Raw genomic sequence first — 49,778 nt, forward strand, 5'->3', positions numbered from 1 at the left:
CGACGTGACCGCAGACGGCAAAGCAGACTTCACCTTCCTCGCCAACGGCGGCACCGCATCGCCCGTCTACGTCGGCCCATCGACCGGCGCATTATTCGGCATCCCGCAACTGTGGTGGTCAGGCAACGGATACGGCTACAACGGCATCAAGCCAATGCTGCGGTAACCCGCAGAACAGCCGCCTCCTCGTGAACGTTCTCTGCCCCGGGACGGGAGGGCCAGCAGTGGACCACAGCCACGACTGACCTCCAGTCCACGACCGAAGAGCGACCACGTCAGACCGGCCAAGCGTCGTGAGCACTCCGCAGCTGGCAACCTAGTTCGCCGTATGACGAAAATTCCGCTATTGCCGATGAGCGTGCGGTCATTCGCGGCTACACCGCGTCGCAGCTTGGTCGGAGTCCAGGCGGTACTACTGCCGTTCAGGCACACCTGCCTCGAGTACCGCTAGGTCGCGCACCGCGTATCGGTGGTGCTCGGCTTCTTCCTTCAGTACAACTTTGAGGCAGCGGCGCACGACGTACTCCTGCTCGGGATACATGTCCGCTGGTTTGCGGCCGCACACTCGGTCGAGTTCGTCCGCGGTGAGCCCGTCGACGACACGCCGCATCGCGGCCATGCGGGCGAGCCGCGGCGCCAGCACTTCCTCGAGCGTCGGGGTGGCTTCGAGGGTGAGGCCGAGCTTCGCCGCCTCCTCCGGCGGCGTCCCCCCTGCGGGCAAGCCCAACGGATGGTAGGGCGCTTCCTCCTCGAGCACGGCGTTGCCGAACCAGGCATCGCAGGCGAACAGCAGATGCCGTTGCGTCTCGACGAACGACCACTCGCCGTCGACTTGCTCGTGCAGTGCGGCCTCGGGCAACTGCCTCGCCCGGTCGAGCGTCGCGTCCCACAGGGTCTCGATGGCGTCCCAAGCAGCCCGGTAGTCCTTGGGGGAAGCCGCCTCCCGCACCAGCACTCGGGCGGGGTGCCGGCGGTCGAGTTCTGCCTCGACGTAGGCGGTCACGTCGACGTCGTTGACGACGAGGCGCTCGAAGTAGCCACCGAGGTAGACGTCGCTGCCGTAGCAGTCGACGATCTTCAGACCCGTCACCTCGCAATCGCGGATCTCGAGACCATCGAGGTTGCACAGGTGGATACGAGCGCCGCGGAACTGGTCGCTCTGGACGTATTCGGAAACCATCGAGGCAGTCTCGCTCAGTCATCACACCCGCACCAGGTTCGGCAGTGGTCTGAAGCGGGCCCGCCACGGAAGGTGAAGTACGGCGTCGAGGTCGTGGCCACGGTGGCGTCGTAAGGTGCGGTGGCGCTCACGCCCGCACACCGGCCCGGCTTCATACGCCCGACGCCTGCAGACGCCGTCATCGTGAGCGAGCAAGCCTTCGTACAGATGACCGAAGTATCCCAGGTAGAGTTCCACCGCGCGATTGGACCGACCGGCCCACACCTGCAACGACGTTCCTTCGTCAGCGGGAACGTACTCTCCTGCCGCTGATCGTGTGCCAGCAGAGGCACTCTCATGCATGAGTGGGCGTCATGCGGTGAGCGCCGTGATCGTCACGACGGTTGTGGGCTGGCCTTCGGGTGCTGGCTTGAGAAGTTGTTGTGGGATGGCAGCAGGTTCGCTTCTCACCACTGCCAGCAGTAGAGGCCTGAGCCATCGGTGGAACCGGCCAGTCGGGCGACATTCTCGACCACTGAGAGCTGTTCTGCTGCAGTCAGCTCGTGCTCGTTCTGCTCCACGAGCCGCTCTCCCCAGTACGACGCCAGGTGGCGCAGCTCATTCGGCCCAGCCGCCGCGAGCGCGGTGACCAGCTTGCCAGAGACGACGAACACACCGACGCCGTCGTTGAGAAACTCCGCCACATACCGTGGCCACTTCCCGCTGTCGCGTCGTTCCGCGTCGCGAAGAATCTGGCCGTCGAAGAACGCCGTCCAGTCCACGACGGCGACGTCCGGGTCAAAACCTGTGCAGTTCACACAGGTGAGCGCACGGCCTGGATGTGATGAGCGCGTTTTCGCGGCGGTCTCGTCGTCCGGGGCGAGGAAGAAAGTGATATCAGCGGCCATCCCGGCATGGTGGCACGGGACACTACGTCGCCAACAAGCCTGCGGCTGCCGTACAACGGAGCCCCGCACCACCTCGCCAACCGACTCGTCGGCATCCTCTACGCCTGCCTCGCCAGCCGCACGACCCACAACCCACGACGAGACCACCGCCTGGCGCACCGCCTCGCCGCGGCATGACCCTCAATCTCAGGAATGTCCTCAGGCGCAGCTTCGGACCCGACGGGACATAGTTGCGCACCGTCGCCGAGAACGCGGCATTGATCCACTTAGACGCCGCCACGTGTCCTCTCCCGCCGATGGTCGGGCACTACGACGAGCACGCGCTACTGCCGACGAGCGAGTGAACCGCGATGCAGTTGCGGAACAGGGTGTTCGGGTATAACGAGGCAGTGAGTGCTGGTGGCGCGGGGGCGCGTCGTGACGGCATTGCGCGGCCGACGATCTGGATCTTCCACGGTGACCGCGCACGTTATGCCGCGGGCGCGTTCACGACCCGTGAAGCAGGACTCGCCTGGGCAGCTGAGCACTACGTCAGCGGAATCCTCACGGAGTACCCGATCGGCGGGGCATACGACGTGGCCGTCGCCGAAGGCCGATTCACCCCGACCCGGCCGCACCACGGCACACCGGATCATGTCGCCGGTTCTCGCCGTGCTTCGAGCACGTGCATCTGACGGACGGGCAGCCGCACGCGTAGACGCACGCTCATGCCGCAGGTCGCTCGCTCATGCCGACGAGCGGACACCATCGCACGGACCGCGATGATTCTCGGCTCGGTCCGTGGTCTACAGGTACGTCCATGTTCCACGCGATCTGGAGACACCTGTGAAACTCCTGCTCACCTCAGGCGGCGTCACCAACCCGAGCATCCACGAGGCGCTCGAGCAGCTCCTCGGCAAGCCGGTCTCCGAGTGCCACGCCCTCTGCATCCCGACGGCCCAGTGGGCGAGCCCGATGAGCAGTCCGGCATCGGTGCGGGGGTTCGTGGCCGCCGAGCCCCGGTCACGGCATTCCTCCGGCCTGGGCTGGGGGTCGCTCGGCGTCCTGGAGCTCACCGCGTTGCCCACCATCGGCGCGCAGCGGTGGGTTCCCTGGGTCCGCGAGGCGGACGTGCTCCTGGTCAACGGTGGCGATGCCACGTACCTGTGCCATTGGATGCGGGAGTCCGGGCTGGCCGATCTGCTGCCTTCGTTGCCCGACGTGGTCTGGGTGGGCGTGAGCGCCGGGAGCATGGTGATGACACCGCGGATCGGGGCCGACTTCGTCGAGTGGCCGTCGGCGCCGGACGACCGGACGCTCGGGGTCGTCGACTTCTCGATCTTTCCGCACCTGGACGTCTTCCCCACCAACACCATGGCCGACGCGGAGCGGTGGGCCGCCGGCATCGGCGTTCCGGCTTACGCCGTCGACGACCAGACGGCCATCAAGGTCGTCGACGGGTCCGTCGAGGTGGTCTCCGAAGGGCGATGGAGGAAGTTCGAGGCGGCGTGCTCGTGAGGTCAGGGGACGGGTACGGGCGGGAGGTCCAGGAGGCTTCGCTCGCCGTCGATGCCGTGCGCCCATGCTGCTGCCACGTCGTCGTGAGGTGTGCCCAGCCTGATTTCGCTGACCTCGTCCAGCAGGCGGTGGTGCTCGGGGCCGAGGTCGGCGGTGAGGGCGTCCAGGTATCCCTGCAGGTGTGCCGGGGTGCGGGGGCCGACGATGGGGATCATCGTGGTTCCGACCCTCTCGGCGCGCCGGCGCAACCAGGCCAGCGCCACCTGGACCGGGCCCGTTCCCGTCTCTTCCGCGACGGCGAGGACTGCGTCCAGCACTGCGGAGCGTTGCTCGTCGGTCTCGGTTCCCCTGGCGCTGAGCCGCCCCTGCTCGCCGCGCCGGTACTTGCCGGTCAGCAGGCCTCCTGCCAGCGGGGAGTACAGGACGATGCCCAGGCCGTGGGCGTCGGCCATCGGGATGAGCTCCCGTTCCGCGGAGCGCTCGGCCAGGCTGTACTCGGTCTGGATGCCCACGAGCGGTGAGCGGCCTTCCAGTTCCGACCTGACGGCGGCGCCCGCGGTCCGCCAGGCCGGGAAGTTCGAGAGTCCGCCGTAACGGATCTTGCCCGCGCGGATCAGGTCCTCGAAGCCCGCCAGGATCTCCGCCACCGGCGTCACGCCGTCGGGGAAGTGGGGCATCAGGACGTCGACGTGGTCGGTCCCCAAGCGGCGCAGGCTGTCCTCCAGCGAGCGGATCATGGTCTTGCGGCTGTTGCCGGTGGTGCCCGGCCGCACGTCGGCCTGCCTGGTGCCGCTGTACTTGGTGATCACCACGAAGTCGTCGCGGTCGCGGCCCAGGAGGTCGCCGAGCACCGTCTCGGCCTCGCCGTTCTGGTAGATGTTCGACACGTCGAAGGTGGTGCCGCCGGCCGCGACGAACGCCTCGAAGATCGCCTTGGAACCCTCCACGCCCGCGGCGGCCGGCCCGGAGCCGAAGTTGGCCGTGCCCAGCACGTACTCCGACACCCGCAGCCCGCTCCTCCGCCCGAAGGTCTGGTAGCGCACGTAGGTCTCCTCAGGACTCGGCAGTGGGGTACGGTCGTGACGCTACTACAAAACGAATGGTCGTTCTTTATGCCGAAGGTCACCCAGGCCCACCTCGACGCGCGCCGTCAGCAGATCATCGACGCGGCCCGCGCGCGCTTCGCCAGTCACGGGTTCGCGCGGACCTCGATGCCCGACCTCGTCGAGGCGTCGGGACTCTCCACCGGGGCGATCTACCGGTACTTCAAGAGCAAGGACCAGATCGTCGCCGCCATCTGCGAGCAGACGAGCCACACGCTCCCCGCCGAGCTCACCGCCGCCTCGGTCCACGGCTTCCTCGAGCACATCCGCACGGCGGAGCGGGAGCACGGCCACGCCCGGCTGGTCGCCCAGATCTACGCCGAGGCCGCCGTCTCCCCCGGCCTCGCCGCCGTCGTCCAGCGCCAGCTCGACGACCTGCGCACCGCGGTCGCCGCGCTCCTGCCCGGCCGCGCACCGGCGGAGGCGGAGCGGATCGCCGAGGCGTTCGTGGCTCTGTGCCACGGATACGCGCAACAGCTCGCCGTGCGGGGCGACCTCGATCCGGCCCCCTTCACCGTGGCACTCACGGCGATCATCGAGCCCTGACGATCCTCGCTGGTCGAGGCGCATGCAGCAGTTCGGACAACTCCTGACCGCGGAACAGCACTTCGCACCGGTGGGTGTGGTGGTGACAGCTGGGGCCGGTCGGCGTCATGCTGCCGCTCACCTTCAGCAGCTCGATCCCCGTCGACGTCCAGCGCGCGGCGGTGCGCGGACTGGGAGACGCCGGATACCGTGCTCACCGACGGGGACTGACCCAGGGGTCTGAACCAGGGGTCAGACCCACTCCGCCAGCTCGGGGCCGGCCGAAGCCAGGTCCGACGTCAGCACCCGCAGCACGTCGGGAGCCTCCTGCCTGACCGGCACCAGGTGCAGGCGTTCGATCCCGTCCGCGGACGGGATCGCTGCCGTGCAGGCGCAGTCGGACGTGCCGAAGCCCGCGAAACGGTAGGCGATCTCCATCATGCGGTTGCGGTCGGTGCGCTTGAAGTCCGCGACGAGGTGCACGCCGGCTCGGGCGGCCTGGTCGGTCAGCCAGCGCAGAAGCGTCGCGCCGACGCCGAACGCCACCACGCGGCACGAGGTGGCCAGCAGTTTCAGGTGCCATGAAGTGGCCAGCTTCTCCAGCAGCATCACGCCCACGGCGCCGTGGGGGCCGAACCTGTCGGTCAGGCTGATCACGAGCACCTCGTGCGCCCGGTCGTCCACATAGGACCGCAGTGTTTCCTCGGAGTAGTGGACTCCGGTGGCGTTCATCTGGTTCGTGCGGAGGGTCAGCTCCTCCACGCGGCTGATCTCCTCCTCGCGCGCACGGGCGATGCGCAGTTCCATGGACAGCGAGCGGAGGAACTCCTCGTCGCTGCCCTCGTGCGCGTCCCGTTCCGCTGTGCGGCGGAAGCCCGCCTGGTACATCTCCCTGCGGCGCTTGGCGTCGACGGTGACGAGTGCGGGGCTGAACTCCGGGAGGCTGGTCAGCTCCAGTGCCTGCGACGCCTCGTAGACGCGGACGTCGGGCAGGTGGTGGGCCACCTCCGCTCGTTCCACCGGCATGTCGTCGATGAACGCGATCGTGTTCATGCCGATGTTGAGGTCGGCGACGATCTGCCTCACCGACTCGGACTTGCGGCCCCAGCCGATCCTCGGGACCACGAAGTACTCGGCCACCTGCAGCTTCTCCAGCTGTTCCCAGGCGTGGTCGTGGTCGTTGCGGCTGGCGACCGACTGCAGGACGCCGCGCGCGTCCAGCTCGATGATCACGTCGCGGATCTCGTCGGCGAGGCGGACCTCGCCGTCCTCCAGCAGGGTGCCCTGCCACAGGGTGTTGTCGAGATCCCAGACCAGGCACTTCACCAGTGGTTTGTCGTCGGTCACGACTGTGGCTCCCCTTGTCGCGGGTCTGCGGTGTGTCTAGGCCATCAGCGCGCGCTCGGCGAGCATGAGCTGGCTGATCTCGCTGCTGCCCTCGATGATCTCCATCAGTTTCGCGTCGCGGAACGCGCGGGCGACCACGCCGCCGTCCTGGGCGCCCGCGGAAGCGAGGACCTGCACCGCTGTCGCCGCGCCGCGGGCCGCTTCGGTGGAGGCGACGTACTTGGCCAGCACCGCCGCCGATCCCATCTCCGGCGACCGGTCGTCCCAGGCCCGGCTGGCGTCCTCGCACATCTTCGTGGCGGTCCGCTCGGCCACGTACAGCTCGGCCAGGTGCCTCGCCACCAGCTGGTGCTGGGACAAGGGACTGCCGAACTGCGAGCGCGTCCGCGCGTGCCGCGTGGCTTCGCCCAGGCACGCCCTCAGCATGCCGACGCTGCCCCACGCGACCGACAACCGACCGTAGGTCAGCGCCGTGGTCACCAGCAGTGCCAACGGGAATCCTCGTTCCGACAGCACGGAGGAAATCGGCAGGCGCACGTCGTCCAGGTCCACAGTGGAGTGACCGGCGGCACGGCACCCCAGCGGATTCGGCACGCGTTCGATCCGCACCCCCGGCGCGGTCACGGGAACGACGGCCACCGCGGTGTCGTCGTCGAAACGTCCGAACACCAGCACGACGTCCGCGTAGGCCGCCGCGGTGATCCACGTCTTGCGGCCGGTGATCACGACGGTGTCGCCATCGCGCCGGATCTGTGTGCTCATCGCGGCCAGGTCGCTGCCCGCACCGGGCTCGCTGAACGCCACCGCGGCCAGCGAGCCGCCGGTGAACATGCCGAGGTACTCGGAGTGCTGGTCACGGGTCCCGAACCGCTGGACGGTCCACGCGGCCATCCCCTGCGACGTCATCAGGCTGCGCAACGAGCTGCACAACGCGCCGGTGTGCGCGGTCAGCTCGCCGTTGTCCGCACCGGACAGCGCGAGCCCGCCGTGACGGGCCGGGACCTCGGCGCACAGCACGCCTTTCGCGCCCAGGCCCCGCACGACCTCGGGCGGGATCCAGCCGGCCAGGTCCCACCCGGCGGCGCTGTCGCCGACCGCCTCGGTGACCAGGGCCGCGGCGTCAGACACCGCTGTTCTCGCTCAGCCGCAGCACCAGGCCGGTCATCTTGTTCACGGTGCGGAAGTTGTCCACCGCCAGGTCCTCGCCGAGCACCATCACGTCGAAGGTCTTCTCCACGTAGACGACGAGCTCCATGGCGAACATGGACGACACCACACCGGAGGCGAACAGGTCGACGTCCGGCTCCCACGCCTGCTTGGTGCGCGACAGCAGGAACTCCTGCAGGTTCTCGCTGATCGCCTCTGCGGTCGGGGTGGTCGCTGAAAGGGAGTCGGTCATGATCTCCGCACACCTCTGGTCTCGTCGGAACGGTTACGCGGTCTTCTTGTGCGCCAAGGTGATGCCGTCCGCCATGGTCAGCAGGGCGAGGTGCACCCGGTCGTCGTCGCGCAGGCGCGCGTTGAGCCGGCGGATGGCCTCGGTGTCCGGGTCCCGCGCGTCCGGGTCGACCACGCGGCCGAAGTACAGGGTGTTGTCGACGACCACCAGGCCGCCCGGTCGCAGCAGGGTCAGCGCGTTCTCGTAGTAGCGCTCGTAGCCGGCCTTGTCCGCGTCCACGAACACGAGGTCGACCGTGCCCGCCAGGCCGTCGTCCAGGAGTCCCGCCATGGTCTCGGCGGCGTCGCCGAGGCGGAAGTCGATCCGGTCGGCCACGCCCGCGCGCTTCCAGTACCCCGCCGCGACGGTCGGCCACTTGCGGTCGACGTCGCAGGTGATGATCCGGCCGCCCGCGGGCAGCGCCCTGGCCATGCACAACGTGCTGTAGCCGGTGAACGTGCCGATCTCCAGCACCGAGCTCGCGCCGATCAACCGGACGAGCAGCGCCAGGAACTGCGCCTCCTCCGGCATGGTCACCATCGCGTGGTAGGCGGGCATGCGCTCGGTCTCCCCGCGCAGCCCGGCCAGGATCTCGTCGTCGCGCAACGACACTTCCCGCACGTACGCCAGCAGTTCGGGCGTGGCGTCGACCTGCGCGGCCATCAGCGCAGCCCCGCGGGCAGCACGCCACCGGCATCGGTGTAGGAGTAGAAGCCGCGACCGGTCTTGCGGCCGAGGTCGCCGTCGGACACCTTGCGCAGCAACAGGTCGCACGGTTTGCAGCCCTCGTCGCCGGTGCGTTCGTGCAGCACCCGCAGCGAGTCCACGAGGTTGTCGATGCCGATCAGGTCGGCGGTGCGCAGCGGTCCGGTCGGGTGCCCGAGGCAGCCCTCCATCAGCGCGTCGACCGCCTCCGCGGTGGCCCTGCCCTCCTGCACGAGCGCGGCGGCGTCGTTGATCATGCGGTGCAGCACGCGGCTCGTCACGAACCCCGGCCCGTCGCCGACCACGACCTCCTTGCGCCCCAACGCCTCCAGCAACGACGACAGCGCGGCCATCGCGTGCTCGCCCGTCCGCGAGCCGCGGATCACCTCGACCGTCTCGATCAGGTAGGGCGGGTTCATGAAGTGCACGCCCAGCAGGTCCTCCGGCCGGGGCGCGGACGCGGCGAGCTCGTCCACCGGGATGGACGAGGTGTTGGTGATCAGCAACGTGCCGGGTGCCACCACCGCGGCCACGTCGATCAGCGCCTTGACCTTCAGCTCGGCGACCTCGGTGATCGCCTCGATCACGACGGTCGCGCCGGCGGCGTCGGCGATCGAGGAGCTGGTGCGCAGCTCACCCGGCCGGCGGTCGCGCGGCAACGCGCCGGTGAGCAGGCCCAGCCGCATCTCCTGGCGCACCTGCTCCGCCGCGGGCCCCAGCGCTTCGGGGTCCACGTCGACCAACGTCACCGGCAGGCCGCGGCCCAGCGCGAGCGCGGTGATGCCCTTGCCCATCACGCCCGCGCCGAGCACGGCCAGACGGTGCCCGGCACTGTCCTGCGTCACCACGACCTCCGAAAGCGCGCGAAGAGGAATTCCCCGGAAATCATTCTTCCCGGTGATCACCACGCTACTGAGGGCACATTTTCAGCTCAACCCCTGTCCGGAACCCCTAAGCACGGCGGCGGCTCGTTCCGGAACGCAAAAAATCCGGAGTGTGGCCACACCCCGGATTTCTCACTACCGCTCATCGGGTGATGAGCGACGACCTCACTGACCCATGCTGCCGACGAGCGCCTCTGCCTTCTCGCGCTTGGAGTACAGCTCCCAGTAGTTCTCCGCGAACTCCTCCGCGGAGTACGCCTCGATCTCGAAGCCGATGTTCGGCCGGGAGGTGATCATGTTGTAGGGGACGCTGCCCTTGATCAGCGCGCCGATGTTCACCGCTCCGACGTACACGCCCTTGTCGGCGAGCAGGCCGTTCAGGTTGTAGAAGTAGTTGCGCAGCGCCGCCTGGCCCATGCCCGCGTTGCCGAGCATCGGCGTCGGGTACACGCCCGACTGGCCGCCGGTGAAGATGATCGCGCCGTCGCCGCGCTCGACCATGGCCGGCAGCGCGGCGTTGACCAGCGCGACACCGGTGAGCACGAACTCGTCGAAGATCGCCTGCAGGCTCTCCGGCGTGATGTCGAGCGCGGGCACGATGCCCTCGCCCATGCTGCCGCCGCCCGGGCTGAAGATCACGGCGTCGATCTGGCCGTACGCCTTGGTGATCGCCTCGACGGCACCGGGGATCTGGGTGCGGTCGGACACGTCTGCGGAGAAGCCGGCCGACTCGATCCCGTCGGTCGCGAGCTCGGCGACGAGCTTGTCCTGGTTCTCCTTGGTCCGCGAGACCAGCGCGACGCGGAAGCCCTCACGCCCGAAGCGGCGTGCGACGGCCAACCCCAAGACAGGGCCGGCGCCGAAGATGGCAAGAGTCTTGGGCATCTGACAAAGCTCCTTAGTTCGGTTCAGACAAGTTGAGGATGGCCTCAACTAGGGCGAGTCTACACAGAAGTTGAGGCAGACCTCAACATGCTAGGATTCGGACATGGTCAGCCGCACCAAGCCCCTGCGCCGGGACGCACAGCGCAACCGGGATCTGCTGGTCGAGGCCGCCCGGAAGCTGTTCGCCGCACACGGCCTGGACGTCGCGCTCGAGGAGATCGCGCGCACCGCCGGGGTGAGCATCGGCACGCTCTACAACCACTTCCCCAACCGCGCGGACCTGGTGGAGGCGGTGTTCAGCGACCGCGCGGAGACGGTCACGAAGATCGCGGAGCACTCGCTCGCCATGCCCGACGCGTGGGACGGCCTGGTGCACTTCCTGGAACGGATCTGCGAGCTGCAGGCCAACGACCGCGGCTACAACGACCTGGTCTCGCGGCGGGTCCCGCAGGCCACGCCGACCGAGGGCCACCTGCACGGGTTCCAGCTGATGAGCCGCATCCTGGACCGGGCGATCGAGGCGGGGGTGCTGCGGGCCGACTTCACGATGGCCGACCTGGCGTTCCTGACCTGGGCCACCGCCCGCACGGTCGAGGCGACCGGGGCGGTGCGGCCGGACCTGTGGCGCCGGCACCTCGGGCTGATGCTCGACGGCATGCGCGCCGGAGCGGCCCACCCCCTCGCCGTGCCGCCCATCAACCCGGAGGAGCTGAACCGGGCGATGATGGGCGACTGCGGCTGAGCGGGAAAAGCTAGACGATCTGGGTCTTGCTCTCGATCGGGAACTCGTTCGCCGGCGTGCAGCTGATCGGGTAGTCCGACGTGGTCACCCAGATGTCGCCGGGCCGGAACGTGTACGCGCCCGGCTGCTCCGCGACGAACTCCGCGTGGCCACCGGTGAGCAGCACGTTCTTGCCGGTGAACACGAAGTTCGCGTTGACCAGGCCGTCGGCCTTCAGCTCGTGCGAGACCGGCCCGTCCACCCGCACGAACACGTGTCCGTGCACGTCGCCGACGTTGCGGTCCTTGATCGTCGGGTGCAGCGTGCGCAGGGTGACCTCGATGTTCACGACCTCGCCGACCTTCACCTCGTCGGGCGTGGTGATGGTGATCTCGATGTCGCTCTCCTGCGGGTCGGGGATGCGCTCCGACGACGCCAGGTAGGTGAAACGTCCCATGGTTGTCCTCTTCCTCCAGTGCTCACCATTCGACCGGCAGCGCGAACGCTCCGCGCAGCCGTCGCTCGTCCTTCCACGGCACGTCCTGCGCCGGGACCGCGAGCCGGATCTTGGGGAACCTGCTGGTCAGTGCACCGATCGCGGCGCGCATCTCGACCTTGGCCAGCTGGGCGCCGACGCAGTGGTGCGCGCCGTGGCCGAAGCCGAAGTGGGGGTTGTGGGTACGGCCCAGGTCGAGCTGGTCGGCCTGCGGGAACACCTTGTCGTCGCGGTTGGCCGAGTTGAGCTCGATGAACACCGCGTCGCCCTCGCGGATCCGCACACCGCCGAGCTCGAGGTCGGCCATGGCGATCCGCGGCACGTTGCCCGCCTCGCTGAGCAGCGGGCAGTAGCGCGACAGCTCCTCGATGGCGGTGTCCAGGATGTCGGGCTCGGTCAGCAGCCGGTGCAGCTGGTCAGGGTGGGTGAACAGCGTGTAGGCGAAGTTGCCGATCTGGTTGGCGGTCGTCTCGTACCCGCCGATCAGCAGCGTCACGCCGAAGAGGACCAGCTCCTCCTCGCTGAGCTTGTCGCCCTCGTCGCGGGCGGCGACCAGCATGCCGAGCATGTCGTCGGACGGCGTGCGGCGGCGTTCCTCGACCAGGTTCGCGATGTACGCCATGACGTCGGCGAACGCCTGCTCGCTCTCCTGCGGGCTGACCGAGGTGATGGCGACCATCGCGTCGGACCACTCGTGGAACTTGTCCCTGTCCTCCAGCGGGACGCCGAGCAGCTCGCAGATCACCGTCATCGGCAACGGGTAGGCGAGCGACTCCAGCAGGTCCGCCGGGGAGCCCTTCTCCTCCATGCGGTCGAGCAGCTCGGTGACGACCTGCTCCACGCGCGGCCGCAGCAGCTCGGTCTGCCGGGCGGTGAACGCCTTGTTGACCAGCTTGCGCAACCGGGTGTGGTGCGGCGGGTCCAGGTCGATGATCGTCGGAGGGCCGGTGCGCACCTCCGGGTTGGGCCGCGGGCACTCCTTGCCGAACGCCTCGAACCGGCTGAACCTCGGGTCGGTGAAGACGGTCTTGATGTCCTCGTGGCTGGTCACCAGCCAGGCGTCGCCGCCGTACGGCAGCCGCACGCGCGAGACCGGTTCGGTCGCCCGCAGGTGCGCGAACGTGGGATCCAGGTGGAGCCCGGAGGCCGCGCTGAACGGGTAGTCCCTGGGTTCCTGCGCAGTCGTCATGTCTGTCCCCTCTTGCTCAGAACTCGGTGCGGCCCAGCAACTGGTCGCGGTGCGCGGTGAGGAAGCCGGCCAGCGAGGTGGCCGGGCGGCCGGTGAGCCGGGGCACGGTGTGCGTCACGACGTCGAACCAGCCGGCCTCGGCGCAGGTCCAGAACTCGAACCCGGCCCGCAGCGCCTGCTCGGGGACGGAGGAGGTCAAGGCCTCCGGCAGCCGGGCGAGGTAGGTGTCCCAGTCGTCCTGGCTCTCACCCGGCTCGTACCTGACGGGGCGTCCGGTCGCCTCGGCCAGCGCGTCCGCCACGTCGCCGTGGTCGAGCGCGGCCGGTCCCGAGACGTCGACGTACTGGCCCTCGTGACCGCCCTCTGCGAGCAGGGCGGCACCGACCTCGGCGGAGTCCTCCCAGGTCACGTAGCCGACGTGGCCGGAGCCGTTCGCGGTGGCGAGCGTGCCGGTGGCCACCGCCTCCGCCAGGGGCAACGTCATCAGCAGCACGTCCGGTTCGACGTTGAGGCGGACCACGGTGAACGGCACGCCCGACTCGGCCAGCACCCGCTCGGTCGCGCCGTGCTCCGGCATCAGCGACAGCGGGTGGCCGGGCTCGCCCGCGCGCACCATCGACTGGTAGAGCACGTGTCCCGCGCCGGCTTTCACCGCCGCGTCGAAGGCGTTGCGGTGCAGTTCCGCGCGCCTGCCCAGGCTGCGCGCGCCCGTGGCGGACACGAGGACGCGGTCGGCGCCGTCGAAGGCCGCGGTCAGCGAGCCGGGGTCGGTGAAGTCGGCCTGCCGGACCACGACGCCGAGGTCCGCGATGCGCTCAGGGGTCCGGGTGACGGCCACGATGCTGCTCGCGTCGACGCGTTCGCGGAGGCGTTCGACGGCCAGCCGCCCGAACCGCCCGGAGGCCCCGGTGACGACGTGCATTTGTTCCTCTCACCGGCCGCGAAATGAATCCGGCACATTTCCGGGAATTGTTCGGCTGAGGCTAACCGGGCCGGTGAAAGGCCCGGAACCCCTGACGGTCACCCCTACAGACGCGCGATCCATTCCGACACCGCGCGTGCGGTGGCGGGTGCGTGTTCCTCCATCACGGTGAAGTGGTCACCGGGGACGTCGGCCACCGCGTCGGCGTACTTCCACGCGCTGCGCCAGTCCTCGGCCGTGCCCGACCAGGTGGGCACCCGTTCGGTGGCTCTGACGAGCAGGGTGGGCACGCCCACCGCCGACGGCGTCCAGTCGAGGTCGAGGTAGCGCGCCATCGCGGTGAGCCAGGCGTCGCCCGCGTCCTCCGGGGGACGGCGGCGGTCGTCGAGCAGCCCGCCGAGCAGGCCGGGCAGCACCGCGTCCGCGGTGTTCTCGCCGGAGGGGTAGACGTCGACCAGCGCGATGCCCGCCGGCGCGAGGCCCAGCTGTTCCAGGCGGTTCGCCACCGCGTGCGCCACCAGGCCGCCGGAGGAGTAGCCGACCAGCACGAACGGCTGGCCGCCCGCTTCGCGGCGCACCACGTCGGCCATCACCTCGGACACCGCCGCCGCGTCCGCCGGAACCCGTTGCCCTGCCACGAAACCGGGCTGCGGCAGCACCGAGACGTCCCGCTCGCCGCGCAACGCCGCACCGAACCGGGCGAACTGGTGCGCGCCCGACCGGCCGACGAACGGCGGGAAGCAGATCAGCCGCGGCGTGGCCGGGCCGTGCGCGAGCCGCACGGGGTCCGGCAGCTCCCCCGCGTCCAGCGGGCCTTCGAAGGACGTGCGGAACCCGGCGGTCTGCCGCAGCAGCCCCATGAACTCGTCCGACCGTCCCAGGTGGACGGAGCGCTGGAACAGCCCGACGATGCTGTCGCCCGGCGGTGTGGCGGCGACCGGGGTCTCCGGGAGGCCGGCGAACTCCGCGGCCAGCCGTTGCGCGACGGTGACCGGGGTCGAGTCGTCCTCGATCACGCTCGACCGCACCCGCAGGCCGGTCGCCGTGCTCAGCCGGTTGCGCAGCTCCACCAGGGACAGCGAGTCGAAGCCCAGCTCGAACAGGCCCTTGGTGACGTCGACGGCGTCCGCGCCGGCGTGTCCCAGCACCACGGCGGTGTGTTCGCGGACAAGGTCGAGGACGAGCTCGCCGCGGGTCTGCGGTGGTGCGTCGGCCAGCCGTTGTTCCAGTGACGTCGTCTCGGTGACCGCCGCCGCCGTCTGGCGAGGTGCGTGGCCCACGACGTGCCGCAGCAACGGGGGAACGTCGCCACCCGCCTTGGCCTGGGCGCGCAGGGCGCCGAGGTCCAGCCGGACGGCCGCGACGACGGGCAGAGCGCTGTCCAGGGCCAGGTCGAACAGGTCCAGTCCGTGGCGGGTCGGCAGCGGCAGGATGCCGGAGCGCGCCAGCCGGTGCAGGTCGGTGGCGTCCAGGTCTCCGGTGATCGCGCTGCGGTCGGCCCAGAGGCCCCACGCGATCGACGTGGCCGGCAGACCGGCGGCCCCGCGGTGCCAGGCCAGCCCGTCCAGCACCGCGTTCGCCGCCGCGTAGTTGGCCTGTCCCGCCCCGCCGAAGAGCCCGGACACCGACGAGAACAGCACGAACGCGCTGAGGTCCCGGTCGCCCACCAGCTCGTGCAGGTGCACAGCGGAGTCCACTTTGGACTTCAGCACCCGGTCGACCTGCTCCGCCGTCATGGAGCCGACCACGGCGTCGTCGATGACGCCCGCCGCGTGCACGACACCGGTGAGGGAGTCGATCCCGTCCAGCAGTCCGCGGGTCTCGTCGCGGTCGGCCAGGTCGCAGGCGACCACGTCGACCCGCGCGCCGAACCTGCCGAGCTCGGCGCACAGCTCGGCCACGCCCTCCGCGGCGGCGCCGCGCCGTCCGGCCAGCACGATCCGCCGGACTCCGCGCGCGGAGACGAGGTGCCGGGCGACGTGCCCGCCGAGCACGCCCGTTCCCCCGGTGATCAGCCAGGTCCCGATGGGATCCGCGGCCTGGGGCACGGTCAGCACGATCTTGCCGATGTGCCGCGCCTGGCTCATGAACCGGAACGCCTCCCGCGCGTCGCGGACGTCCCACGCCCGCACCGGAAGCGGGGTCAGCGCACCGGCGGCGAACAACGCGAGCACCTCGCGCAGCATCTCGCCGAGCCGGTCGGGACCGGCGTCGTGCAGGTCGAACGGCCGGTACCGCACGCCCGGCACGTCGTCGCGCAGGTCGGTCTTGCCCATCTCCAGGAAGCAGCCGCCTGGCGCGAGCAGCCGCAGCGACGCGTCGACGAACTCGCCCGCGAGCGAGTTGAGGACCACGTCCACTCCCCGTCCGCCCGTCACCGCGCGGAACTCGGCCTCGAAGCCGAGCGTGCGCGAGGACGCGATGTGGTCGGCGGCGACCCCGGCCGCCCGCACCGCTGCCTGCTTGGCCGGGCTCGCGGTGGCGAAGACCTCCAGCCCGAGGTGCCGCGCCAGCTGCACGGCCGCCATGCCGACGCCACCCGCGGCGGCGTGCACGAGGACGCGGGCGCCGGGCCGTGCTCCGGCCAGGTCGACCAGGCCGAGGTAGGCGGTCAGGAACACGACGGGCACGGACGCCGCCCGCGCGAACGACCAGCCGTCCGGCATCGGGGCCAGCAGCCGGTGGTCGGTGACCGCGACCGGGCCGAGCGCGTCGGTGAACAGGCCCAGGACCCGGTCCCCCGGCACGATCCCGGTCACGCCGGGGCCGACCCCGGTGACCACTCCCGCGCCCTCGCTGCCCAGCCGGCACTCGCCGGGGTACATGCCCAGGGCCATCAGCACGTCGCGGAAGTTCAGCCCGGTGGCGCGCATGGCCACCGCGACCTCGCCCGTCCCGAGCGGGGTGGTCGCGGCCGGGTTGGCGACGACCGTCAGGTTCTCCAGCGATCCCGTCTCGGTGACGTGCACCCGCCAGGCGCGGCCGAGTTCCCCGGGAACCTCCACACCGGACGTCCGAAGTGGACTCAGCCGTGGCGTGAGCACCTGCCCGGACCGCACGGCCACCTGGGCCTCACCGCTCGCGAGCACGTCGTCGAGGCAGTCCTCGAAGTCCGCGTCGACGTCGGCCAGCACGAAGCGTCCCGCGTTCTCCGTCTGCGCCGACCGCACCAGCCCCCACACGGCGGCGTGCGCGACGTTCGGGACGTCCTCACCCAGCGCCGTCGCGACCGCTCCCCTGGTCACCACGACGAGTCGTGACGAGGCGAACCGTTCGTCGGCGAGCCAGGTCCGCACGGTGCCGTGGACGCCGTGCGCGACCGCGTGGACGTCGGTGACGAGATCACCCGGTCCTGGCTCGCAGACGAGCACGACGACCTCGGGAACGGTGGCCAGACCGGCGAGTCCGTCGTGGCCCAGCACCGTCCACCGCGGCTGGGCAGAACCGTGGAGCGCCGCGGGTGCCCAGTCGACCTGGTAGACGTGGTCGGGCCGCGACGCCAGCCGGCCCGGTGACACCGACCGCAGTTCCAGCGCGTCCACCGACAGCACCGGCGCACCGCTCGGGTCCGCCGCGAACACCGACACGGTGCCCGGTCCGGTGGAGGTGATCCGGACGTGCAGCACGGACGCGCCCGTCGCGTGCAGCGTCACCCCCGTCCACGCGAACGGCACGAGCGCCTCACCGGGTTTGGCCTCTGCCAGCTCCAGCGGCACCAGGTGCAGCGCGGCGTCCATCAGCGCGGGGTGCATCCCGAACCCGCTGGCCTCGTTGCGCAGGTGCCCCGGCAGCGCCACCTCGGCGAGCAGGTCGTCACCGTGCCGCCACGCGGCCCGCAGGCCCTGGAACGCCGGGCCGTAGTTGTTGCCCCGCAGGGCAAGGCGGGGATAGGCGTCGCCGAGGTCGACCGGCACGGCCCCCGCGGGCGGCCAGCTCTGCCCGGCGGCGCAGTTGTTGCGCGGCCCGGGAACGGCGAACCCGCGGGCGTGCGAGGTCCACGGCGCGCCCTGGGCGGCCGGGTCGAGCCGGGAGAACACCTCGACCGGGCGTCGTCCGTCCGCGTCCGGCACGCCCAGCCGGACCTGCATCATCACCTGGTCGTCCTCCGACAGCACCAGCGGCCGTTCGAGGACGAGCTCCTCCAGCAGGTCGCAGCCGGTCTCGGCGGCCGCGGCGACCGCGAGCTCGACGAACGTGGTCCCCGGCAGCACCAGCGCGGACCCGACCCGGTGGTCGGCGAGCCACGGGTGCTGCCGGGGCGAGATGGGGCCGGTGAACACCAGCTCCTGCGTGTCGGCCAGCTCGACCTTGTGCCCCAGCAGGGCGGTCGGCGCGGCGAGCACGGTCTGGCCCGCGGCGACGGTCTCCGGCAGGTCCAGCCAGTAGCGCTTGCGCTGGAACGCATAGGTGGGCAGCGCGACGCGGCCCCGCGCGGGCACCAGCTCGGCCCAGTCGACGCGCTGGCCGGTGACGTGCAGGCCGGCCAGTGCCGACGTCAGCGCGACGGGTTCCGGCCGGTCGCGCCGCAGCAGCGGCAGGATGACCGTCTCGTCGGCGCTGTCGGCGACGCAGTCGGCGGTCATCGCGGACAGCACGCGGTCGGGCCCCAGCTCGACGAACCGGCTGACGCCCTGGCCGAGCAGGAACCTGATGCCGTCGTGGAAGCTCACCGGCTGCCGGACGTGCCCCGCCCAGTACTCGGGTGTGCAGACGTTCTCGGCGATCGCGGCGCCCCCGGTCACGTTGGACACCATCGGGATCAACGGCGGAGCGAACGACAGCTCTTCCAGCACGGACCGGAACTCCGCGAGGATCGGTTCCATGTGCGGCGAGTGGAACGCGTGCGACACCCGCAGCCGCGTGGTCTTGACGCCCTGGTCGCGCCAGTGGTCGGCCAGCCGCAGCACCACGTCCGTGTCGCCGGAGATCACCGTCGACTCCGGACCGTTCACCGCGGCCACGGACACGCTGTCGGCCAAGTCCCGCAACGACTCCAGCACGACGTCGTGACCCGCGCCGATGGCGACCATCGCTCCGCACGACGGCGCCTGCTGCATCAGCCTGCCGCGCGCGACCACGAGCCGTGCCGCGTCGGGCAGGGACAGCACGCCGGCCACGTGCGCGGCGGTCACCTCGCCGACCGAGTGGCCCGCCACGAAGTCCGGCCGCACGCCGAACGACTCCAGCAGCCGGACCAGCGCGACGCCGAGCGCGAACAGCGCCGGCTGGGCCCACTGGGTCTGGTCGAGCACCGACGCGTCGGCGACCACCTCGTCGAGGGGACGTTCCAGCAGCGGGTCGAGCACGTCGCGGACCTCGTCCCAGGCCTTGGCGAACGCGGGGAACTCGCGGTGGAGCTCACGGCCCATGCCGACGCGTTGCGACCCCTGCCCGGAGAACAGGAACCCGGTGCGCCCCTGCACCACCTTGCCGTGCACGACGTCCGCGCCGGAGCCGTCCCCGGCCAGGGACGACAGACCGGCGAGCAGGTCCGCGCGGTCCTGCCCCAGCACGACAGCGCGGTGGGCCATGCTCGACCTGGTCGACGCCAGGGCGGCGGCGACGCGCACGAGATCGGCGTCCTGGTCGGCCGTCACGAAGTCCCGCAGCCGGGCGGCCTGCCCGCGCAACGCGTCGGGGTCCGCGGCCGAGATCAGCCACGGCGTCACACTCGGTTGTCGCGCGGTGGTGTCGTGGTGGTCGACCGGCTGGGACTGTTCGATGATCACGTGGGCGTTCGTGCCGCTGACCCCGAACGCCGACACGGCGGCGCGGCGCGGGTGCCCGTTCTGCGTCCACGACCGGGCTTGCGTGAGGAGCCGGACCGCGCCGGTCTCCCAGTCGACGTGCTGGGAGGGCTTGTCCACGTGCAGTGTCCTGGGCAGCAGGCCGTGCCGCATCGCCATGACCATCTTGATGATCCCGGCGACTCCGGCGGCCGCCTGGGTGTGGCCGATGTTCGACTTGATCGACCCCAGCCACAACGGGGTCTCGCGGTCCTGGCCGTAGGTCGCGAGCAACGCCTGCGCCTCGATCGGGTCGCCGAGGGTCGTGCCGGTGCCGTGCGCCTCCACGACGTCGACGTCCGATGTGGACAGTCCGGCGTCGGCGAGCGCGCGGCGGATCACGCGTTGCTGCGACGGCCCGTTCGGCGCGGTGAGGCCGTTGGACGCGCCGTCCTGGTTCACCGCGCTGCCGCGGACGACCGCCAGGACCTGGTGGCCGTTGCGCTGGGCGTCCGACAACCGTTCCAGCAGCAGGACTCCGACGCCCTCGCCCCAGCCCGTGCCGTCGGCGGCGTCCGCGAAGGCCTTGCAGCGGCCGTCCTTCGACAGGCCGCGCTGCCGGCTGAACTCGAGGAACACGCCGGGGCTGGACATCACCGTCGCCCCGGCGACCAGCGCGAGCGTGCACTCGCCGCGCCGCAGCGCCTGCCGGGCCAGGTGCAGCGCCACCAGGGACGACGAACACGCGGTGTCCACCGTCATCGCCGGGCCCTCCAGCCCGAACGCGTAGGCCACCCGCCCGGACGCGGCGCTCGTGAGGCTGCCGATCAGCCGTTTGCCCGCGACGTCGCCCACCGCCTGGTGCGGGCGCGGGCCGTAGTCCTCGTACGCCAGCCCGACGTACACGCCGGTCTGGCTGCCGCGCAGGGTGGACGGGTCGATCCCGCTGCTCTCCAGCGCCTCCCAGGAGGTCTCCAGCAGCAGCCGCTGCTGCGGGTCCATCGCCAGCGCCTCGCGCGGCGAGATGCCGAAGAAGCCCGCGTCGAACTCCCCGACGTCCCGCAGGAACCCGCCTTCCCTGGTGTAGCACCGCCCAGCGGCCGGGTCGGGGTCGTAGATCGCGTCCAAATCCCAGCCGCGGTCGGAGGGGAACTCGCTGACGGCGTCCTGTTCCGCCACGACCAGCCGCCACAGGTCGTCGGGCGAGGAGATGCCGCCGGGGTACCGGCAGCTCATGCCGACCACCGCGACCGGCCCGTCGTCGGCCTGCGGCGCCGCCGTCTCCTGCTCCGCGGACCGCACGCCGGTGAGCCGGGTGCGCAGGTGGGCCGCGAGCGAGACCGGTGTCGGGTGGTCGAACAGGATCGTGGCGGGCAGCGCGAGACCGAGCGCCTCGCCGACGCGTTCGCGCAGCCGGGCCGCGGTGGCGCGGTAGAACCCGAGCCGGCGGAACGGCGCCTCGGGATCGAGCCGGTGGGCCGTCGTGTCGCCGAGCACGTCCGCCGCCAGCGCGCGGACCGCGTCCAGCACGATCCGGTCCTGGTCGGCGGGTGAGCGCCCGTCGAGGCGGGCACGCAGGCCCTCCGTCCCGAAGACGTCCATGGTTCCAGTCACTCGGCACCCCCGGCCGCGTTTCAAGTTCTCAGGTGTTCGCACGCCTCAGACCGGTGGCGTGACCCGCCACCGGCACGTCTCTGCCGTCAGAACGGGTAAGCCGCCGGCACGTCCCGGCTCGTCAGCCACCGCCACTGCGTGAACTCGTCCCAGCTGTGCAGCGCCCCGTACCTGCTGCCGTTGCCGGACCCGCCGCGCCCGCCGAACGGCACGTACGCGTTGTCGTCGATCGTCTGCGCGTTGACGTGCACGATCGCGGTCGTGAGCCGCTCGGCCAGTGCGGCGCCGCGGGCCACGTCCCCGGTCTGCACGGCGGCGACCAGGCCGTAGTCGGTGTTGTTGGCGACCGCGACGGCTTCGTCCTCGTCGCGCACCACGACCACCGGCGCCACCGGGCCGAAGACCTCCTCGGTCCACGCGGGCATGTCCGTGCTCACCCCGCCGAGCACCGTCGGCCGGTAGAACAGCTCCTCGTGCGTGCCGCCGGTGTGCAGGGTCGCGCCCGCCGCCACGGTGTCCCGCACGATCTGGTCCACGCGCCGCAGCTGGCGTTCGTTGATCAACGGGCCGAGGTCGGCGTCCGTGGTCCACGGGTCGCCCACGCGCAGTGCGGCGGCCCGCTGGGTGAGCCGGTCCAGGTACTCGTCGGCGACGTCGGCCAGCACGATGTGCCGTCCGGCGGTCATGCACACCTGGCCCTGGTGGAAGAACGAGCCGAACGCGCCCGCGCTGCTCGCCGCCACCACGTCGGCGTCGTCCAGCACGATCAGGGCGTTGTTGCCACCCAGCTCCAGCGACATCCGCTTCAGGGCACCCCCCGCCGCCGCACCGACCTGGCGGCCCACCGCGGTCGAGCCGGTGAACGCGATCATGGCGATGTCGGGGTCGGTGGTCAGCGCCGCGCCGGGGCCCGCGTCGCCCGGCAGCACGTGCAGCACGCCCGCGGGCAGCCCCGCCTGCTCGAAGACGGCGGCGAGCAGCAGCCCTCCCGCCACCGGGGTGTTCACGTCGGGCTTGAGCACCACGGCGTTGCCGAGCGCGAGGGCGGGTGCCACCGCGCGGGTGGCGAGCAGGAGGGGGAAGTTCCACGGGCTGATCACGCCGACGACGCCGAGCGGGACGCGCCGTGCGGTGCTGCGCTGGCCGCGGTCGGCGGGCAGCAGATGCCCGTGCGGGTGTGTGGGCAACGAGGAGGCGACCCACAGTTCGTCCACTGTGGAACCGACCTCGGCGTCCGCCTTGCCGGGAACGGCACCGCCTTCCCGGACGAGCCAGCGCGCGACCTCGGCCCGGTGGTCGGTCAGCAGCTGCGCGGCGCGGCGCAGCACGGCGGCCCGTTCGACGGCCGGTGTCGCGGCCCACGCGGGTTGCCTCGCCGCGGCCAGTGCCGCGGCGGAGCGGATGTCGTGGCGGTCGGCCAGGCCGACGGTGATCAACGCCTGCCCGGTCGCGGGCTCGGTGATCTCGGCGGTGCCGCCGTGCGACGTGGTCCAGCCGCCGCTGAACACCTTGCCGCGCACCAGGTCTGCGTCCAGCAGACCGGTCCGGCTCTCGACGGCGGTCATGCGCTGAACCTCGCGACCTTGCCCAGGACGTCCGCGCTGTAGAGGCGCAACGCCTGTGTCAGCGCGAACTCCGCCATGTACTCGCGGAACTGGTCCACGGGTTCGTCGGCGTGGTTGAGCATCCGCCGGTTCGGCGCGACCGCAGGACTGGCGAGCACGTCCGCGGCACGGTCGACCGCCTGGTCCATCTCCCTGGGGTCGGCCACGTCGTCCACGAGCAGCCGGGCGTCCTGTTCGCTCGCCCAGACCTTGCGGCCGCCCAGCACGATCTGCCGGGCGATCCGGCTGCCCACGGCCCGTGTCAGCCTCAGGTTCGCGAGGCCCGGCACGATGCCCTCCTGGGCCGCGGGCAGGCTGAGGTAGGAGTCCGAGGCGGCCACCACGTGGTCCAGCACGAGCAGCAGCTGCATGCCGCCGCCGATCGCGAACGTGTCCACGCCCGCCACCCACGGCTTCTCGATCCGCTGGCCGAGTCCGTCCTCGGTCAGCACGCCCCGCACGAGCTTGCTGATGAACCCCAGCTCCCTGCCGAGCAGGAAGTCGACGAACGAGATCTTCCCGCCGTGCAGGTGCTTGAGGTTGATGCCCGCGCTGAACACCCGGCGTCCCGCGTACCGCGGATGCGTCATCACACCACCGCGCAGCACGCCCACGTGCGTGCCGTCGTCGAGCAGAACGAGGTCGACCGCGGTCTCCAGGTCCGCGGTGAGCTCGTTGTCCTCGGCATTGAGGCAGTGGATGTTGGTGATCGTCACGTGCGCGATGCCGTCGCGGCGCTCGATCCGGACCGTGCCGAGCTCGAGCGAGCCCGAGGCGCGGAAGTCCGGCAGCAGCGCCAGGGCGCGTCCGGTCGGCAGCAGCATGCTGTCGACCAGGTGCCGCCCGGCGCCGGGGTGGCGCAGCACGTGCTGGAAGAAGATGCCCTGGTCGATCTCCCTGCCCTCCTTGCGCTGCTGCGCGAGGGAGGACTCGGCGGCGAGCTCGTCCGCCGTCGGCACCAGGCCGGGAAACCGTTCTGCGGCGGAGAGAACCAGTTCCGAGATCCGCGGCCGCCGTGTGCGGCCGTCGGTCAGCGCGTCGTAGACCTCATCGGCGTGCTGGGCCATGAACCGGGCCCGCAACCGGCGTGACTCGTGGTGCACACCGTCCGCCAGTGCGATCTGGGCGGTGGTGCGGTCTGCTTTGGACGGTAGGGATGCCAGATCCCGCACGCCTTCGCTGGTGAACTGCTCCAGCGCGCGGGCGTCCGTGTCCAGGGAGGAGGAGGCTTCGGTGATCACCGCGCCGGCTCCCCCTGCGCCTGGCGCAACGTCCTGTCGCACGCCGCCAGGTGCGCGCCCAGCGACTCCTCGAAGCTCGTGGTCGCCGCGTCCAGCACCAGCCGCCGCCGGATCGCGGCCTCGGTGCCGCCACGACCCGCCACCTCGGCCGCCCTGGCCGCCGCTGCCGCGAGCGGGTCCGGCGCGATCTCGTCGACCAGCCTGCGTTCCGCGGCCTCCAGGGCGGTGAGCTCCTGGGGGAACAGCACGAGCCCGCGGGCTTCCCGCACACCGAGCTGGGTGGTCATGCGGTGCACGGCCATGCCGGGCCACACCTGGCCGGAGTCGCACAGCGGCGGCGCCACCGACGCGTCCGGGGCGGCGATCCGGTGGTCGCACGCCAGCAGCAGGTCCAGCGCACCGCCTCCGCACCGGCCGGTCACCACGGCGATCGTCACCGCGTCCAGCCGCTCCAGCCGGCGCAGTGCCTGCTCCCAGCGGTTCACGTGCGCGATCTCGGCGGCACCCGGCCACACCCGGTCACCCGGCGGCGTGTCGCCACCCGCGAGGTGCACCACCACCGCGCCGGGACGCGTGTCCTCCGCTCGGTCCACCAGCCCGATGAGGTCGGTGACGAGAGAGGACGCCAAGGCCGCCGAGGTGTCGACGCGGACGACGAGGCCCGCGTCTCCCGGCCGTGCGGTCGTAACAGAAATCGAAGACAAAGCCCCCGCCACCTCACTCGCCGAACGAAACCGAAGGTCAGTACCGGACCAGGGCCGTCTCGATGGTCGAACCCGGTCCCATGGTCATCAGAACGCCGTAGTCGCCGGGCTCGACGCGTCCTTCGTCGAGCAGGCGCTCCAGGGAGAACAGGAAGGACCCGCTGGACACGTTGCCGTAGTCCCGCAGGATGCTCGTGGTGTGCCGGACGTCGTGCCTGGTCAGCCCCAGGTTGATCATCACGGAGTCGATGACCTTCTTGCCGCCGGAGTGGATGATCCAGTGCTTGACGTCGCTGCGCCGGACCTCGGTGCCGACCAGCAGCCTGCCGATCACGTCCTCGACGTTCGCGCCGACGACGTAGGGCACCTCGCGGTCCAGGAAGAAGCTGAACTTGCCGTGCGAGTCGTCCCAGTCGTAGCGCATCGCGTCGACGGCCTCGGGGATGATGCAGCTCGCGAACTTGAGGATCTCCGGGCCGGAACGCGTCGGTTCCTGCTCCGCCGTCACCGCGATCGCCGCGGCGCCGTCGCCGAAGAGGCTGTTGACCACCGAGCTGCGCATCGTGCCGTCGAAGACGTACGCCGCGGAACACGCCTCGACGCAGATCATCACGGCGAGCTTGCCCGCGTGCGTGGAGGCCCAGCCGTTGACCGAGTTGAGCGCGTTGAGCCCGGCGTTGCAGCCCATGCCGACCACGTCGAGCCTGCTCATCGCCGGCGGCAGGCCCAGCTTCCTGATCAGCAGCGCCGTGAACCCCGGCGTGAGGAACCCCGTCGAGGAGACGCAGCACAGGTGCGCGACGTCGGTCAGGTCCGCCTCGGCGTCCTTCAGGCACGCCTGCAACGCGCGGGCGGCCATCTCGATCCCCTGCTCGCGGTGCTTGGCCAGCAGCTGGCCCTGCGACTCCACCGCCCGCCCGGCCGGCGTCTCGGCCGGCAGGGTCAGGTAGCGCCGGTCGATGGCGCTGTTCATGAACACCGACCGGATCTTCGGGTCGTCGATGCGGAAGATGTCGAGGATCTGGCGCTGGGTGTAGCTGGTGTCGGGCACCGAGGTGCCCACTCCCACGATTCGGGCGGCCGTGGCCGCGCGTGTCTCCACTTGCGTCGTCATGTGCCGCTCCGAAAGGGTGGATGGACCGTGCTTCAGGCGCTGACGCCCTGCGGGAACGAGAACAGCCCTGCCGGGTCCCAGGCCTTCTTCACCTCGGCCAGCCGCGCGTGGTTCTCGCCGTAGTACGACCACTGCCAATCTCGCAGAGCAGGATCGGGGTAGTTCACGTACGAATGCCCGTTGGACAACGGGTCGAGCACCGAGAATCCGGCTCCGACCCATTCTTCAGCGGCCCGCACATATTCCTCGTCATAATCGAAGTCGGGATTCTGACCACCCAGCGCGAATTTCCCGAGGAACTGCGCGTCGCGGTGGACGTACGCGGTTTCGGTGCTGCTCACGTCGTTCGCCGCACCGCCGAGGGACATCAGCGCGAAGTAGCGGAACTGGCCCGCCCGCCGGTTCTGCTCGAACACCTCGAGCGCCTCGCCCAGCGAGTGCCGGCCCATCGGCTCGGTGAACAGGCGGTGCCGTTCGCGCTGGAACGGCTGGCGCGGCAGCGCGGCCTCGGGGTTGTCGCCGGCGCGGCGGCGTTGCCGCGGGGACATCCCCTCGACCCGGTACAGCTGGTACATCGCCTGCTCGTACGGGAGCTCGCCCACCAGCCGCAGCTGCGGCGCGGCGACCTGGCACAGCTCGTCGAGAGCCGCGTCCGCCTCGGCCTGCGAGCCCAGGTACGCGCCGTGCATGAACACCGCGGGCTCGGCGCCGGGAGCCGCGTCGACCAGCAGCGCGCCGATCTCCGACGACAGCGGGCGCGACCCGGCCGATGACCAGTGCTGCCAGCGTTCCAGCAGGTCCAGGGCGTGCTCCCAGGACCACGACAGCGTGAAGTTCGTCATCGACGGCACCGACACCGGACGGACCTCGAAGCCCGTCACGATGCCGAAGTTGCCGCCACCACCGCCGCGCAACGCCCAGAACAGGTCGGCGTTCTCGTCGGCGGACGCCCGGACGGCCTGTCCGTCCGCGGTCACGAGGTCGACGGACACGACGTGGTCGCTGGCGGGTCCGGACGACCGGGTCTGCCAGCCGATCCCCCCGCCCAGGAGGTAGCCGCCCATGCACACGGTCGGGCAGATTCCCGTGACCACCTGCTGCCCGTGCTGGTGCAAGGCGGCGACCACCTCGACGGCCAGTGCACCGGGTCCGAGACCCACCGTCGCCCCGCCGCCGCGGACGTGGTCGATCCGGGAGGTGTCGACGACCAGGCCCTCGGTCGTCGACCACCCGGCGAAGTTGTGCCGCCCGCTGCGCGGTGCGACGGAGATGCCCTGCTCAGCGGCGAAGGTCAGGCACGCCTGCACGTCCGCGGTGCTCGCACAGAACGCGATCGCGTCCGGCCGCACCCGGTCGTACTCCACGATCTGCAGCTGCCTCGCGGTGTCGTAGCCGGCGTCGGCGGGCCGGGTGAGCTCGCCGCTCAGCCTGCCGCGCAACGCCTCCCAGGCCGCCGTGCTCACGCGACGGAGGTCTTGCTGTCGGCCACGACCTCGTCCTTCGGCACGCAGACGATCGGGTAGTCGGGGGTGACCACGTCTACCCGGCCCGCGGCGAACGTGTACGTGCCGGGCACCTCCGCCACGAACTCGGCGTGGCCGCCGGTGAGCAGCACGGCGTGGCCGCCGATCACGCGGTTGGCGTTGGTCAGCCCGGTCGCGGTGATCTCGGTCCGCACGGCGCCGCCGACGGTGATCGTCAGGTCGCCGGTGATCGCGCGGGCCGGGAGGCTCTTGCGGGTCGGGTCCAGGGTGCGCAGGGTGACCTCGACGTTCACCACGTCGCCCAGCCGCACCTCGTCCGCGGTGGTGATGGTGATCTCCAGATCGGCCACTTCCGGTTCGCGGTCCTGAGCCGACTGGGACAGGTAGGTGAAACGGCCCATGTCTTCAATCCTTCGCTCGAACAATGCGCAATTCGAGATTCCCTGAATTCATTCTCGACCCTACTGGAGCACCCTGTGCCTGGCACCCCCTTACCGGAACCCCTCATGCGGGGGTCCGCTCACCCCTATCGAACACCCCTAAAAATGTGCCGGCCGGACCGTTCGCGCTAATCTCGCCTTTCGGTCCGCATTCACCTGGGGGAAAACCGTGACCCGAGTCCGCTACGAGAAGAAGGGCCGCGTCGCCCGCGTCACGCTCGACCGCCCGGCGGTGCTCAACGCGATGGACCTGCGGACGCACGCCGAGCTCGCCGAGGTGTGGGACGACTTCGAGCGCGACGACGAGCTGTGGGTCGCGGTGCTCACCGGCGCCGGGGAGAAGTCGTTCTCCGTCGGCCAGGACCTCACCGAGCTGGTGGCCAGGACGCGGGAGGGCACCGCGGCGCCGTCGACGTTCGGCAGCAGGGGCAAACCGGGCTGGCCGCGGCTGACCGAGCGGTTCGACCTGGCCAAGCCCGTGGTGGCGCGGGTGAACGGGTACGCGTTGGGCGGCGGTTTCGAGCTGGCGCTCGCGTGTGACGTCGTGGTCGCCGCGGAGCACGCGACGTTCGCGTTGCCGGAGGCCAGGCTCGGGCTGATCGCCGGCGCCGGTGGCGTGTTCCGGCTCGCCGGGCAGATGCCGTTCAAGTCGGCGATGGGCCACCTGATCACCGGCCGCCGGCTGAGCGCCGCCCGCGCGTACGAGCTCGGTCTGGTCAACGAGGTCGTGCCCGCGGCGGAGCTGGACGACGCCGTGGACGGCTGGGTGCGGGACATCCTGCGGTGCGCGCCGCTCGCCGTCCGCGCGATCAAGGAGGCCGCCACGACCGCGGCGACACTGCCTCTGGAGCGCGCGTTCGCGACCCGGTACGTCTGGGAGGAGCGGCGGATGCACAGCGAGGACGCCCTGGAAGGCCCGCTGTCCTTCGTGGAGAAACGCGAACCGGAGTGGCGCGGGCGCTGACGCGCCACCCCGGTTCCCCGCGTCAGGCCCCGAACTCCTCGTCGATCAACGAGAACAGCTCGTCCACCGAGGCCGCGTCGACGTCCGTGCCGCCGTTCTGGTCGTCGCGCCACTTCCACACGAGACTTTCCAGGCGTGCCATGACCTTCTGGTAGGTCTCGCGGTCCTCGTGGACGAGTGCCAGCCCCTGTTCGACGGCGTCCAGGCCCGCCAGCACCACCGCCGCGGGACCGTCGTCACCGACGATCTCGCCGACCAGGTGGGCGGCCAGCGCGACCGGCGTCGGGTGGTCGAACAGCAGCGTGCTCGGCAGCTTCAGCCCGGTCCTGGCGGTGAGCCGGTTGCGCAGCTCGACCGCGGTCAGCGAGTCCACGCCGACTTCCTGGAAGCCCCTGGTGGCCTCGATCCTGTCGGTGGTGCGGTGACCGAGCACCACGGCCAGCTCCGTGCGGACCAGGTCCAGCACCGCCTTGCGGCGCTCGGGCCCGGACAGCGGGACGAGCTGGTCGCGCACCGAGACCGGGGCCTCGGCCGCGGCGGGCGCGCCGACGAGCTCGCGCAGCAACGCCGGCGGGTCGAGCCGCATCGCGTCCAGGTCGAACTTGGCGGGCACCAGGACCGCCTGTTCCCGGTGCTGCGCCGCGTCGAACAGCGCGAGGCCCTCCGCCGCGGACATCGCCAGGACGCCACCGCGCGCCATCCGGTCGAGGTCGGTCTGGCCGACCCGGCCACCCATGCCCTCGCGCTCGGCCCACAGGCCCCACGCGAGCGACAGGCCGGGAAGCCCGGCGGCCCGGCGGCGGCGTGCCACCGCGTCCAGCACCGCGTTGGCGGCCGCGTAGTTGCCCTGGCCGGGACCGCCGAGCACACCCGAGGCCGACGAGAACAGCACGAACGCGGTCAGGTCGTGGCCGCGGGTCAGCTCGTCGAGGTGCAGGGCGGCGTCGACCTTGGCCCGGAACACCCGGTCGATCTGCTGGGACGTCAGCGACTCGACCACGCCGTCGTCGTTGACGCCGGCGACGTGGACGACGGCCGTGAGCCGCACGTCGGTCAATGCCGCGGCCAGCGCCTGCCTGTCCGAGACGTCGCACGCGACGACGTCCACCTCCGCGCCCAGGTCCGTGAGCTCGGCGACCAGGTCGGTCGCTCGTGGGTCCGTGGCACCGCTTCGGCTGAGCAGCAACAACTTCCGCACGCCACGTTCAGCCACGAGGTGGCGGGTGAGCAATGCGCCCAGACCCCCGAACGCGCCGGTGACCAGCACGGTGCCGTCGCCGCCGAAGTCTCCCGGCACCGCCGCCGTCGGCGCGGTCCTGCGCAACCGCGGCACGAAGAGTTCGTTGCCGCGCAGGGAGAACCGAGGTTCGCCTGTGGCGAGGGCGGCGGGCAGCGCGTCGGGCGAGTCCAGCTCGGCCAGCACGAACCGACCTGGGTTCTCCAGCTGCGCCGAGGAGATCAGGCCTTGCACGGTCGCGCCGCCCAGTTCGTCCTCTGTGGACGTGAGGAAAGCCAGCCGTGAGGCGGTGAACCGGTCCTCGGCGAGCCAGTCCCTGACCACGCCGACGGTCCACCCGGCGAGTTCGCGGAGGTCCGGGATGGTGGGCACGGGGATCGCCACGGCGTCCGGGATCGTCTCCATCGACGCGAGATCGGCCAGCTCCTCGACGACGACAGGCTGGTGCGACGCGGCCGGTAGATCGGCGCGGACCCACTCCAGTTCGAGCAGCCAGTCGTGCTGCGACTGAGCAACCGTCCTGCGGGGCGTGAGCCAGAACCGTTCGCGCTGGAACGGGTAGGTCGGCAGGTCGACCCGGCCGGCTTCCGGGACGAGTGCCGTCCAGTCGACCGTCCCGCCCGTGACGTGCACGGTGGAGACGGCGGTGAGCAGCGTCGCGGTCTCCCCGCGGTCCCGGCGCAGCAGCGGCACGACCACCTGGTCGTCCGACTCCAGGCAGTCCCTGGTCAGCGCGGCCAGGACGCTGTCGGGTCCCACCTCGACGAACCTGCTGACACCGGCCTCGACCAGCGCCTGCACACCGTCGTGGAAGCGGACCGGTTCACGCACGTGCCGGACCCAGTACTCGGCGTCGGCCAGGTCCGTGGTCAGCAGTCCGCTCACGTTGGAGACGACCGGGATTCGCGGTTCGTGGAACGTCAGTCCGCTGATCGCGGCGCGGAAGTCGTCGAGCATCGCGTCCATGTGCGTGGAGTGGAAAGCGTGCGAGACGCGCAACCGCGAGGTCTTGCGGCCGCGCGAGCGCCACTCCTGCTCGATCCTCGTCACGGCGTCGTCGTCGCCGGAGATCACGACGGAGTCCGGTCCGTTGATCGCCGCGATGGAGACGCTGTCCGGGATCTCGTCCTCCCTGCCCTGCAACGCCACCATGGCCCCGCCGACAGGGAGCCGCTGCATGAGCCTGCCGCGGGCCGCGACCAGCACGGCCGCGTCGGCGAGCGAGAGGACCCCGGCGACGTGAGCCGCGGCCACCTCGCCGATCGAGTGCCCGGCGACGAAGTCCGGTCGCACGCCCCACGACTCCAGCAGCCGGAACAACGCGACCTCGACCGCGAACAGCGCGGGTTGGGCCCACCCCGTCTGGTCGAGCTCGTCACCGCTGGTCACGACGTCGGTCAGGCGTCCGTCGAACAGGGCGCGGATCTCGTCCCAGGCCTGCGCGAAGACCGGGAACCGCGCGTACAGCTCCCGGCCCATCCCGGCGCGCTGGGAACCCTGACCGGAGAACAGGAACGCGGTCTTGCCGGGCACCACGGCAGCGCTGACCAGACCGGGGACCTCGGTTCCCCCGGCCAGTGCGGCGAGCCCGCCGAGGAGCTCCGCGCGGTCCTCTCCGACCACCACCGCCCGATGAGCGAGCGTGGCGCGGGAGGTGATCAGGGACCTGGCCACCGCAGCCGGCGCGTTCGATTCCACAATGGACACGAGCCGTGCCGCCTGGTCCACCAGGGCTTCCCGGCTGCTGGCCGACAGGACCAGCGGTGCGACGGCGTCGCCCGGTGCCGGAGCGGGGACGGGCGGCGTGTCCGGGGCCTCCTCGATGATCACGTGCGCGTTCGTCCCGCTGACGCCGAACGACGACACCCCGGCGCGGCGCGGATGACCGTTGCGCTGCCACGGCTGTGCCTCGGTGAGCAGCGAGACCGCGCCCGCCGACCAGTCCACGTGCCCGGACGGCTCGTCGACGTGCAGCGTGCGCGGCAGCAGGCCGTTGCGCAGGGCCAGCACCATCTTGATCAGCCCGGCGGCACCGGCCGCGGCCTGGGTGTGGCCGATGTTCGACTTGATGGATCCCAGCCACAGCGGGGTTTCCCGGTTCTGGCCGTAGGTCGCGAGCAACGCCTGCGCCTCGATCGGGTCGCCGAGCGTCGTGCCGGTGCCGTGCGCCTCCACCGCGTCCACGTCGGCCGGGGACAACCCGGCGTCGGCGAGGGCCTTGCGGATGACCCGTTGCTGCGACGGCCCGTTCGGCGCGGTGAGGCCGTTCGAGGCGCCGTCCTGGTTCACCGCGCTGCCGCGGACGACCGCCAGGACCTCGTGGCCGTTGCGCTGGGCGTCGGAGAGCCGTTCGACGAGGACCAGGCCGACGCCCTCGCCCCACCCGGTGCCGTCGGCCGAGGCGGAGAAGGCCTTGCAGCGCCCGTCCTTCGCGAGTCCCCGCTGCCTGCTGAAGTCGACGAAGGCGTCCGGGGTGGACATCACGGTGACACCGCCGGCGATGGCCAGCGAGCACTCGCCCCTCCGCAGTGCCTGCGCGGCGAGGTGCAGCGCCACCAACGACGACGAGCACGCCGTGTCCACGGTGACCGCGGGGCCCTCGAAGCCGAACGTGTAGGACACCCGGCCGGACACGACGCTCGCCGAGTTTCCGGTGCCGACGTACCCGGCGACGTCCTCGTCGGTGTCCGCCGCGAGAGCCGCGTAGAACTGCCCGTTGGTGCCCGCGAACACCCCGGTGTCGCTGCCGCGCAACGACGCGGGGTCGATGCCCGCCTGCTCGAACAGCTCCCACGAGGCTTCCAGCAGCAGCCGCTGCTGGGGGTCCATCACCAGCGCCTCCCGCGGCGAGATCCCGAAGAAGCCCGCGTCGAACTCGGCCGCGTCGTAGAGGAACCCGCCCTCGTGGGCGTGCGAGACGCCGGGCCGGTCCTGGTCGGGGTGGCGCAACCGGTCCAGGTCCCACCCGCGGTCGTCCGGGAAGCCCGAGATGGCGTCGCCGCCGTTCGCGAGAAGGTCCCACAGCTGGTCGGGGTTCGCCGCCCCGCCGGGGAAGCGGCAGCTCAGCGAGACGATCGCGATCGGTTCGTCGACCGGGGCGGTGACGACCGGTGCTTGCGCGGTGGTCTCGCCGAGCAGGTCGATCCTCAGCTGGCGGGCGAGCGCGAGCGGTGTCGGGTAGTCGAACACCAGGGTCGCGGGCAACCGGTGGCCGGTCTTCTCCAGCAGCGCGTTGCGCAGCTCGACCGCGGTCAGCGAGTCGAAGCCCAGGTCCCGGAACTGCTTGTCCTCCTCCACGGCGGCGACGTCGTGGTGGCCGAGCACCTGCGCGGAGGCCGATCGGACGAGGTCCAGCAGTTCCCGCGCCTGCTCCGCTTCGGTCCGGCCTCGCAGCCGGTCGGCCCACTTCAGGTCGGTGGGTTCCTCCGCCGTGGACTGGTGTCGTGGCGTCACGGAGTCGAGCAGCGACGGGGCCGACACCGCCGAAAGCGGCAGCACGGCGGGATCACCGGCCAGCGCGGCGTCGAACAGGGCCAGGCCCTGCTCGGTGGTCAACGGCACCAGGCCCGTGCGCATGCTCCTGCGAACGTCCGCTTCGGACAGTCCGCGCGTCATCCCGGTGCGTTCGGCCCACATCCCCCACGCCAGTGACACCGCGGGAAGCCCTGCGGCACGACGGCTGCGGGCCAGCGAGTCCAGCACGGAGTTGGCGGCCGCGTAGTTGCCCTGCCCCGGACCGCCGAACGTGCCGGCGGCACCGGAGAACAGCACGAACGCCTGGAGGTCCGTGGTCAGCTCGTGCAGGTTGATCGCCGCGTCCACCTTGGGCCGCAGCACCCGTTCGACCTGCTCCGGGGTCAGCGAGGCGACGAGGCCGTCGTCGACGACACCGGCGGCGTGCACCACGGCCGTCACCGGACTCGTAGCCAGCACGGACGCCAGCGCCTGCCGGTCGGCGACATCGCACGCCTCGACTCGCACCCGTGCGCCCAGGCCCGTCAGTTCGTCCAGCAGGTCCGCGGCGCCGTCGGCGGCGAGTCCGCGCCTGCTGACCAGTACGAGGTCGCGGACGCCGTGCCGGGTGACGAGGTGCCGGGCCACCAACGCGCCCAGCCCGCTCGTCCCGCCGGTCACCAGCACCGTGCCGCTCAAGGTCACGCCGCCGTGCGTCCCGGCCCGCACGAGCTGCGGCACCAGCAGTCGTCCATCGCGCAGAAGTCCCTGCGGCACACCGCTCGCCGCGACGAGCGCCTGTTCCGACGCGGCCGAGCCGTCGCGGTCGAGCAGCGTGATGCGGCCGGGGTGCTCGGACTGCGCCGAGCGCACCAGGCCCCACACCGCGGCGTGGGTGAGGTCGTCCGCCATCGCGCCACGCGTCACCACGACCAGGTGCGTCGACACGAGTCGTTCGTCGGCAAGCCATTCCCGCAGCAGCTGCAGGACGTGCGAGGTGGTCGCGCGCACCGCGTCGGCCGAACCGGTGGACTCATCGCTCGCCAGGCACACCAGGAGGACGTCGGGGACCTCGGTGGCCGTGCGCAACGCGGAAAGGCCGGCGTAGGTGGCCGCGCGGTTGCCGGTGAGCCGCCACGCGGTCGTGAGGTCGAGCCGCGGACCACCGACAACGGCCCACCGGGTCACGTCCGGCGCTCCCGCGGCCGTGCCGGGAACCCAGTCGACGCGGTAGTTGCCGGGTTCGGCCGACGACGGGGCGTCCAGCCAGTACCGGGTCCGCTGGAAGGCGTAGGTGGGCAGCTCGGCCGGTTCGGCCTCGGGCAGCAGGGCGGTCCAGTCCACGGCTTGCCCGTGCACGTACAGCTCGCCGACCGCCGTCGTCAGCGTCTCGACCTCTGGCCGGTCCCGGCGCAGCGCGGGCTGCACCACGGACCTGTCCCCGACGCACTCGTCGACCATCGCCGACAACGCGGAGTCCGGCCCGACCTCGAGGAACCTGGTCACACCCTCCCCCGCCAGGTACCGCACGCCGTCGTGGAACCGCACCGCCTGCCGGACGTGCCGCACCCAGTACCCGGGCGCGCACGCCTCCTCCGGCGTCAGCAGTCGCCCGGTCACGTTGGACACCAGCGGAATCCGTGGCGGGCCGTAGGTCAGACGGGCCGTCACCTCGTGGAACTCCGCGAGCATCCCGTCCATGTGAGCCGAGTGGAACGCGTGGGACACCCGCAGCCGGGAAGTCTTGCGCCCCAACGCCCTCCAGTGCTCGGCCACCGCGACGACCGCGTCCTCGTCGCCCGACAGCACGACCGACGCCGGTCCGTTCACCGCGGCGAGCGAGACGCGCTCGCCGAGCTGGTCGAGCACCTCGGCCTCGCTGGCCTGGACGGCGATCATGGCGCCGCCGGGCGGGCACTGCCCCATCAACCGGCCGCGCGCGGCGACCAGGGTGGCGGCGTCGGCCAGCGAGAAGACACCGGCCACGTGCGCCGCGGCGATCTCGCCCAGCGAGTGCCCCGCGACGAAGTCCGGACGCACGCCCCACGACTCGATCAGCCGGAACAACGCCACCTCGAACGCGAAGAGCGCCGGTTGCGCGTGTTCGGTCCGCACGAGCTGGTCTGCCGGCGGCTCACCGCCCAGGGCGGCGCAGGCCTCGTCCCACGCCCGTGCGAACACCGGGAACGCCTCGGCGAGGCCCTGTCCCATGCCCGCGCGCTGCGTGCCCTGACCGGAGAACAGGAACGCCGTCCTGCCCTCGGTCGCGCGGCCGGTGCGCACCAGCGGACCCGTCAGGCCGTCCAGGCCGCGGAGCAGGTCGTCGCGGTCGCGGCCGAAGACGACGGCCCGGTCCGGCAGTGCGGCACGGGTCGTCACCAACGCCCTGCCGACCCCGGCCAAGCCCGTTTCGGAGTCCACAGAGGATCGAAGCCGAGCGGCTTGTGCGAGCAGGGCGTTCCGCCCCTTGGCCGACAGCACCCACGGGACCAGTGCGGGCAACGGGCCGGGGGTCGGCGCCGGGGCCTCGACGAGTTCGGGTTCCTCCAGGATCACGTGCGCGTTGGTGCCGGACACACCGAACGCCGACACACCGGCACGGCGCGGGGAACCGGCGCGCTCCCAGGGCTGCGCCTCGGTGAGCAGCGAGACCGCGCCCGACGACCAGTCCACGTGCGGTGTCGGCTCGTCGACGTGCAGGGTCTTGGGCAGCAGGCCGTTGCGCAGCGCGAGCACCATCTTGATCAGCCCGGCCATGCCCGCCGCCGCCTGGGTGTGGCCGATGTTCGACTTGACCGACCCCAGCCAGAGCGGCCTCTCGCGGTTCTGGCCGTAGGTGGCCAGCAGGGCCTGCGCCTCGATCGGGTCGCCCAGGACCGTGCCGGTGCCGTGCGCCTCGACCGCGTCGACGTCCGATGTGGACAGTCCGGCGTCGGCGAGGGCGTCGGTGATCACGCGTTCCTGCGACGGGCCGTTGGGAGCGCTCAGGCCGTTGGACGCGCCGTCCTGGTTCACCGCGCTGCCCCGCACGACGGCGAGCACCTGGTGGCCGTTGCGCCGGGCGTCCGAGAGCCGTTCCAGCACCAGGACGCCGACACCCTCGCTCCAGCCGGTGCCGTCCGCCGCGCCGGCGAACGCCTTGCAGCGCCCGTCCTCGGCGAGGCCGCGCTGGCGGCTGAACGTGATCAGCGCTTCCGGCGTGGACATCACCATCACGGCTCCGGCCAGCGCCATCGTGCACTCGCCGCGCTGCAGCGCCTGGCGCGCCAGGTGCACGGCGACCAGCGCGGAGGAGCACGCCGTGTCGATGGTGACCGCGGGTCCCTCCAGGCCGAACGTGTACGCCAGCCGTCCGGACATCACGCTCGCGGACGTGCCGGTGATCAGGTAGCCGGGTTCGGCGTCCGGCGCGTGGGCCAGCAGCGAGGCGTAGTCCTGGCCGTTCGTGCCGACGAACACGCCCGTCTTGGTGCCGCGCATCGTGTCCGGGTCGATCCTGGCGCGTTCGAACGCTTCCCACGACGCTTCGAGGAGCACCCGCTGCTGGGGGTCCATCGCGACGGCCTCCCGCGGCGAGATGCCGAAGAAGCCGGAGTCGAAGTCGGGCATGTCCGGCACGAAACCACCGGCCCTGGCGTGCGAGCGACGACCGCCGGAAGCGTCGCCGTGGGCCAGTTCGCCGAGGTTCCAGCCCCGGTCGTCCGGGAACTCGCCGATGGCGTCACCGCCCGCGACCAGCAGCCGCCACAGGTCCTCCGGCGACCGCACGTCACCGGGGAACCGGCAGCTCATGCCGACGATGGCGATCGGGTCGTCGGTGACGCGCGCGGTCACCGCGGCGGGAGCGACGGCGTCGGCGCCGAACAGCTTGCCGCGCAGGAAGTCCGCGACCGCCACGGGGGTGGGGCGGTCGAAGATCAGCGTCGTCGGCAGCCTCAGCCCGGTGACCTCGTGCAGCCGGTTGCGCAGGTCGACCGCGGTGAGCGAGTCGAAGCCGAGGTCCTTGAACGTCGCCTTCCCGTCCACGGACGAGGAGCTCGCGTGGCCGAGCACGTCGGCGGCCTGGGTGCGGACCAGTTCCAGCAGCGCGCGGTCCCGCTCGCCCTCGGCCAGCCCGGCGAGGCGCTCGGCCAGCGGGAGGGAGGCCTCCGCACGCCGGGTGCCGGGTGCGAGGTCGCGCAGCAGGGCCGTCAGCACCTCGCTGCGAGTGTCGGCCGCGCGCACGTCCAGGTCGACCGCGACGAGCTGCGCCCGTCCGGCCCGCTGGGCCGCGTCGAACAGCGCGAGGCCATCAGCGGCGGACAACGCGGAGATCGCGCCCTTGTCGAGCTTCTGGAACGTGTCGTCGTCGACCTGACCACCGCTCGTGCCGCGCTCGGCCCACAGGCCCCACGCGACGGAGACCGCGGGCAGTCCGCGGTCACGACGGCGTTGGGCCAGCGCGTCCAGGAACACGTTGGCGGCCGCGTAGTTCGCCTGCCCCGCCGTGCCGAACACACCGCCGATCGACGAGAACAGCACGAACTCGTCCAGGTCCATTGTGGACGTCAGTTCGTCGAGGTGCACCGCCGCGTCCACCTTGGGGCGCATGACGTGGTCGACCTGGTCCGGCGTCAGGGACTCCAGCACGCCGTCGGCGATCACGCCGGCCGCGTGCACGACCATGGTCAGCGGGTGTTCCGCCGGGATCTCCGCGAGCACACCGGCGAGGGCGGCGCGGTCGGCGGTGTCGCAGGCGGCGATGGTGACGTGCGCGCCCAGCCCGGTCAGCTCCGAGGCGAGTTCCGCGGCACCGGGTGCTTCTCCGCCTCGGCGGCTGACGAGCACGAGCCGGCGCACGTCCCGTTCGGTGACGAGGTGCCGTGCGACCAGCGCGCCCAGGCCGCCCGTGCCGCCGGTGATCAGGACGGTGCCCTCCGGCTTGAGCGGGCGGGGCTCCACCGGTTCGCGCAACCGCACCAGCCGGGGTGCGAGCAGGCGTCCGTCCCGGATCGCCAGCTGCGGTTCGTCCGGGCGCCACGAGACGGGGTGCCAGGAGGCCGGGGAGGTGTCGCCGACGTCGAGCACCTGCAGCCGTCCGGGGTGTTCGGACTGGGCGCTGCGCAGGAGCCCGAGCACCGGGGCGCTGACCAGGTCCTCGACCGTCTCGTCCGGTGCGGTGCTGACCGCGCGGCGGGTGACGAGCACCAGCTTCACGGCGTCGAACCGCTCGTCCGCGAGCCAGGAGCGGACGAGGCCGAGCGTGCCGAGCACGGTCGCCCTGACCGAAGCAGGCACGTCGCCGTCGACTACCTCGGGCCGCAGACTCAGGAACACGACCTCCGGCGACTCCGCCGCGACCACGTCGAGGTCGGCGTCCGGCTCGATGAACACCGCACGTCCGGTGGGCGCGCCGGGAACCTCGGCCCACTCGACGGCGAAGAGGTTGCGCGGCAGGGAAGCGGTGTCCGTCCGGCGCAGCGAGACCTCGTCGGCGGTGAGCACGACCGCACCCGACGGATCCGTCGCCCGCACCGCGAACCCGCTGCCGGCCGGAACGGACTGCACCCACAGCTCGCGGGCTCCGGCCGCGTGCAGCCGCAGACCGCGCCAGGCGGTCGCGACGACGGCGTCCCCGTCCGCCACGGCCTCCACCAGCGCGTCCAGCAGGGCGGGGTGGAAGCCGTAGCCGCCGGCTTCCTCGGTGGTCAACGCGATCCGCGTGCCGGTCGACGGCCAGTCGACGACGTTCTCCCCGCCGGGGACGGCCAGGGTGCCGGTCGCGTGCCGGGTCCACTGAGGACGGTCGTCCTCGGGGGCCGCGTAGATCGCGAACGGCCGGTCGCCGGACTCGCCCGCGACGCCGACCCGTGCCTGGAACAGCAGATTTCCCTGCTCTGGCAGGGAGTGCACGACCTTCAGCTCCGCGACCGCGCAGCCGGTTCCTCCTGCCGCCGCGAGCGCCAGCCCGGCCAGTCCGGTGTCGTTCACCCGTCCACGCCCGGTGAACACGACTTCGTCACCGTCGGCGAGGCGGAGCTCGGCGGCCAGCAGCGGATGACCTGTGGACCTCAGACCCAGCGCGCCCGCCGACGCGGCGGACGCGCCGACCGGCAGCCAGAACCGCTGCCGCTGGAACGCGTACGACGGCACGTCGGTCAGCCGCCCGCCCGGCAGCACCACCGCCCAGTCCGGTTCGGCACCGGCGGCGACCGCCTCGGCGACCGCGATCCGGAACCGGTCGAGGCCGCCCTCGTCGCGGCGCAGCGTGCCCAGCACCGCCGCGTCCGACTCCTCCAGCGTCTGGGCGATCGACACCGTCAGCACGGGATGCGGGCTGACCTCGACGAACGTGTCCATGCCCGCGTCGTGCAGCGCCCGCGTCGCCACGTCGAACTGCACGGTCTCACGCATGTTGCGGAACCAGTAGCCCGCGTCGAGCTCGGAGGTGTCGACCTGACCACCGGTCACCGTCGAGTAGAACGGCACGGTGGCGCGGCGCGGCGTGACCGTCGCGAGCTCGGCCATCAGCCTGTCCCGCAGCCGTTCCACGAGGGCGGTGTGCCCGGCGGAGTTCGCGCCGCGGATCCGGCGGACGCGGACGTCCTCCGCCTCCAGCACCTCGGTCAGCTCGTCCATCGCGTCCGGAACGCCGGACACCGCAACCGATCCGGGCGCGTTGACGGCGGCGATGCCGATCCGGTCACCCCACGGCCGGATGCGCTCCTCCACCTCGGCGCGCGACAGGAACACCACGGCCATCACGCCCAGGCCGGACAGGTCCTCCCACGCCTTGCTGCGCACCGCGATGATCCGCGCGGCGTCGGACAGGTCGAGCGCGCCCGCCACGTACGCCGCCGAGACCTCGCCCTGCGAGTGCCCGACGACGGCCGCCGGTTCGATGCCGTGCGACCGCCACAACGCCGTCAGCGACACCATCATCGTGAACAGCGCCGGCTGCACCACGTCGATGCGTCCCACGTCGGGCGAACCGGGCTGCCGGGTCAGCACGTCGAGCAACGACCAGTCCAGGAACGGCTCGAACGCCGCCGCGCACTCGCGCACCGACGCCGCGAAGACGGGCGAGGTCTCCAGCAGCTCCTGGGCCATCGCCGGCCACTGCGCGCCCTGGCCGGGGTAGACGAAGACGGTCTTGCCGGTCGCCGCACCGGTGAACACGCCCGACCTCGCGGTGCCGCTGCTGAGCGCGGCCAGCCCGTCGAGCACGTCGTCGCGTCCGGTGCCGAGGACGACCCCGCGGTGGCGGAACCGCGACCTGGCCGTGGCCAGGGTGAAGGCGGTGTCCGGCACGTCACGGGCGGGGTCGGCGGTCAGGTGGGCGTGGAGCGCGGCCGCCTGGGCTCGCAGGGCTTCGGGGGTGCGGGCGGACAACGGCAGGATCGTGGCCTCGGCCCTCTCCCCCGCCGGAGGCGGCGCGGCGCCCGCCGGTGGCTGTTCGATGATCACGTGCGCGTTGGTGCCGCTCACCCCGAACGACGACACGCCCGCCCTGCGCGGACGGTCGCGTTCCGGCCACGGCGTCGTCTCCGTCAGCAGCCTGACCGCGCCCGCCGACCAGTCCACGTCGTCGGTCGGGCGGTCCACGTGCAGCGTCCTGGGCAGGGTGCCGTGGCGCATCGCCATGACCATCTTGATGATCCCGGCGATGCCCGCCGCGGCCTGGGTGTGGCCCACGTTCGACTTCACCGAGCCCAGCAGCAAGGGCTGGGCCGAAGGCCTGTCCTGGCCGTAGGTGGCGAGGAGCGCGCGTGCCTCGATCGGGTCGCCGAGGCGCGTTCCCGTGCCGTGGGCCTCGACCGCGTCCACGTCCGCGCTGCCCAGATCCGCGTTGGCGAGGGCGTCCCGGATGACCTCCTGCTGGGCCAGGCCGCTGGGTGCGGTGAGACCGTTGCTGGCGCCGTCCTGGTTCAGCGCGGAACCCTTGACCAGCGCGAGCACCGGGTGGCCGTGGGCCAGTGCGTCCGAAAGCCGTTCCAGGACCAGGATCCCGACGCCCTCGGCGAACGCCACGCCGTCGGCGCCGGCGGCGAACGGCTTGCTGCGCCCGTCCGGGGCGAGGCCGCGCTGCCTGCTGATGTCGACGAACACGTCCGGCGTCGCCATGACCGAGACGCCGCCGGCGACCGCCAGCGCGCTTTCGCCGGACCGCAGCGACTGGCACGCCAGGTGCACTGCCACCAAAGAGGAAGAACACGCGGTGTCCACCGTGACAGCGGGACCCGCAAGGCCGAGGACGTAGGCGAGACGGCCGGAGACGACGCTGCTCGCGCTGCCGGTGCTGAGGTAGCCCTCCAGCGCGTCCGGGACCTGGCCGAGGTGCGAGGAGTACTCGTGGAACATCACGCCCGCGAACACGCCGGTCCGGGTGCCGCGCAGGGTGGTGGGGTCGATGTTGCCGCGTTCCAACGCCTCCCAGGCCGTCTCCAGCAACAGGCGCTGCTGCGGGTCCATGGCCAGCGCCTCGCGCGGGCTGATGCCGAAGAACTCCGCGTCGAACTCGCCCGCGTCGTGCAGGAACCCGCCGTGCCGCACGTAGGTGGTGCCCGGCCGGGACCGTTCCGGGTCGAAGATCGCGTCGACGTCCCAGCCGCGGTCGGCGGGGAACTCGGTGATCGCGTCCACCTCGCCGGCGACGAGGTGCCACAGCTCGTCGGCGGACGTGACGCCGCCGGGATAGCGGCAGCTCATGGACACGATGGCGATCGGCTCGTCGTCCCGTGACCGCTGTCCGGCCTGCGGCGTCGCGGCCGCCTGACCCGAGCTGAGGTGCTGAGCCAGCAGGGCGGCGCTCGGGTGCTCGAACGCGACGGTGACCGGCAGCCGCAGACCGGTGGCCGCCATCACCCTGCCGCGCAGCTCGACCGCGCTCGCCGAGGTCAGGCCGAGATCGCGGAACGCGCGGTCGGCGTCCACCGCGGACGCGTCCCGCAGGCCGAGGACGTCGGCGACCTCGGTGCGGACGAGGCGCAGCATGGTCTCGGTGTCGAGCAACGAGAACGTGGGGCCGGCCAGACCGCGCAACGCCTCGGGAACCTCGTCCGCACGGCCGCGCAGTGCCGCGGTGTCGAGTGCCAGCGCGACCAGAACCGGCTCCGCCACACCGCGTGCGGTGTCGAACAACGCCAGCAGGTCATCCGTGGACATCTCGCCGATGCCCAGGCCCGGCTCGGCATCGCGACCCCACGCGATCGCGGTGCCGGCGAGTCCCCTGGCCTGCCGGTCGCGCGCGATCGCGGCGGCGGTGGACTCGAGCGACTCCAGGGACAGCCGGGTGAACATCAGGAACGCCTCGACGTCGCCGTGCAGTTCGTCGAGCGCCCTCAGGCCGGCCTCGTCACCCCCGACGTGCACGACCGCGGTCACCGCGTGTTCCGCCGCGGTGGAGCCCACCACCACCCGTTCGGCGCCGTGCTTCTCGACCAACCGCCCGGCCACCAGATCCGCCAGCTCGCGGTCGTCCCCGGCCACGAGGACCACACCGGACAACGGCCGCACCAGTACCTCTGGCGCGTCGAGCACGCGCACCAGCCGCCCGGACTCCACGCCGAACAACCAGTCGTGCCGGGCGGCGGCCGTGGCGACGAGACGAGCGGGCCGTTGCACCAGCAGCCGTCGCGTCACCTTGCCCGACGCCGTCCTCGGCACGGCCTCGATCTCGTAGACCTCCACCGGGACCTTGTGGTGTGCCAGGAGCTCCCGGCACCGCGCGAGGATCTCGGCCGGATCAGGCCTGCCCTGCGAGGACGGCACGACGTACACCGCGGGCACCTCGCCGAGCACCTCGTGCGGCCGGCCCGCCACCGCCACGTCGTCCACGAAGGACGCCTTGCGGACGACGTCCTCGATCTCGGCGGGGTGGATGTTCTCCCCGCCGCGGATGATGAGCTCCTTGATCCGGCCGCTGATCGTCAGCGCGCCGCTCGCGTCCTGCCGGGCGAGGTCGCCGGTGCGGTACCAGCCGTCCCTCAGCGCGGCCGCGGTCGCCTCCTCCTGACCGTGGTACCCGGTCATCACGTTCGGCCCGCTGACCCAGACCTCGCCCTCCTCGCCGGTCTCGCGGTCGTGCCCGGTCTCCGGGTCGACGATCCGGACCGACAGGCCGGGCACGGGCCGGCCGCAGGAGTCCGCCACCCACTCCGCGTCCGGCGGGTTCATCGTGATGGCGCCGCACGTCTCGGTGCTGCCATAGCTGTCGACCAGCCCGATGCCGTACGCGGCGCGGAAAGCCTGCTTCAACGCGGGCGACGCGACCGCGCCCGTCACCAGTCCCGCGCGCAACGACGACAGCGCGGACCTGTCCTGCCCGGACGCGGCCAGCAGGTGGTGGTACATCGTCGGCACACCGGCGAGGAAGGTGCTGCGATCCTGCCGGATCGCCTCCACGACGTCGTCGGCGGCGAACCCGCTGAGGATGCGCGCCGTCGCGCCCACGGCGAGAACACCGTGCACGAGGAACACGTGCGCGAGCGAGTGGAACAGAGGCAGCGGCCACAGCACCCGGTCGTCACCGGACAACCCGAGCACCGGCGCATAGGCGGACGCGACGGACCACAGGCAGTTGCGCTGGGTCGACAGCACGCCCTTGGGGCTGCCCGTGGTGCCGGAGGTGTAGAGCATCCACGCGATGTCGTCGAGGCCGAGGCAGTCGCGCGCGTCGTGCGTGGGCACGGTCGACGCGAGCTGTTCGTAGTCCTCGCCGACGGTGACGACGGCGAGGTCCTCACGGCCGCGGACCAGGTGTCCCCAGCGCTCCAGGCCGTGCCGGTCGGTGAACACGAGCCGGGCGCCGCTGTCCCGCAGCAGGTACGCGATCTCCGGCTCGGCCAGCCGCGCGTCGACCGGGACGCCGATCGCACCGGCCCGGTGGGCCGCGTAGTAGCACTCGACCGCCTCCACGCCGTCCCGCAGGCAGATCAGGACCCGGTCGCCCGGCCGCACCCCGAGGCCGGCCAGGTGACCGGCCAGCCGCCGGGTGCGCCCGGCGAGCGCGGCGTAGCTGACCGAGCGGCGCGCGTCCGAGAAGGCGATCTTCTCGCCGTGCGCCTCCGCCTGAGCCTCCAGCAGCTCGGCGATCGGCCGGATCAGGTCAGTGCGGAGCATGCGGATCCCTTTCGCCACGTGATCCGCCACCGCGGCGACGCGGCGCCGGAATCCCTTACCCGCCAAGCTATCCAGCCGATCGCCGGGCCATAACCCCTAGCTCGTGCCCCAGAAACGGCTCAGGCCCGCAGAGGGGCAGGCACCTCGCCGTGCAGGTAGTTGCTGCAGTTCATGATGTTGCCCTGCACCGCGCGGGTGGCCTCGATGCCGCCCTTCTTCGCCCGCAGCAACAGGATCATCCGGTTGACGTGCTTCAGCATCGCGCCGCGCGACCGGACGCGGCGGGCCCGTGCGCGCCGGGTCTGCTCGTAGAGCCGCAGCCTCGGCGTCGGGTCCGCGGCTCCCTCCAGCGCCCGGCTGAGCACCCAGCCGTCCTCCAGCGCCTGGTTCACGCCCCAGCCGACCCTGGGCGGCACGGCGTGCGCGGCGTCGCCCACGAGCGTGATCGGCCCCTCGCCCCACCACTTGCGGACCTTGTGGATCACGTGCGGGTGCACCTTGATGTCCTCTTCGGTGAGCACGTCGATCAGGTCGGCCACCGCGGGGGGCCAGCCCGCGAACCACTCGCGCAGCAGGTCCATCCTGGACGGTCCCGACCTCGGCCCGGTGGTGGTCTGGTCACCGACGACACCGGTCGCGTCCAGGCCGGGGATCGGCCAGTGCACCTCGAACGCCCAGTGCTTGAGGTCCTCGGTGACGGAGTGGGTCGTGAACGCCACCTTGCGGCCGTAGTAGGCGGGCACGAAGTGCTGGTCGAGCCCGCCGATCTGCTTCTGCGTGGTGCCGTGCCAGGTCGCGAGGCCGGTGTACTCGGCGATGTCGTCCGGGCCGAACAGGTGACCGCGCACGACGGACCGGTAGCCGTCCGCGCCGATCAGCACGTCACCGGCGACCCGCGTGCCGTCCTCGAACACCGCCGTCACAGGTGCGTCCGCACTCGTGCGCGCCGTTTCTATGGCGACACAACGCATTCCGGTCCGCAGGACGCCGTCCGGCAACGCCGCGGCGAGCCTGCGGACGATCTCGCCGCGCATCACCCCTGCGACGTGCGAGCCGAGCTTGCCGGCGATGTCGGCCAGGTCGACCCGCATCAGCGGTTTCTCGTCGTAGGACATGATGTCCGCGCTGTCCATCCGCACGCCCAGGTCGTCGACGCCGATGCCCAGGTCGCGCAGGATGCTGGTGCCGTTGGGCCACAACAACACCCCGTTGCCGCCCGCCCGCAGCTCGGGGCCGCGCTCGAACACCTCGACCTCGTGCCCGGTGCCGAGCAGGCCGGCGGCGGTGGTCAGGCCGCTGACCCCGGCCCCGATGATGATCGCTTTCACAACGCCTTCTTTCGGGTGTTCGCGGAGAGCCAGTCCTGCACCGCACGCGCGGTCGACGCGGAATCTCCTTCGAGGATGCTGAAATGGCTGCCCGGCACGTCGAGCGTGAGGTGCGGGGTCTCCCAGAACGCGCGCCAGTCGGTGTCGTCGTCGACCGGCTCGCCGAGCTTGTCCGAGTACGGCTCGGTCGCCCTCAGCAACAGGGTCGGCGTGGCGATCGGTTCCGGCTGCCACCCCGAGAAGAACTCGTGGTAGCGGCCCATCGCCGTGACGCGCGTGTCGTTGCGCAGCGCGAAGCCGCTTTCCTTGGCCAGCACCGTCTCCATGAGCGACGGCTCCAGCCACGGCCGCAGCCGGCTGATCCCCGGCGAGAAGCTGTCCATCAGCAGCACGGCTTCCGGTGCCTCGCCGGACTGTTCCAGGTGGTGGGCGACGGCGTAGGCGAGCATGCCGGACGCGGAACGCCCGACCAGCACCGCCGGGACACCGCACCGCCGCACGGCTTCCGCGTGCAGGAGGACGAGCGCCTCCAGGTCCTCCGGGAGCGCCTCGCCGTCGACGTAACCGGGTTCCGGCAACGCCCACACGTCCCGCAGCCCGCGCAGCCCGGCCGCGAACTTGGCGTACTCGTGCGGTCCCGACACCGCGCTGAACCCGGGGAAGCACAGCAGAGCGGGCGTCCCGGCCCCACTGGCGAGCTTCACCGGCGACGGCACGTGGTCGAGCGCCGAGCCGACTCCGAACGACGGTCGCAACGACGCCGCCGCCTTGGCCAGCGACAACGCCTCGTCGAACCGTCCCTCGCCGCAGGCGTTCCAGTACAGCTCGCCGATCGACTGCCCCGCCTGTCCCGGTTCGCTGTCGAGCTGCCGGGCCAGGTGCCCGGCCAGGGCGAGCGGGGAGGGCTGGTCGAACAACAGCGTCGCGGGCAGGTCCAGCCCGGTCAGCGCGGTGAGCTGGTTGCGCAGCTCCACACCGGTGATCGAGTCGAACCCGAGCTCGAGGAACGGCGTCTCCGCCGTGATCTCGTCCGCGCTGCTGTACCCGAGCACCGCCGCGGCGTGCGTGCGGACCAGGTCGACCAGGATTCGTTCGCGTTCCGCCGCGGACTTCCCGCCGAGCAACGACTCCTCGGCCACGACGGCCGCGGGCACGACCCTCCTGACCGGACCGCGTGGCGGAGCGGCCTCGGAGGGCGACGGCCGTTCGCCCGGCCTGCTCGTCACCGAGTCGACGACCACGACCGGTTCGCCCGTGTGGTCGCTGCCGAGCACCCGCACACCATCGGTCCGCACGGTCAGCGACCGCGCGCCGGTCGCGAGCAGCCGGACTCCCCGGAACCGCACGACCTGCGAGTCACCGAGTCCCAGCGCCTGGTCGAGCAACGCGGGGTGCAGGCCGTAGCCGGCCACCGCGACGGACTCCGGAACGCTCACCTCGACGGCGTCACCGTCCGGTGTGGTGATCATCGGCCCGCCGTCCGGCGCCAGGTTGCCCTGCGCCACCTGCTGCCACGCCGTGCCGCCGTGCCGCGAGAACATCCGGACCTCGCGCCGGCCGGTGTCGTCCGCGGCCTGCACGCGCACCTGGACCTCGCCGTCGGCCAGGACCGGGGACACGGTCAGCTCCTCGACCAGGCCGCAGCCGACCTCGTCGCCGGCGCGCACGGCCAGTTCCACGAACACCGACGCCGGCACGAGCTCGCCGAGCCACGGGTGCGCGCTGCGGGACAACCGCCCGGTGAGCAGCACGCCGTCCTCGTCCGCCAGCGCGACGACCGTGCCGAGGAGCGGATGGCCGCTGCCCGCCGCCGGCCGGGACTGCGCGGACATCCAGTAACGCCTGCGCTGGAACGGATAGGTCGGCAGGTCGAGGACGCGGGCGCCGGGCCGCGAGCCCAGCCGGACCCAGTCCACCGCCACGCCACGGGTGTGGGCCCGCGCGAGCGCGGCCACCACCGCGTCGGCCTCGACCTGTTCCTTGCGCTGCAACGGGATGAAGACGACGTTCTCACCGGGCAGGCACTCCGCGGCCATCGCGGAGAGCACGCCGTCCGGCCCGATCTCCAGGACCCGGCCGACGCCCTCCGCCCGCATCCGGCGGACACCGTCCAGGAAGCGGACGGGCTGCCGCAGGTGCCGGACCCAGTAGCCGGGCGAGCACACCTCGTCGGCGGTCAGCACCTCGCCCGTCACGTTGGACACGATCGCGATCGACGGCGGCCGGAACGTGATGCGCGACGCCACCTCGCGGAACGCGTCGAGCACCGGGTCCATCAGCGGGGAGTGGAAGGCGTGGCTGACCGACAGCCGCCGGACCTTGCGCCCCCGTCCCTCCCACAGCTCCGCGACGGCCAGCACCGCGTCGGCGGCACCGGAGACGACGACCGCCCGCGGGCCGTTGACCGCGGCGATCGAGGCGCCCGTGACGCCGTCCAGCGACGCGGTCACCTCGTCCTCGCCCGCCTGCAGCGAGACCATCGCGCCACCGGACGGGAGCTCCTGCATCAACCGGGCCCGCGCCGCGACCAGCGCGCACGCGTCCGGCAACGAGAACACCCCGGCGACGTGGGCCGCGGCGACCTCGCCGATCGAGTGGCCGAGGACGTACTCCGGCCGCACCCCGAGGTCCTCGACGAGCCGGTACAGCGCCACCTCCAGCGCGAACAGCGCCGGCTGGGTGTAGCCGGTCTGGTCGAGCAGGCCGGCCTCCGCCGACCCCGGCTCGGCGAACACGACCCGGCGCAGCGCCACGTCCAGCTCGCCCTCGAACTCCGCGCACACCGCGTCGAAAGCCTTGGCGAACACCGGGAACGCGTCGTGCAGCTCACGTCCCATGCCGGCGCGCTGCGACCCCTGGCCGGTGAACAGGAACCCGACCGCGCCACCGGCCGTCGTGCCCTCGACCACGTTGACCGCGGGCACTCCGTCGGCCAGTGCCCGCAGCCCGGCGAGCAACTCCTCGCGTTCGGTGCCGAGCACCACCGCGCGGTGGGCGAACGCCGACCGGTTCACCGCCAGCGCCGCACCGATCGCACCCGGCGTCAGGCCGGGCCTCGACTCCACGAACGACTCGATCTGCCTGGCGTAGTCCCGCAAAGCGGTTTTCGACTTCGCCGACAGCGTCCACGGCAGCGCGGTCTCCTCGCCGGTCGTCTCATCGCCGGTCTGGGGTGCTTCTTCGAGGATGGTGTGCACGTTGGTGCCGCTGATCCCGAACGCCGACACACCCGCTCGTCGCGGGTGACCGTTGCGGTCCCACGGCTGTGCCTCGGTCAGCAGCGAGACGGCGCCCTCCGACCAGTCCACGTGCGGCGACGGCTCGTCGACGTGCAGGGTCCTGGGAAGCACACCGTTCCGCAGCGCCATGACCATCTTGATCACACCGGCGACACCGGCCGCGGCCTGGGCGTGCCCGATGTTGGACTTCACCGAGCCCAGCCACAACGGCTTTTCGCGGTCCTGGCCGTAGGTGGCGAGCACCGCCTGGGCCTCGATCGGGTCGCCGAGGCTCGTCCCGGTGCCGTGCGCCTCGACCGCGTCCACATCGGACGGTTCCAGTCCGGCGTTCGCCAGCGCCTGCCGGATCACCCGCTGCTGCGCCGGACCGTTCGGCGCCGTCAGGCCGTTGGAGGCGCCGTCCTGGTTGACCGCCGAACCGCGCACCACGGCGAGCACCGGGTGCCCGTTGCGCCGCGCGTCGGAGAGCTTCTCCAGCAGCACCAACCCGACTCCCTCGGCCCAGCCGGTGCCGTCCGCGGCGGCGGCGAACGACTTGCACCGCCCGTCGGCGGACAGGCCGCGCTGGCGGGAGAAGTCCACGTACCCGGTCGGCGAGCCGTAGACGGTGCTGCCGCCCGCCACCGCGAGCGTCGACTCCCCCTCGCGCAGCGACCGCATCGCCAGGTGGATGGCGACCAGCGAGGACGAGCACGCGGTGTCCACCATCACCGCCGGCCCCTCCAGCCCGAAGCTGTAGGAGACGCGGCCG

General features: G+C 71.9%; 28 protein-coding genes. 6 read left to right on the forward strand and 22 right to left on the reverse strand.

Annotated features, from left to right (window positions below; all coding sequences use genetic code 11):
* Positions 1 to 412: 412 nt before the first annotated feature.
* Positions 413 to 1,180, reverse strand: coding sequence for a DinB family protein (locus tag VM306_RS03860; RefSeq protein ID WP_325510914.1), 768 nt, complete (start codon positions 1,178 to 1,180; stop codon positions 413 to 415).
* A gap of 446 nt (positions 1,181 to 1,626) precedes the next feature.
* Positions 1,627 to 2,067 (reverse strand): hypothetical protein, encoded by a 441-nt coding sequence (locus tag VM306_RS03865; RefSeq protein ID WP_325510915.1) that lies wholly within the window; start codon positions 2,065 to 2,067, stop codon positions 1,627 to 1,629.
* A 6-nt stretch (positions 2,068 to 2,073) separates the two neighbouring features.
* Here VM306_RS03865 and VM306_RS03870 point away from each other — a divergent pair, with 6 nt between their 5' ends.
* From VM306_RS03870 to VM306_RS03875, 3 genes are all read left to right on the forward strand, one after another.
* Positions 2,074 to 2,244 carry a hypothetical protein gene (locus VM306_RS03870; RefSeq protein WP_325510917.1) on the forward strand — a complete coding sequence of 57 codons (171 nt, stop codon included), beginning with the start codon at positions 2,074 to 2,076 and terminating at the stop codon, positions 2,242 to 2,244.
* Between the two features lie 173 nt (positions 2,245 to 2,417).
* Positions 2,418 to 2,741, forward strand: a complete 324-nt coding sequence (locus VM306_RS41505; RefSeq protein WP_422655549.1) for a DUF7710 domain-containing protein — start codon at positions 2,418 to 2,420, stop codon at positions 2,739 to 2,741.
* Positions 2,742 to 2,892: 151 nt separating this feature from the next.
* Positions 2,893 to 3,564 (forward strand): Type 1 glutamine amidotransferase-like domain-containing protein, encoded by a 672-nt coding sequence (locus VM306_RS03875; protein WP_325510918.1) that lies wholly within the window; start codon positions 2,893 to 2,895, stop codon positions 3,562 to 3,564.
* 2 nt (positions 3,565 to 3,566) lie between these two features.
* Here VM306_RS03875 and VM306_RS03880 read toward each other — a convergent pair whose 3' ends face one another.
* Positions 3,567 to 4,607: an aldo/keto reductase gene (locus VM306_RS03880; RefSeq protein ID WP_325510920.1), complete on the reverse strand. Its 1,041-nt coding sequence runs from the start codon at positions 4,605 to 4,607 to the stop codon at positions 3,567 to 3,569.
* Positions 4,608 to 4,676: 69 nt separating this feature from the next.
* Between VM306_RS03880 and VM306_RS03885 the strand changes: the two genes are divergently transcribed.
* Positions 4,677 to 5,213, forward strand: a complete 537-nt coding sequence (locus VM306_RS03885; protein ID WP_325510922.1) for a TetR/AcrR family transcriptional regulator — start codon at positions 4,677 to 4,679, stop codon at positions 5,211 to 5,213.
* 231 nt (positions 5,214 to 5,444) lie between these two features.
* On the opposite strand, the gene VM306_RS03890 is transcribed toward VM306_RS03885, so the two are convergent.
* From VM306_RS03890 to VM306_RS03915, 6 genes are all read right to left on the reverse strand, one after another.
* Positions 5,445 to 6,539, reverse strand: a complete 1,095-nt coding sequence (locus VM306_RS03890; RefSeq protein ID WP_325510924.1) for an HAD-IIIC family phosphatase — start codon at positions 6,537 to 6,539, stop codon at positions 5,445 to 5,447.
* 36 nt (positions 6,540 to 6,575) lie between these two features.
* Positions 6,576 to 7,667: an acyl-CoA dehydrogenase family protein gene (locus tag VM306_RS03895; RefSeq protein WP_325510926.1), complete on the reverse strand. Its 1,092-nt coding sequence runs from the start codon at positions 7,665 to 7,667 to the stop codon at positions 6,576 to 6,578.
* Positions 7,660 to 7,938, reverse strand: a complete 279-nt coding sequence (locus VM306_RS03900; protein ID WP_325510928.1) for an acyl carrier protein — start codon at positions 7,936 to 7,938, stop codon at positions 7,660 to 7,662. Before VM306_RS03900 ends, VM306_RS03895 begins: the two co-directional genes overlap by 8 nt.
* 33 nt (positions 7,939 to 7,971) lie before the next feature.
* Positions 7,972 to 8,640 (reverse strand): O-methyltransferase, encoded by a 669-nt coding sequence (locus VM306_RS03905; protein ID WP_325510930.1) that lies wholly within the window; start codon positions 8,638 to 8,640, stop codon positions 7,972 to 7,974.
* The gene (locus VM306_RS03910) at positions 8,640 to 9,527 is read right to left on the reverse strand and encodes a 3-hydroxyacyl-CoA dehydrogenase family protein (RefSeq protein WP_325510932.1); all 888 of its coding nucleotides are present in this window, start codon (positions 9,525 to 9,527) and stop codon (positions 8,640 to 8,642) included. The genes VM306_RS03905 and VM306_RS03910 overlap by 1 nt, the downstream gene beginning before the upstream one ends.
* Before the next feature lie 204 nt (positions 9,528 to 9,731).
* A complete protein-coding gene (locus VM306_RS03915; protein WP_325510934.1) occupies positions 9,732 to 10,451 on the reverse strand; it encodes an SDR family NAD(P)-dependent oxidoreductase in 720 nt (239 codons plus the stop codon).
* Positions 10,452 to 10,554: 103 nt separating this feature from the next.
* Here VM306_RS03915 and VM306_RS03920 point away from each other — a divergent pair, with 103 nt between their 5' ends.
* On the forward strand, positions 10,555 to 11,193 hold the full coding sequence (locus tag VM306_RS03920; protein WP_325510936.1) for a helix-turn-helix domain-containing protein: 639 nt from the start codon (positions 10,555 to 10,557) through the stop codon (positions 11,191 to 11,193).
* 10 nt (positions 11,194 to 11,203) lie between these two features.
* On the opposite strand, the gene VM306_RS03925 is transcribed toward VM306_RS03920, so the two are convergent.
* From VM306_RS03925 to VM306_RS03970, 10 genes are all read right to left on the reverse strand, one after another.
* Positions 11,204 to 11,629: a hypothetical protein gene (locus VM306_RS03925; RefSeq protein ID WP_325510938.1), complete on the reverse strand. Its 426-nt coding sequence runs from the start codon at positions 11,627 to 11,629 to the stop codon at positions 11,204 to 11,206.
* Positions 11,630 to 11,651: 22 nt separating this feature from the next.
* Positions 11,652 to 12,857, reverse strand: a complete 1,206-nt coding sequence (locus VM306_RS03930) for a cytochrome P450 (RefSeq protein WP_325510940.1) — start codon at positions 12,855 to 12,857, stop codon at positions 11,652 to 11,654.
* A gap of 16 nt (positions 12,858 to 12,873) precedes the next feature.
* Complete coding sequence (locus VM306_RS03935; RefSeq protein ID WP_325510942.1) at positions 12,874 to 13,779, reverse strand: NAD(P)H-binding protein; 906 nt, start codon at positions 13,777 to 13,779, stop codon at positions 12,874 to 12,876.
* A 104-nt stretch (positions 13,780 to 13,883) separates the two neighbouring features.
* Positions 13,884 to 21,119 (reverse strand): SDR family NAD(P)-dependent oxidoreductase, encoded by a 7,236-nt coding sequence (locus VM306_RS03940; protein WP_325510944.1) that lies wholly within the window; start codon positions 21,117 to 21,119, stop codon positions 13,884 to 13,886.
* An 86-nt stretch (positions 21,120 to 21,205) separates the two neighbouring features.
* Positions 21,206 to 22,684, reverse strand: a complete 1,479-nt coding sequence (locus VM306_RS03945; RefSeq protein WP_325510946.1) for an aldehyde dehydrogenase family protein — start codon at positions 22,682 to 22,684, stop codon at positions 21,206 to 21,208.
* Positions 22,681 to 23,964, reverse strand: a complete 1,284-nt coding sequence (gene dpgC / locus VM306_RS03950) for a (3,5-dihydroxyphenyl)acetyl-CoA 1,2-dioxygenase DpgC (protein ID WP_325510948.1) — start codon at positions 23,962 to 23,964, stop codon at positions 22,681 to 22,683. Before dpgC ends, VM306_RS03945 begins: the two co-directional genes overlap by 4 nt.
* Positions 23,961 to 24,668 (reverse strand): enoyl-CoA-hydratase DpgB, encoded by a 708-nt coding sequence (gene dpgB / locus VM306_RS03955; protein WP_325510950.1) that lies wholly within the window; start codon positions 24,666 to 24,668, stop codon positions 23,961 to 23,963. The genes dpgC and dpgB overlap by 4 nt, the downstream gene beginning before the upstream one ends.
* A 37-nt stretch (positions 24,669 to 24,705) precedes the next feature.
* The gene (gene dpgA / locus VM306_RS03960) at positions 24,706 to 25,782 is read right to left on the reverse strand and encodes a 3,5-dihydroxyphenylacetyl-CoA synthase DpgA (RefSeq protein ID WP_325510952.1); all 1,077 of its coding nucleotides are present in this window, start codon (positions 25,780 to 25,782) and stop codon (positions 24,706 to 24,708) included.
* Positions 25,783 to 25,814: 32 nt separating this feature from the next.
* On the reverse strand, positions 25,815 to 27,245 hold the full coding sequence (locus tag VM306_RS03965; protein WP_325510953.1) for an FAD-binding oxidoreductase: 1,431 nt from the start codon (positions 27,243 to 27,245) through the stop codon (positions 25,815 to 25,817).
* Positions 27,242 to 27,667 (reverse strand): hypothetical protein, encoded by a 426-nt coding sequence (locus tag VM306_RS03970; RefSeq protein WP_325510955.1) that lies wholly within the window; start codon positions 27,665 to 27,667, stop codon positions 27,242 to 27,244. Before VM306_RS03970 ends, VM306_RS03965 begins: the two co-directional genes overlap by 4 nt.
* A gap of 208 nt (positions 27,668 to 27,875) precedes the next feature.
* On the opposite strand from VM306_RS03970, the gene dpgD reads away from it, so the two are divergent.
* Positions 27,876 to 28,670: an enoyl-CoA-hydratase DpgD gene (gene dpgD, locus VM306_RS03975; RefSeq protein WP_325510957.1), complete on the forward strand. Its 795-nt coding sequence runs from the start codon at positions 27,876 to 27,878 to the stop codon at positions 28,668 to 28,670.
* 22 nt (positions 28,671 to 28,692) lie between these two features.
* On the opposite strand, the gene VM306_RS03980 is transcribed toward dpgD, so the two are convergent.
* The 3 genes from VM306_RS03980 to VM306_RS03990 all read right to left on the reverse strand — a co-directional run.
* Entirely contained in the window at positions 28,693 to 44,460 is a 15,768-nt protein-coding gene (locus VM306_RS03980; RefSeq protein ID WP_325510959.1) for an SDR family NAD(P)-dependent oxidoreductase, read from the reverse strand.
* A 119-nt stretch (positions 44,461 to 44,579) separates the two neighbouring features.
* Positions 44,580 to 45,788, reverse strand: a complete 1,209-nt coding sequence (locus VM306_RS03985; protein ID WP_325510961.1) for an NAD(P)/FAD-dependent oxidoreductase — start codon at positions 45,786 to 45,788, stop codon at positions 44,580 to 44,582.
* Positions 45,785 to 49,778: type I polyketide synthase (locus VM306_RS03990; protein ID WP_325510963.1), on the reverse strand; the 3,994-nt coding region annotated here is incomplete at its 5' end. The genes VM306_RS03990 and VM306_RS03985, both read right to left, overlap by 4 nt.

The organism is Lentzea sp., from assembly GCF_035525475.1.
In the GTDB taxonomy this organism is placed as follows: domain Bacteria; phylum Actinomycetota; class Actinomycetes; order Mycobacteriales; family Pseudonocardiaceae; genus Lentzea.

Coding starts and splice junctions, on each gene's coding strand:
- VM306_RS03860 (WP_325510914.1), bottom strand. CDS start 1,180: ATGGTTTCCGAATACGTCCAGAGCGACCAGTTCCGCGGCGCTCGTATC.
- VM306_RS03865 (WP_325510915.1), bottom strand. CDS start 2,067: ATGGCCGCTGATATCACTTTCTTCCTCGCCCCGGACGACGAGACCGCC.
- VM306_RS03870 (WP_325510917.1), top strand. CDS start 2,074: ATGGTGGCACGGGACACTACGTCGCCAACAAGCCTGCGGCTGCCGTAC.
- VM306_RS41505 (WP_422655549.1), top strand. CDS start 2,418: ATGCAGTTGCGGAACAGGGTGTTCGGGTATAACGAGGCAGTGAGTGCT.
- VM306_RS03885 (WP_325510922.1), top strand. CDS start 4,677: ATGCCGAAGGTCACCCAGGCCCACCTCGACGCGCGCCGTCAGCAGATC.
- VM306_RS03900 (WP_325510928.1), bottom strand. CDS start 7,938: ATGACCGACTCCCTTTCAGCGACCACCCCGACCGCAGAGGCGATCAGC.
- VM306_RS03905 (WP_325510930.1), bottom strand. CDS start 8,640: ATGGCCGCGCAGGTCGACGCCACGCCCGAACTGCTGGCGTACGTGCGG.
- VM306_RS03915 (WP_325510934.1), bottom strand. CDS start 10,451: ATGCCCAAGACTCTTGCCATCTTCGGCGCCGGCCCTGTCTTGGGGTTG.
- VM306_RS03920 (WP_325510936.1), top strand. CDS start 10,555: ATGGTCAGCCGCACCAAGCCCCTGCGCCGGGACGCACAGCGCAACCGG.
- VM306_RS03925 (WP_325510938.1), bottom strand. CDS start 11,629: ATGGGACGTTTCACCTACCTGGCGTCGTCGGAGCGCATCCCCGACCCG.
- VM306_RS03930 (WP_325510940.1), bottom strand. CDS start 12,857: ATGACGACTGCGCAGGAACCCAGGGACTACCCGTTCAGCGCGGCCTCC.
- VM306_RS03935 (WP_325510942.1), bottom strand. CDS start 13,779: ATGCACGTCGTCACCGGGGCCTCCGGGCGGTTCGGGCGGCTGGCCGTC.
- VM306_RS03945 (WP_325510946.1), bottom strand. CDS start 22,684: ATGACCGCCGTCGAGAGCCGGACCGGTCTGCTGGACGCAGACCTGGTG.
- dpgA (WP_325510952.1), bottom strand. CDS start 25,782: ATGACGACGCAAGTGGAGACACGCGCGGCCACGGCCGCCCGAATCGTG.
- VM306_RS03970 (WP_325510955.1), bottom strand. CDS start 27,667: ATGGGCCGTTTCACCTACCTGTCCCAGTCGGCTCAGGACCGCGAACCG.
- VM306_RS03980 (WP_325510959.1), bottom strand. CDS start 44,460: ATGCTCCGCACTGACCTGATCCGGCCGATCGCCGAGCTGCTGGAGGCT.